Source organism: Nonomuraea rhodomycinica (genome assembly GCF_013363995.1).
Lineage (GTDB): Bacteria > Actinomycetota > Actinomycetes > Streptosporangiales > Streptosporangiaceae > Nonomuraea > Nonomuraea rhodomycinica.
Genome location: NZ_JABWGO010000001.1, coordinates 843902 through 900986, shown reverse-complemented (window position 1 = coordinate 900986; position 57085 = coordinate 843902). Strand labels below are relative to the sequence as shown.

Annotated in this window: 51 protein-coding genes (2 of these 51 cut by a window edge); 27 read left to right on the top strand and 24 right to left on the bottom strand. The window is 73.6% G+C overall.

Features of this window, described 5'->3' with window-relative positions; all coding sequences use genetic code 11:
• Positions 1-462, bottom strand: the 5' portion of a protein-coding gene (locus HT134_RS04245; RefSeq protein ID WP_175598901.1) for a pyrroline-5-carboxylate reductase family protein. It extends 345 nt beyond the left edge of the window; the window shows 462 of its 807 coding nt (coding positions 1-462); it begins with the start codon at positions 460-462; its stop codon lies beyond the left edge, outside the window.
• Positions 463-570: 108 nt separating this feature from the next.
• Here HT134_RS04245 and HT134_RS04240 point away from each other — a divergent pair, with 108 nt between their 5' ends.
• On the top strand, positions 571-831 hold the full coding sequence (locus tag HT134_RS04240; protein WP_217707168.1) for a helix-turn-helix domain-containing protein: 261 nt from the start codon (positions 571-573) through the stop codon (positions 829-831).
• 72 nt (positions 832-903) lie between these two features.
• On the opposite strand, the gene HT134_RS04235 is transcribed toward HT134_RS04240, so the two are convergent.
• Together HT134_RS04235 and HT134_RS04230 are read right to left on the bottom strand one after the other, a co-directional pair.
• Positions 904-1299, bottom strand: coding sequence for a hypothetical protein (locus HT134_RS04235; RefSeq protein WP_175598900.1), 396 nt, complete (start codon positions 1297-1299; stop codon positions 904-906).
• A 74-nt stretch (positions 1300-1373) separates the two neighbouring features.
• Positions 1374-2366 (bottom strand): DMT family transporter, encoded by a 993-nt coding sequence (locus HT134_RS04230; RefSeq protein WP_175598899.1) that lies wholly within the window; start codon positions 2364-2366, stop codon positions 1374-1376.
• A gap of 121 nt (positions 2367-2487) precedes the next feature.
• Between HT134_RS04230 and HT134_RS04225 the strand changes: the two genes are divergently transcribed.
• Both HT134_RS04225 and HT134_RS04220 read left to right on the top strand, forming a co-directional pair.
• Complete coding sequence (locus tag HT134_RS04225; protein WP_175598898.1) at positions 2488-2970, top strand: Lrp/AsnC family transcriptional regulator; 483 nt, start codon at positions 2488-2490, stop codon at positions 2968-2970.
• Between the two features lie 44 nt (positions 2971-3014).
• Positions 3015-3230: a protein kinase family protein gene (locus HT134_RS04220; RefSeq protein WP_175598897.1), complete on the top strand. Its 216-nt coding sequence runs from the start codon at positions 3015-3017 to the stop codon at positions 3228-3230.
• Positions 3231-3439: 209 nt separating this feature from the next.
• Here HT134_RS04220 and HT134_RS04215 read toward each other — a convergent pair whose 3' ends face one another.
• The gene (locus tag HT134_RS04215; RefSeq protein WP_312887961.1) at positions 3440-4312 is read right to left on the bottom strand and encodes a zinc-binding dehydrogenase; all 873 of its coding nucleotides are present in this window, start codon (positions 4310-4312) and stop codon (positions 3440-3442) included.
• A gap of 1283 nt (positions 4313-5595) precedes the next feature.
• On the opposite strand from HT134_RS04215, the gene HT134_RS04210 reads away from it, so the two are divergent.
• The 3 genes from HT134_RS04210 to HT134_RS04200 all read left to right on the top strand — a co-directional run bounded on the left by HT134_RS04210 (position 5596) and on the right by HT134_RS04200 (position 9807).
• Positions 5596-7011: a helix-turn-helix domain-containing protein gene (locus HT134_RS04210; RefSeq protein WP_175598895.1), complete on the top strand. Its 1416-nt coding sequence runs from the start codon at positions 5596-5598 to the stop codon at positions 7009-7011.
• A gap of 15 nt (positions 7012-7026) precedes the next feature.
• Positions 7027-7503, top strand: a complete 477-nt coding sequence (locus HT134_RS04205; RefSeq protein WP_175598894.1) for a hypothetical protein — start codon at positions 7027-7029, stop codon at positions 7501-7503.
• A 357-nt stretch (positions 7504-7860) separates the two neighbouring features.
• Positions 7861-9807, top strand: a complete 1947-nt coding sequence (locus HT134_RS04200) for a S8 family peptidase (protein WP_175598893.1) — start codon at positions 7861-7863, stop codon at positions 9805-9807.
• A 106-nt stretch (positions 9808-9913) separates the two neighbouring features.
• Here HT134_RS04200 and HT134_RS04195 read toward each other — a convergent pair whose 3' ends face one another.
• The 4 genes from HT134_RS04195 to HT134_RS04180 all read right to left on the bottom strand — a co-directional run bounded on the left by HT134_RS04195 (position 9914) and on the right by HT134_RS04180 (position 14737).
• Positions 9914-10681 (bottom strand): sulfite exporter TauE/SafE family protein, encoded by a 768-nt coding sequence (locus tag HT134_RS04195; protein ID WP_175598892.1) that lies wholly within the window; start codon positions 10679-10681, stop codon positions 9914-9916.
• Between the two features lie 180 nt (positions 10682-10861).
• Positions 10862-11134 (bottom strand): hypothetical protein, encoded by a 273-nt coding sequence (locus HT134_RS04190; protein ID WP_175598891.1) that lies wholly within the window; start codon positions 11132-11134, stop codon positions 10862-10864.
• Positions 11135-11596: 462 nt separating this feature from the next.
• Entirely contained in the window at positions 11597-12994 is a 1398-nt protein-coding gene (locus HT134_RS04185; RefSeq protein WP_175598890.1) for an MFS transporter, read from the bottom strand.
• Positions 12995-13111: 117 nt separating this feature from the next.
• Complete coding sequence (locus tag HT134_RS04180; protein ID WP_175598889.1) at positions 13112-14737, bottom strand: ABC-F family ATP-binding cassette domain-containing protein; 1626 nt, start codon at positions 14735-14737, stop codon at positions 13112-13114.
• A gap of 280 nt (positions 14738-15017) precedes the next feature.
• Here HT134_RS04180 and HT134_RS04175 point away from each other — a divergent pair, with 280 nt between their 5' ends.
• A complete protein-coding gene (locus HT134_RS04175; RefSeq protein WP_175598888.1) occupies positions 15018-15875 on the top strand; it encodes an NAD(+)/NADH kinase in 858 nt (285 codons plus the stop codon).
• Here the strand turns inward: HT134_RS04175 and HT134_RS04170 are convergent.
• Positions 15821-17077 carry a YibE/F family protein gene (locus HT134_RS04170; RefSeq protein ID WP_312887960.1) on the bottom strand — a complete coding sequence of 419 codons (1257 nt, stop codon included), beginning with the start codon at positions 17075-17077 and terminating at the stop codon, positions 15821-15823. The two genes, HT134_RS04175 and HT134_RS04170, sit on opposite strands and share 55 nt — an antisense overlap.
• 200 nt (positions 17078-17277) lie before the next feature.
• Here HT134_RS04170 and HT134_RS04165 point away from each other — a divergent pair, with 200 nt between their 5' ends.
• Together HT134_RS04165 and HT134_RS04160 are read left to right on the top strand one after the other, a co-directional pair.
• Positions 17278-17991, top strand: a complete 714-nt coding sequence (locus HT134_RS04165; protein WP_175598886.1) for a DUF72 domain-containing protein — start codon at positions 17278-17280, stop codon at positions 17989-17991.
• On the top strand, positions 17992-18966 hold the full coding sequence (locus HT134_RS04160; RefSeq protein ID WP_312887959.1) for a magnesium transporter CorA family protein: 975 nt from the start codon (positions 17992-17994) through the stop codon (positions 18964-18966). It begins immediately after the preceding gene.
• Here HT134_RS04160 and HT134_RS04155 read toward each other — a convergent pair.
• The 4 genes from HT134_RS04155 to HT134_RS04140 form a co-directional block, all read right to left on the bottom strand.
• Positions 18944-19405, bottom strand: coding sequence for a DUF1850 domain-containing protein (locus HT134_RS04155; protein ID WP_175598885.1), 462 nt, complete (start codon positions 19403-19405; stop codon positions 18944-18946). The two genes, HT134_RS04160 and HT134_RS04155, sit on opposite strands and share 23 nt — an antisense overlap.
• Positions 19406-19437: 32 nt before the next feature.
• Positions 19438-20391 (bottom strand): TAXI family TRAP transporter solute-binding subunit, encoded by a 954-nt coding sequence (locus HT134_RS04150; RefSeq protein ID WP_175598884.1) that lies wholly within the window; start codon positions 20389-20391, stop codon positions 19438-19440.
• Positions 20388-22385 carry a TRAP transporter permease gene (locus tag HT134_RS04145; RefSeq protein ID WP_175598883.1) on the bottom strand — a complete coding sequence of 666 codons (1998 nt, stop codon included), beginning with the start codon at positions 22383-22385 and terminating at the stop codon, positions 20388-20390. The genes HT134_RS04150 and HT134_RS04145 overlap by 4 nt, the downstream gene beginning before the upstream one ends.
• 213 nt (positions 22386-22598) lie before the next feature.
• On the bottom strand, positions 22599-23066 hold the full coding sequence (locus tag HT134_RS04140; RefSeq protein ID WP_175598882.1) for an adenylyltransferase/cytidyltransferase family protein: 468 nt from the start codon (positions 23064-23066) through the stop codon (positions 22599-22601).
• A gap of 158 nt (positions 23067-23224) precedes the next feature.
• Between HT134_RS04140 and HT134_RS04135 the strand changes: the two genes are divergently transcribed.
• Complete coding sequence (locus HT134_RS04135) at positions 23225-23692, top strand: ATP-binding protein (protein WP_312887958.1); 468 nt, start codon at positions 23225-23227, stop codon at positions 23690-23692.
• A 30-nt stretch (positions 23693-23722) separates the two neighbouring features.
• Here HT134_RS04135 and HT134_RS04130 read toward each other — a convergent pair whose 3' ends face one another.
• Positions 23723-24694, bottom strand: a complete 972-nt coding sequence (locus tag HT134_RS04130) for a helix-turn-helix transcriptional regulator (protein ID WP_175598881.1) — start codon at positions 24692-24694, stop codon at positions 23723-23725.
• A gap of 153 nt (positions 24695-24847) precedes the next feature.
• Between HT134_RS04130 and HT134_RS04125 the strand changes: the two genes are divergently transcribed.
• Positions 24848-25435: a hypothetical protein gene (locus tag HT134_RS04125; RefSeq protein ID WP_175598880.1), complete on the top strand. Its 588-nt coding sequence runs from the start codon at positions 24848-24850 to the stop codon at positions 25433-25435.
• 26 nt (positions 25436-25461) lie between these two features.
• Here HT134_RS04125 and HT134_RS04120 read toward each other — a convergent pair whose 3' ends face one another.
• Positions 25462-26316 (bottom strand): glycerophosphodiester phosphodiesterase, encoded by an 855-nt coding sequence (locus HT134_RS04120; protein WP_175598879.1) that lies wholly within the window; start codon positions 26314-26316, stop codon positions 25462-25464.
• A 271-nt stretch (positions 26317-26587) separates the two neighbouring features.
• On the opposite strand from HT134_RS04120, the gene HT134_RS47505 reads away from it, so the two are divergent.
• From HT134_RS47505 to HT134_RS04095, 5 genes are all read left to right on the top strand, one after another.
• Positions 26588-27742, top strand: coding sequence for a sensor histidine kinase (locus tag HT134_RS47505; protein ID WP_175598878.1), 1155 nt, complete (start codon positions 26588-26590; stop codon positions 27740-27742).
• Positions 27732-28631, top strand: coding sequence for a response regulator (locus HT134_RS04110; RefSeq protein ID WP_175598877.1), 900 nt, complete (start codon positions 27732-27734; stop codon positions 28629-28631). The genes HT134_RS47505 and HT134_RS04110 overlap by 11 nt, the downstream gene beginning before the upstream one ends.
• 100 nt (positions 28632-28731) lie before the next feature.
• Entirely contained in the window at positions 28732-29316 is a 585-nt protein-coding gene (locus HT134_RS04105) for a hypothetical protein (RefSeq protein WP_175598876.1), read from the top strand.
• Positions 29317-29532: 216 nt separating this feature from the next.
• Positions 29533-30276: a hypothetical protein gene (locus HT134_RS04100; RefSeq protein ID WP_175598875.1), complete on the top strand. Its 744-nt coding sequence runs from the start codon at positions 29533-29535 to the stop codon at positions 30274-30276.
• Positions 30269-30751 (top strand): GNAT family N-acetyltransferase, encoded by a 483-nt coding sequence (locus tag HT134_RS04095; protein WP_246363535.1) that lies wholly within the window; start codon positions 30269-30271, stop codon positions 30749-30751. Before HT134_RS04100 ends, HT134_RS04095 begins: the two co-directional genes overlap by 8 nt.
• 139 nt (positions 30752-30890) lie before the next feature.
• Here the strand turns inward: HT134_RS04095 and HT134_RS04090 are convergent, their stop codons facing one another.
• Complete coding sequence (locus HT134_RS04090) at positions 30891-31289, bottom strand: VOC family protein (RefSeq protein WP_175598874.1); 399 nt, start codon at positions 31287-31289, stop codon at positions 30891-30893.
• Between the two features lie 93 nt (positions 31290-31382).
• Between HT134_RS04090 and HT134_RS04085 the strand changes: the two genes are divergently transcribed.
• The gene (locus tag HT134_RS04085; RefSeq protein ID WP_175598873.1) at positions 31383-32372 is read left to right on the top strand and encodes a helix-turn-helix transcriptional regulator; all 990 of its coding nucleotides are present in this window, start codon (positions 31383-31385) and stop codon (positions 32370-32372) included.
• Between the two features lie 30 nt (positions 32373-32402).
• Here the strand turns inward: HT134_RS04085 and HT134_RS04080 are convergent, their stop codons facing one another.
• From HT134_RS04080 to HT134_RS04060, 5 genes are all read right to left on the bottom strand, one after another.
• Positions 32403-33005, bottom strand: a complete 603-nt coding sequence (locus HT134_RS04080; protein ID WP_175598872.1) for a TIGR03086 family metal-binding protein — start codon at positions 33003-33005, stop codon at positions 32403-32405.
• A 62-nt stretch (positions 33006-33067) separates the two neighbouring features.
• Positions 33068-34339, bottom strand: coding sequence for a M20/M25/M40 family metallo-hydrolase (locus HT134_RS04075; RefSeq protein WP_312887957.1), 1272 nt, complete (start codon positions 34337-34339; stop codon positions 33068-33070).
• Entirely contained in the window at positions 34336-36264 is a 1929-nt protein-coding gene (locus HT134_RS04070) for a S9 family peptidase (RefSeq protein ID WP_217707167.1), read from the bottom strand. The genes HT134_RS04075 and HT134_RS04070 overlap by 4 nt, the downstream gene beginning before the upstream one ends.
• A 4-nt stretch (positions 36265-36268) precedes the next feature.
• Positions 36269-37342 carry a C39 family peptidase gene (locus HT134_RS04065; protein WP_312887956.1) on the bottom strand — a complete coding sequence of 358 codons (1074 nt, stop codon included), beginning with the start codon at positions 37340-37342 and terminating at the stop codon, positions 36269-36271.
• Between the two features lie 91 nt (positions 37343-37433).
• A complete protein-coding gene (locus HT134_RS04060; RefSeq protein ID WP_175598870.1) occupies positions 37434-38543 on the bottom strand; it encodes a DUF5925 domain-containing protein in 1110 nt (369 codons plus the stop codon).
• 205 nt (positions 38544-38748) lie between these two features.
• On the opposite strand from HT134_RS04060, the gene HT134_RS04055 reads away from it, so the two are divergent.
• From HT134_RS04055 to HT134_RS04030, 6 genes are all read left to right on the top strand, one after another.
• Positions 38749-40611, top strand: a complete 1863-nt coding sequence (locus tag HT134_RS04055; protein ID WP_175598869.1) for a CASTOR/POLLUX-related putative ion channel — start codon at positions 38749-38751, stop codon at positions 40609-40611.
• A 158-nt stretch (positions 40612-40769) separates the two neighbouring features.
• Positions 40770-41855, top strand: coding sequence for an S-methyl-5-thioribose-1-phosphate isomerase (locus HT134_RS04050; RefSeq protein ID WP_175598868.1), 1086 nt, complete (start codon positions 40770-40772; stop codon positions 41853-41855).
• A gap of 172 nt (positions 41856-42027) precedes the next feature.
• Positions 42028-42756 carry a peptidoglycan recognition protein family protein gene (locus tag HT134_RS04045; RefSeq protein ID WP_312887955.1) on the top strand — a complete coding sequence of 243 codons (729 nt, stop codon included), beginning with the start codon at positions 42028-42030 and terminating at the stop codon, positions 42754-42756.
• A gap of 181 nt (positions 42757-42937) precedes the next feature.
• Complete coding sequence (locus HT134_RS04040) at positions 42938-44743, top strand: methylmalonyl-CoA mutase subunit beta (RefSeq protein ID WP_175598866.1); 1806 nt, start codon at positions 42938-42940, stop codon at positions 44741-44743.
• On the top strand, positions 44740-46887 hold the full coding sequence (gene scpA / locus HT134_RS04035) for a methylmalonyl-CoA mutase (RefSeq protein WP_175598865.1): 2148 nt from the start codon (positions 44740-44742) through the stop codon (positions 46885-46887). The genes HT134_RS04040 and scpA overlap by 4 nt, the downstream gene beginning before the upstream one ends.
• Positions 46888-47019: 132 nt before the next feature.
• The gene (locus HT134_RS04030; RefSeq protein ID WP_175598864.1) at positions 47020-47973 is read left to right on the top strand and encodes an SMI1/KNR4 family protein; all 954 of its coding nucleotides are present in this window, start codon (positions 47020-47022) and stop codon (positions 47971-47973) included.
• A gap of 30 nt (positions 47974-48003) precedes the next feature.
• On the opposite strand, the gene HT134_RS04025 is transcribed toward HT134_RS04030, so the two are convergent.
• Complete coding sequence (locus HT134_RS04025; RefSeq protein ID WP_175598863.1) at positions 48004-48567, bottom strand: hypothetical protein; 564 nt, start codon at positions 48565-48567, stop codon at positions 48004-48006.
• Between the two features lie 138 nt (positions 48568-48705).
• Positions 48706-51252 (bottom strand): serine/threonine-protein kinase, encoded by a 2547-nt coding sequence (locus HT134_RS46705; protein ID WP_175598862.1) that lies wholly within the window; start codon positions 51250-51252, stop codon positions 48706-48708.
• A gap of 125 nt (positions 51253-51377) precedes the next feature.
• Between HT134_RS46705 and meaB the strand changes: the two genes are divergently transcribed.
• From meaB to HT134_RS04005, 3 genes are all read left to right on the top strand, one after another.
• Positions 51378-52337 (top strand): methylmalonyl Co-A mutase-associated GTPase MeaB, encoded by a 960-nt coding sequence (meaB, locus tag HT134_RS04015; RefSeq protein ID WP_175598861.1) that lies wholly within the window; start codon positions 51378-51380, stop codon positions 52335-52337.
• A 124-nt stretch (positions 52338-52461) separates the two neighbouring features.
• Positions 52462-53079 carry a TetR/AcrR family transcriptional regulator gene (locus HT134_RS04010; protein ID WP_175598860.1) on the top strand — a complete coding sequence of 206 codons (618 nt, stop codon included), beginning with the start codon at positions 52462-52464 and terminating at the stop codon, positions 53077-53079.
• Complete coding sequence (locus HT134_RS04005) at positions 53076-54167, top strand: acyltransferase family protein (RefSeq protein WP_312887954.1); 1092 nt, start codon at positions 53076-53078, stop codon at positions 54165-54167. The genes HT134_RS04010 and HT134_RS04005 overlap by 4 nt, the downstream gene beginning before the upstream one ends.
• Before the next feature lie 37 nt (positions 54168-54204).
• On the opposite strand, the gene HT134_RS04000 is transcribed toward HT134_RS04005, so the two are convergent.
• Positions 54205-55998, bottom strand: a complete 1794-nt coding sequence (locus tag HT134_RS04000; protein WP_175598858.1) for an AMP-dependent synthetase/ligase — start codon at positions 55996-55998, stop codon at positions 54205-54207.
• A 193-nt stretch (positions 55999-56191) separates the two neighbouring features.
• Between HT134_RS04000 and HT134_RS03995 the strand changes: the two genes are divergently transcribed.
• Positions 56192-57085, top strand: partial view of a hypothetical protein gene (locus HT134_RS03995; protein WP_175598857.1) — the 5' portion only. The gene runs 111 nt beyond the window's last position; only the first 894 of its 1005 coding nucleotides appear in the window; its start codon is at positions 56192-56194; the stop codon falls past the right edge of the window.

Here is a 57085-nt window from a genome sequence, read left to right as displayed (position 1 = left end):
CGGCCGAGAGAACCCCTGCAGCAACTCCGTCAACTCGGCAACGGCGTCCGCGCTCAGGCCAGGGCCGGGCATGAGCAGCGTCGCGCCCGCACCGATCTCGTTACCGACGCTGGGAATCAGCTTGGCAACGGGACAGGGAACCGAGTCCGCCAGCCTCGGCAGGGGCAGTGCGTTGTTGATCGTGACCACGATGTGCTCCGCCGAAAGTCGAGGACGCACAACGGCGAGCACGTCAGGAAGGTCCACGTTGCGCACACACAGGACAACCAGGGTGGCCCGGTCAGCCAAGTCGGCTGGTGGCAGCACCGTGGCGGTAGGTACAGCAGCGCGTACGCGCTCGATGCTGGATGCCGATCGACCTGCGACGAACAATCGTGCCGGTTCGACTGCTCTGCTGAAGCCGGCGGCCAGAGTCAGCCCCATTCGGCCCAAGCCCACGATGCCCACGGTTCGTGTCGTCACGAGCCCCAGCGTCCCAGAATCTGGCTGCCGCCGTGGACCCGCTTGCCGCCTTGGACATCGATGCCACGATGCTTCCACGGGAATCCGGCTGACCTACTGTGCGATCTCATGAGGGCGGAGGAGTTCGGCCGGACCCACCACCTGCCCAAGGCACGACTGACCGCCGTGGTCGACGGGCTGCGCGACCGCGGCCTCGTGGACGCCGCCGGCGGGTTCACCCACGCCGGCCGGAAGATCAAGCAGCGGATCGAGGCGCTCACCAGCGAACTCGCTGCGCCGGCGTACGACGTGCTCGCTGCGGACGAGCTCGACGAGCCGGCCGCGGCGCTCGAACCGATCGCCGCCGCGGCACACGCCGTCGACCACTGAGCGGACGCATCAGGCGACGGCCGGGACCTCCAGCCCGGCCACCGAGGTGAGCAGGTCGTCATGGTGCCCGGCTCAGCCGGAAGCAGGGTCTGGGTAGCCCTCGATGCGCGCGAGCACCTGTGGGCTGAGCACGACGTCGTGCGGCAGTCGCCGGAGCGTGGCCGCGTCGACGACGACTCCCTGCCGTTGGGCGATCCGCTGGAGCAAGGCCCAATGGTCTGCTTCCATGTCTTCCTGGGAACGGCCGCCGAACGGCTCATCGGGCCCGACCACCGTGCGCGTCGTGTCTTGGACGTCTGCTACCGACGTCGCGGCCCAGCCCTGCGATGAGCCCCACCCTCTGTCATGCAGCAGCAGCACCCGGGTTCCGTCGGCGAGCTCCACCTCGTGACGCGCCGACACCGAGACGGTGTCGGCCGCCTGACCATCGACGTCGACGAACGTCACCAGACGTTTGGCAGCAGTCATACACCTCATCCTCCACGATCTCCCGCCGTCGACTGTCTCGTCGCGCGGCGCAGTCGAGGACATGCGCGCCCGGGTCAGCGGTGCCCTGCCGGTCGGCGGCGGGTCTTCGGTGCGCCGGTGCGGTTGGCGAGGACGACCCCGGCGGCGATCAACGCGGTGCCGGCCGTCACGACCACGGTCAGCGTCTCACCGAGCAGCGGCACCGCGGCGGCCGCGGTGAGCACCGGGCTGAGGCTGCCGACAGTGGTGCAGCGCGACGACCCGAGTCGCCGGACGGCGACGGCGTAGAGCAGGCCGGAGCAGACGCCGGTGCCGATCCCCTGGACGAGCGCGAAGACGAGGACGTCGTGCGGGGCGGCGTGCGCGAGGGTGCTGGGGAGCAGCCCGGTCAGGATCAGCAGGGCGACGCCCACGAAGGTGGGCGCGCACAGCAGGCCCATCGAGGCCACGGCGTCCAGGTTCGTCTCGCGCAGGCCCGCGGTGTAGAGCGCCCACAGTCCGCTCGCGAGCAGCAGCAGGCCGGCCCCGGTCAGCGTCCGCTCGTCGACGGCTGCCACCTCGGGGGCGACCAGGGCCGCCACCCCGAGGCTGATCAGTCCCAGCCCTGCGGTCTGCACGCGCTTCGGCGTCGACCCGCCGAGCGCTGCGAGCAGCGCGGCGAAGAGGGGGACCATCCCGGGCACGAGCGCTCCGACGAACGCGGCGGAGGTCAGTGAACCGCCGTAGGTCACCGCGAGGTAGAACGGGACGCCGCCACCGAGGATGATCTTGATGGCCGGGCCGGGGCGCATGGCCGCGTACTGTCTGCGCCGCTTCCACAGCGCCGGGGCGAGCAGTGCCACCGGTAGGCCGAATCGGATCAGCGCGGCGTCGGCCGGGCGCAGGGTGGAGGAGGCGAGTGCCCGGTCGCTCAACGCGAAGGCGCTCCACAGGCACACCGTGGCGACCAACGCCGCCCCGCCGAACACGTCGAGCCCGGGCTTCCGGGAACCGGCGCCGGGCCCGGCCGCACCGGTGGGGGCAGCGTCCGTCGCCGGCTCGCGGACGGTGGACAGCGGCGTCGACATGACATCTCCAGCAACTCGGTGGGTGATGCTGCAACGCTATGCCGTTGACCAGGGCAAATGATTGCTAACTATGCCTTATCCGACTACTCTCGGGGCAGAATCTGCCAATTCCGGGAGGGGAATGGACGCCATCGACCGGGCGATAATCCGTGAGCTGCAGCAGGACGGGCGGTTGACCAACCAGGATCTCGCCGACCGCGTGCGCCTGTCGCCGTCCCCCTGCCTGCGCCGGGTGCGGCGGCTGGAGGAGGCCGGGGTCATCCACGGCTACACGGCGCTGGTGGACCAGAGCTCGTTCGGCCTGCCGGTGACGGCCTTCGTCCGCATCCGCCTGGAACGGCACACCACCGAGAGCGTGGGCGTCTTCGAGGACCATGTGCGGGGGATCGACCACATCCAGGACTGCTACCTCATGGCCGGAAGCACCGACTACCTGCTGCGCATCGTGGTCGAAGACCTTCAGGCCTATGAGCGCCTGGTACGCGGGCCGCTGCATGCCATCCCCGGAATCGCCTCCATCGACACCGAGTTCGCGTTCGGCATCGTCAAGCAGTCCCGGGTCTTCCCCCAGCCCGCCGGCCACCGTCCCGGCCGCACCGGCTGATTCTGTCGACCGAGGCGGACCCTCAGCGGCTGGGCGGGTACTGGTTGGCCGGGCGGCTGGGGGCCGGCGGCCAGGGGATCGTCTATGAGGCGTACGCGGAGGACGGCAGACGGGCCGCGATCAAGGTCCTGCACGGGGACCAGGCCGCTTCGCTCGCCAGGGAGGTGGCGGCGGCGCAGCGGGTCGCGGCGTTCTGCACGGCGCCCGTCATCGAGGCCCGGCTGGACGGACCGCGGCCGTGGCGGTGGCTCAAGCCATAGCGGTATGCGACAGCGCCCCTCTCACTACACGAGCAAGAGGGGCTCTGCTGTGTGCACCTTCTTTGCGTCTGGTCAGATGCAGGACCGATTCGGCGGTGCTCCAGTCGCGTTGAGGGCGCCGCGCGTGCATGTCGGGTCCGGGAGCGGCTGGCCGTAGTCATGGCGGTAGTGGCACGGCCCCGGCCGCGGCAGGGCCTGCACGGTGTAGGTCACGTCCCCTTCACATCCAGTACCGCCTTGCCCTGCAGACGGCGGTCGGCCAGGGCCTCGGCCGCCTCGGCGATCCGATCCCACCGTCCACGCCAGGAGATCTTCGGCTTGAGCCGACCGGCGGCGACCAGGTCCAGCAGCGCCTTCAGCTGTGCGGGCCGGTCGGTCAGGCCCGACCCGTTATAGACCGAGGTGATGAACGTGGGAGCCGGGCGGCCCAGAGTGGAGCCGGGCTCGAGGACCGCCGCCTCGCCGGAGGCCCATCCGACGCTCTGCAGGCTTCCTCCCGGCGTCAGCAGACCGTACGCCGTGACCAGCTGCCGGCCGCCGACCATGTCGATGACGACGTCCACCGGCTCGCTGACGTTCTCCGGTCCGAAGACCACCTCGTCGGCGCCCAGCTCCGCCAGTCCCTTGCCGCTCTCCGCCGAGCCGACAGAGGCGATCACGTGGGCGCCGCCGATCGCGGCGAGCTGTACGGCGAAGGAGCCGACGCCGCCGGAGGCACCGGTCACCAGTACCCGCCGACCGGCGATCGGCCCTGCCTGCCACAACGCCCGCAGGGCTGTTCCGGCCGCCACCGGCAGCGTCGCCGCCTCCGCCAGGTCCACCGAATCCGGCACCACCGCCAGATCGATCGCGTTGACCGCACGTCGCTCGGCCCACCCGCCGCCGGAGGCGAACGACACGACCCGGCTGCCGACCGTTGGGCCGGTCCCGTCAGCGGCGGTCTCGACCACCACCCCGGCGGCGTCGAACCCCAGCACGGTGCCTGGCGTGGAACGTCCGGCGAAGAACAGTTCCGCGGCGTTGAGGGAGGAATGGCGCACCTCGACCACCACCTGTCCCGGGGTGGGCACCGGCTCAGGCACCTCACCCAGGCGAAGCCGTGCGGGTGCGTTCGGATCGACGACCAGTGCGCGCATGAATGCGTTCTCCACTTCTTGTGATCTTCAAGGACAGGGTTTCGGGGGCCGTCGCCTCAGGCGGAATCGCGGATGTAGATGACGCGGTCCACCAGGCGTTCCGCGTGGCCCGGTGGGGTGAAGGAGATCTCGAATGTGTGCCGGTCGTTCGACCGGATCTTGATCACGGTGCGCATGCGCCGGTCGCTATGAGCCACAGGCATGGATGAGGCCGGCTGCCAGGGCGACGAGGCCGTACCCCCAGCCGGTGTCGGTCGGTGGTGATGAAGCGCAGCAGCGCGTGTGCGCCGAGCCCGACGGTGACGATCGGCAGGGCTTCGGTGGGTTCCATTAGGCGGTATCTCCTTGTTCACCACAATTTAGGGAGATGGTGGCAGGAGGCTGGAAAGGACGGATAGTGTCCCGGTCATCAGGCGAATATGCATTTTTCACAGCCCTGCGCTGTCAGTGGGGCGCGGCGATGAGGATCACCCGCCACGGCTCGCCGTGCGGCCGCGCGTAGAACGCCTAGGGAGGCCCTCCGGTGGGTCCGTGCGATGAGCCCCGAAGTAGCGAGTCTGTGCACGTCAGAGCCCTTACCGAAGGCGGGTTCGCGGCCCCCTGGAGCACAAGCCCCTCACTCTGTCGGCGGGTAGACGGGAGACCCTTGCCCGTTTCCGCAGCCGGACGCGAGCGGAGGGCCGGGTAGGCCAACTGCTCATCCACCGACACGAACGCGTAGCACTCTGCGTCGGGATCACTGAGTTCGATGCCGACGCCGAGGCCGACCAGCGCAATGATCGCGTTGTCCTCCCGCTCGGAGAGATCTTCGTGACGAGCAGCGGCATGATCTGGACGGTCGCCGCGCCGGCCGGGGGTGCGAGCTGCGTCAGCGTCGCGGCCGGCAGCGCGAGCGTCGCCGCGACCGCGGTCGCGATCCTGGACCTGGTCATGCGCATCGTCCGGCTCCCCTCGGAGGCTCCCCGCCGCGGTCTCGCGCAGATCGTAGGAGCGGCTGATCGGCGGCGGAACGGGGGAGCGGAGCGGCGTGGGCGGGCCGCCTGGCGAGCTGCGGGCGGGCCGCCTGGCGAGCTGCGGCTCTCCGCGCGCCGGAGTGCAACTTTCACGATCGTCCGGCGGCGGCGCCCGGCGGCGCCCGGCGGCGTCCGGGGGTGCCCGGGGGCCGGGGCGACCGCCGAGCGACGTCGCGCGCGCTGTCGTGATCGGCGCGCGCGGCATAGCCTGACGGAGTGACGCATCCCCCCGAACGCCTGCCGCCCCGGTTCTGGGCGGCGCCCGCCGTCGCCGCCGCGCTCGCCGAGGGCGACGTGCCGGCGCTGCTCGACGAGATCCGCCGGGCGCGGGGGTGGACCCAGGCACAGCTCGCGGACGTGGTCGGGTACTCCCAGAGCTGGGTGTCGAAGGTGGTGCGCCGGCGGCAGCCGCTCACCGTGGACCAGGTGCGGGAGGTGTCCGTTCGGCTCGGGGTGCCGCTCCAGCTGCTCCGTTTCGGGGCGCCGGGAGGCGACGACCCCGCGGCGGTCCGGGACCCCGGCGGCCCGCCGGCGGTCCTCACCCCACCGACCGGACCCGGCCGCGCCCGGCCGGACGAGCCGCCCCCGCAGAGCCCGCCCGGCCGGGCGTGGATCCGGCCGGACGAGCCCGCCGCGCAGAGCCCCACCGGCCGGGCGCGGATCCGCCCGGACGAGTCCGCCGCGCGGGGCCCGGCGGGCAGCGCCCGGATCCGGCTGGACGAGTCGGCCGCGCAGAGCCTGACCAGCGTCACCCGAGCCCGGCGGCGCCAGGAGCCGGGCACGCCCGCGCGGGAGCTCGCCCGCGAGGCCGTGGCCCACGTCGACCTGGCCGGCCGCGTCCTCGGCCACGTCCTCGGCGACCAGGTCCCCGGCCGGGCCGACGCCCGCACCGCCGGCCACCTGCGGGCCGGGCTGAGCGAGGCGGCCGGGTTCGCCGCCTGGCTGCACGGCGACATGCAGGACCTCGGCACCGCCCGCGGCTACTACCGGCTCGCCGTCCAGAGCGCCCGGCAGGCCGGGCACCCGCTGCTGGCCGCGTACATGATCGGCAGCCGGGCCGCGTTCGAGGTCGAGGCCGACGACCCGGTGCTGGCGCTCACGCTGGTCGCCCAGGCGCGGCGCGAGCTGGGCGAGCGCCCGCCGGCCACCGCCGGCGCGTGGCTGGCCAGCATCGAGGCGCTCGGCCACGCGGCCGGGCGCGACGCCGAGGCCGCCGGCACGGCGCTGCGCCGCGCGGAGAGCGCGATCGCGGCCGGCGAGCGGTCGGGCGCGCCGCCCTGGCCGTGGGTGTTCCCCTTCGACCAGGCCAAACTGGCCGGCTACCGCGGCCAGGTGTCGGTACGGCTGGGCCGCGCCGAGGAGGCCCGCAGCGCGCTGTCGGAGTCGCTGTCGGCGGGCAGGCCGGCGGTCAAGCAGCGCGGCGTCCTGCTGACCGAGATGGCGGCGGCCCAGGCGATGGCCGGACGGCACGAGGAGGCGTTCCAGTCCGCCTCCAGCGCGCTCACCGTCGGCGTTACGTACGGCTCCGAGCGGATCATCCACCGCGCCCGGCGCTTCCGGCGCGCCTACACGGGCCCGGTGACGGCCACCGTCCGCACCTTCGACGAGAGACTGCTCGCGACGATCACGTAGGAAGAAGGCAGCGCCATGTCCCGCATCGCGTTCACCGGCCACCGCGGACTCCCGCCGCAGACGGCCGAGCTGGTCGACGGCGCGATCAGGGAAGCGCTCGCGGGGGAGGGCCCGCCGCTCGTCGGGCTGTCATGCCTGGCCGACGGGGCCGACCAGATCTTCGCCCGCGCGGTCCTGGACCTCGGCGGGTCGCTGGAGGCCGTCGTGCCCGCCGAGCACTACCGCGAGGCGCTGCCCGAGGGCGCGCACCGGGCCTACGACGAGCTGTACGGGCACGCCGCCCGGGTGCACCGGCTGCCCTTCGTGGAGTCGACCTCGGAGTCGCACCTGGCCGCCGGGCGCCGCATGCTGGACGGCGCCGACGAGCTGCTCGCGGTCTGGGACGGGCTGCCCGCGCGGGGCGTGGGCGGCACGGCCGACGTGGTCGCCGAGGCCCGCCACCGCGGGATCCCGGTCCACGTCGTCTGGCCCCGCGGCGCCCACCGCGACTGACCCCGCGTGCCCGGGGCGGGCGGTCGGGCGGGCGGTCCTTGACCCGGCACAGGGCCGGGGGAAGCCGGTCGCGGGCCGGGAGCTGGGGTCGGCGCGCGATGTGGAACGCTACATATCCCCATAACAGACCAGTTTCAGCTATAGGGCCGAAATGAGTCTCATGCGTACACTCCTGCCTCGTACGTAAAGATCACATGGGGGATTCTTCCGGCTGTCCTGTGCCGTGCGGTTGAGCGTGTTCGGGGGCTTGTTCACAGCTCACCGCCGTTCCCGGCGCAGGCGGGCCGCGCCGTCCGTTGGCGTCCCACGTCCCTCAGGCCCGTCCGGAACCGGACGGTCGACCCCCTCGGAGGAACCGTGAGACTACGGTCTCTGCTGGCCGGCGCCATGGCGCTGGCCGCGACCTCGGCCGCGCTCGTCGCGGCCCCGGCGGCCCAAGCGGCCACCGCCGCCGACCCCGACGTCAGCCCCGCGCTCGTCGCGGAGCTCGCGGACAAGCACGAGGTACGCTCGATCGTCGAGCTCAAGCCCGGCCAGAGCGTCGCGCTCGTGGCCGACAAGGCCGAGAAGGCGTCCAAGGGCATCGACGTCGTCGAGCGGGCGCCGAAGGGCTTCTTCGTCGTCGAGCTCGACGGCAAGACCCTCGACTCCCTCAAGGCCGACGCCCGCGTAGAGGCGATCTACAAGGACGAGCTGTCCGCCGCCTCCCTCGACGTCAGCACCAAGGTGATCGGCGCCGACAAGGCCCACGAGGCCGGATGGACCGGCAAGGGCGCCGAGATCGCGATCCTGGACACGGGCATCGACCGCGACCACCCGTTCTTCGCGGGACGCATCGTGGAGGAGGCGTGCTTCTCCTCCATCGACCCCGAATACGGCGCCACCTCGCTCTGCCCGAACGGCGGGCAGACGCAGACCGGCGCGGGCGCGGCGGACGCCGAGACCCCCAAGTGCATGGTGGCCGGGGCCAACCAGTGCTACCACGGCACCCACGTGGCCGGCATCGCCGCCGGCAAGAAGACCACCGGCGCCCCGTCCGACGGCGTCGCTCCCGAGGCGAAGATCATCCCGATCCAGGTCTTCAGCCGGTTCGACGACGACGACGTCTGCCTGCAGTCCGCGGGCCGCGACGCTCCCTGCTTCCTCAGCTTCACCTCCGACCAGATGCTCGCGCTCCAGCGCGTCGCCGAGCTCGCCGCCGCGCGTGACGTCGTGGCGGTCAACCTGAGCCTCGGCAGCGGCCGGTACAAGGCGCACTGCGACGCCGACGCGAACAAGGCCGCGATGAAGCAGCAGTTCGACCTGCTGCTGCAGCTCGGCGTGGCGCCCGTCGTCGCCGCCGGCAACAACGCCTACCAGGACTCCGTCTCCACCCCGGCCTGCCTGTCGAGCGCCGTCGCCGTCGGCGCCACCGACGACCAGGACGGGATCGCGACGTTCTCCAACCGCGGCGCGCTGCTCGACCTGTTCGCGCCCGGCGTGCAGATCCGTTCCTCCGTCCCGGGCAACACGTACGGCGACCTGGGCGGCACCTCGATGGCCGCTCCGCACGTGGCCGGCGCGTTCGCGGTGATGAAGCAGGCCTACCCCGGCATGAGCGCCGCCCAGATCCTCGCCAAGCTGAAGGACACCGGCAAGGCGATCACGTACGGCGCGGTCACCACCAGGCGCGTCAACCTGGCCGCGGCCACGCCGCCCAAGGGCACGCCGACGCCCACCCCGACGCCGACGCCCACGGTCACGCCGACGGCCACCCCGACCCCCACCGCCACGGTGACGGCCACCCCGCAGCCGAGCCACACGGCCCAGCCGAGCCACACGCCGTCGCCGACGCGCACCACCCCCGGCACGAGCGACCCCGGCGTCATCAGCATCGACCCCGACCCGGAGCCCGTGCCGGACACCTGCGCCCGCGGCCACGGCACCAAGCCCCTGAGCGCCAAGGGCTGGGCGAGGGAGATGCTGAAGGGCAAGGGCGGCCTCTCGGACCGGACGCTCCTGTGCTACCTGTCGATCGCCCAGAACGGCAGCACGGTCTTCCCCGAGCTGACCGACGCCGGCACGCTGTCGAAGGCGTACAAGGTGCTGGCCACGAAGAGCAGGAGCGCCTCGGCGCTGCTGGACCGCGAGCTGCTGGCCTCCTGGCTGAACTACGCGCACGGCGTGTACAACGCCTCGGCGAAGGTGCGCGGCTCGACGACGCTGAAGCAGGCGCTGACGGTCGCGGAGAGGCAGCGCGCCAAGGGCGGCGCCGCGCAGCAGAAGAAGACGGCCGTGTACCTGTACCAGAACGTCAACCGGTAGGGGCCTGACCCCTCGAAGGGCCGGCTCCGCGTCCGCGGGGCCGGCCCTTCAGCGCTTCCACGGTGATCGCCTCACAGCACGGGCCGCACCGCCGGGGCCTGGACGCTCAGCGCAGCAGCAGCTGGCCGAGGGACACGGTGCCGACCACCAGGATGAGGAGGCGGAGCACCCGCGGGCTGAGCCGGCGGCCCACCGTGGCGCCCAGCCGGCCGCCGATGGCCGAACCGGCCGCGAGGAGCCCGACGGCCGTCCAGTCGAACTCGCCGGCGACGAGGAAGAACAGGGCGGCGGCGGAGTTCACGACGGCGACCAGCACGTTCTTGACGGCGCTGAGCCGCTGCATGCTCTCCTCCAGGAGCGCCCCCATGAGCGCCATGTAGATGATGCCCTGGGCGGCGGCGAAGTAGCCGCCGTAGACGCTCGCCAGCGTCAGCCCCGCGAGCAGCAGCGGGCCGCCGTCGGGGCGCGCCGGCCGCCCGGACGTCTCCCGGCGGCGTCTCACGCGTGCGCCGATCCAGGGCTGCAGGGCGATCAGGACGAGGGCGAGCGTCACCAGCACCGGGACGATGGTCTCGAACGCCGTAGCCGGCAGCGCCAGCAGGAGCGAGGCCCCCGTGACGCCCCCGGCCAGGGAGCCCGCGCCCAGCCGGACGAGCCGGCGGCCCTGACCGCTCAGCTCCTTGCGGTAGCCGATGGCGCCGCCGACGGAGCCGGGGATCAGGCCGAGCGCGTTCGAGACCGTCGCGGTGACCGGCGGGAGCCCGACGGCGAGGAGGACGGGGAAGCTGATCAGCGTGCCGGAGCCGACGACGGTGTTGAGGCCGCCGGCGGCGACTCCCGCCGCGAAGACGGCGAGCAGGTGCGCCAGGGTCACGCCGTGCGGTCCCGCACGGCGGCGTCGGTGGCGATGGGGAGATCGGGGTGGGAGTTCATCCCCGGATCATAGGAGGACGACCCTTCGACCGAGGCCGAAGGGTCGTCGCCCTGAGCGGCGACGGGTGCCCCGCGAGCGCGTGGCCCGCGGGGCACCCACCGGTCACCGTTCTGGTGCGGGTCAGTGGCTCCACCAGCCTCCGCCGCCGCCTCCGCCGCCGCCCCAGTTGCCCTTGCACCACTGGAGCTCCCAGGCGCCGTGGTGCCAGCAGTACTTGCACTTGCGGCCGTGCCACCAGCGCCACGTGCACTTGCTGGCCGTGGACGAGGTGACGTGCTGGGACGAGGGCGTCGCGCACTTGGGGGCGGCGCTGGCGGCCGAGGTGGTGGCCGCGCCGCCCACGACGAGCGTGGAACCCGCCAGAGCGGCGGTGATGACGAGACGCTTGAGCATCAGAGATCACTCCCTGAGATGAGGATCGCCTTCCGGACATGACCGGCGATCTGGCTGAGCGTCGAATTCGGTTTTTCCCGGGATACGCCGGATGCGGCGCACTGAACTCAGGCTAAGGGGGGCGGTGGGCGCAGTCTCCCGGCAAGAGGCAAAGCCTTATTTCCGGATATATCACTGCACGTCGTGAAATATCTGATATGTGCGGATTGGCGGATCGTTCAGGGAATTCCGTGACCGGCCAAAAGGACGTCCCGGGCCCGGTAAACTCCTCCGGCCTGCGGGTTTGCGGCCGTTCCGGAGCATTCGGCGTCGTCGTCGCGGCCTTTCCCGAGCGCCTCACGTCCCCGTCCGGGGAAAAGTCCGCGAGGCCGGGGAAAGGCGAACCTCCTCCTCGGTGAGGGTACGCGAAAAGGATCCTTTCCGGCCGGTCATGGAACGTCCGGCCCGGATCGGGCGGCCGGGTCAGGTCGCGGTGCCCACCAGGTGGCTGTCGTCGTGCGGGTCGTCGAGCCGGTCCAGCCGGGCCCGCCCCCGCAGGCGCATCAGCGTCACCGCCGCCACCGCCATCAGCGCCCCCGCCCCGCACACCGCCCAGCGCGGCCCGGCCCAGTCGGCGACGACGCCCTGCAGCAGGCCGCCGACCGGCAGCGACGCCGTGTAGGTCATGATCCGGCACGCCATGACCCGTCCCCGCATCCCGTCGGCCACGATGACCTGGATCGAGGTGTTCACCGACGAGATGACCGCCAGGAACGATCCACCCACGACGATCAGCGCCGCCACCCCCCACGCGTACCCCGGCGCCGCCCCGAAGGCGATCATGGACAGCCCGTACAGCACCAGCCCCCAGCGCACCACCAGGCCGAGGCGCAGCTTGTGGTGCCAGCCCGAGACGAGCGGCGCGGCCACGACCGCGCCCAGCCCGAGCGCCGCGTTGAGCAGCCCCAGCCCGACCGGCCCGGTCGCGAAGACGCTCCCCGCGAACACCACCGTGAACTGGAAGATCGGATGGCCGAGCACCCCGACGAGCACCGAGACCACCAGCGCCATGACCAGCCCCGGCTGGCGCCGGATGTAGCGGGGCGCGGCGAGGAAGCGGCGCGTCATGCTCGCGGGCGCCGCCTGCTGGGGCCGTCCCGCGCGCGGGTGGATCGCCGCCAGGGCCGCGAGCACGAACAGGAACGACACCGCGTTCAGCAGGAACGTCCACGAGGGCCCCAGCACGGCCAGCAGCAGCCCCGCGATGGCCGGGCCGAGCGAACGGGCGGTGTTGAACTGGAGGCTGTTCAGGGTCACCGCCGAGTGCAGGTCGCGGCGCGGCACCAGGTCGCTGACGAACGACTGCCAGGTCGGCATGTTGAACCCCGCGAAGACGCCGCCGAGGCTGACCAGCACGAGCATGACCGCCGGGTCGCGCTGCCCGGAGGTCCACCCCAGCCACAGCAGCAGCGCGGAGACCGCCATGCCCGACTGGGTGACCAGCAGGATGCGCTTGCGGGACAGGCGGTCGGCCAGGGTCCCGCCCACCGGCGACAGGAACACGCTGGGCAGGAACTGCGCCAGGCTGACCAGCCCCACCCAGAAGGCGCTGCCGGTGATCTGGTACAGCACGTACGGCACGGCCAGGTTGCTCAGCCAGCTCCCGGTGCTGGACACCAGGGCGCCACCCCAGAAGATCGTGAAGTCGCGGTGGCGGAAGGCCCGCAGGGAATGCCGCAGGCCGCGCGGCGCGTCGGCCCGCCCGCCCTCGGCCGAGGGCGGGCCGTCCGGTGAGGGCGTGCCGCTGCCGGGGGCGGGTGAGGGGGGCGCGGGGGCGCTCGGCTCGGACGGCTGAGACGGGGGGAGGCGTTCCTGCTTCACGCGTGCATTCCTCCCCCGTCAGACGGGCGGGTCAGCGCCGCCACGCCGAGGATTGCGGTTTCCGCGCCCCGCGCGACGGGATGCGCACCGAGAGCGAGCACGCGGCGCCCGCCCGCGTCACTCCGCCGGAGGCGCGCCGGTCTCCAGGAGCCGGCCGCCGGACAGCTCCAGCCACCGATCCACCCCGATCTCGGCGAGGAACCGCTCGTCGTGGCTGACCACCACGAACGCCCCCTCGTACGCGGTGAGCGCGCCCTCCAGCTGTCCCACGCTGACCAGGTCGAGGTTGTTGGTGGGCTCGTCGAGCAGCAGGAGCTGCGGCGCCGGCTCGGCGAAGAGCACACAGGCCAGCGTGGCGCGCAGGAGCTCGCCGCCCGACAGCACGCCCACCGGCAGGTGCGCCCGCGCGCCGCGGAACAGGAAGCGGGCCAGCAGGTTCATCCGCTCGGCGTCCGGCATGGCGGGGGCGAACGCGGCCAGGTTCTCCGCCACGGTGCGCTCGGCGTCGAGCAGGTCGAGCCGCTGCGACAGGTAGGCGACCCGGCCGTCGGCGCGGACGGTCCTGCCGCCGTCGGGCTCCAGGTCGCCGCTGATCAGGCGCAGCAGGGTGGACTTGCCGGCGCCGTTGGGGCCGGTCAGCGCGATGCGCTCGGGCCCGCGCACCGTCAGGTCGACGCCCGGCTCGGCGAACAGGCCACGTGCCAGCAGGTGTTCGCCGAGGAAGACCGTGCGCCCGGCGGGCACGTTGGTGCCGGGCAGCTCCAGCGCGATCCGCTGGTCGTCGCGCAGCGCCCGCCCGGCCTCGTCGAGCCTGGCCTTGGCGTCGCCGACGCGGGCGGCGTGCATCTGCCCCGCCCGGCCGGCCGACTCCTGCGCGCCCCGCTTCATGTTCCCGGCGAAGATCCGCGGCAGGCCGGCCGACTTCAGGTTGCGGGCGGCGTTGCCCGCGCGCCGCTCGGCCCGCTCCCGGGCCTGCTGCATCTCGCGCTTCTCGCGCTTGAGCTCCTGCTCGGCGCTGCGCACGGTCCGTTCGACGGCCTCCTGCTCGGTGCGCACGGCCTCCTCGTACGCGCTGTAGTCGCCGCCGTAGAAGCGGACCTCGCCCCGGTGCAGTTCGGCGACGCGGTCCACCCGGTCGAGCAGCGCCCGGTCGTGGCTGACCACGAGCAGGCAGCCGTTCCAGTCGCCGAGCACGTCGTACAGGCGGCGGCGCGCGGCGAGGTCGAGGTTGTTGGTCGGCTCGTCGAGCAGCAGCACGTCGGGCCGCCTGAGGAGCTGCGCGGCCAGGCCGAGCGAGACGATCTGGCCGCCGCTCAGCGTGCGCAGGGCGCGGCCGAACGCGAGGTCGCCGAGCCCGAGCCGGTCGAGCTGGGCACGGGTGCGCTCCTCGATGTCCCAGTCGTTGCCGATCGTGGTGAAGTGCTCCTCGCGGGTGTCGCCCGACTCGATGGCGTCGAGCGCGGCGATCAGCGGCGCGATGCCGAGGACCTCGGCCACGGTCAGGTCGCCGGCCAGCGGCAGGCTCTGCGGCAGGTAGCCGAGCACGCCGCCGACGGACACGCTCCCGGCGCGGGGCCGGTACTCGCCGGCGATCAGCTTGAGCAGCGTGCTCTTGCCGGCGCCGTTGGGGGCGACCAGGCCCGTACGGCCGCCGCCCACGGTGAAGGACAGGTCGGTGAACAGGGGGGTGTCGTCCGGCCAGGAGAAGGACAGGCGGGAGCAGACGATGAACGCGTCGGACATGTGGGAGACCTCGTACGTGACCCGGGCGCGCGGCAGCCGCCCGGCAAGGGAAAAGGATCAGGGAACGACGACGGGGGCCACGTCGGCGGCGTCAACTGCGCCTGCCGGGGCCGGCCGGTCTCCGGTATCACCCGGAGATGTCGTCGTCACCTGCCATGTCTGGTCTCCTGTTGCCTGCGGGGGCCGCGGTCTCCGGCCACCCGATCACGAAAGGGTCTCCTACTTTAGCATCCCGGCCCGCGCCCCGCGGCCGGGAAACCGGCGCGGCTAGGGTGGGGCCATGGGAATGGTCGGAACGGTCGGGCTGGTGCTGCACCCGCGACGCGACTCGGAGGAGGCCATCAAGGACATCCTCCGCTGGGCCGACGGGCGCCACGTCACGGTGCTCGGCCTGCCCGAGGAGGTGGGCCGGATCGACTGCAGCGCGGTGGCCGTGGACGCCGACGCCCTCGTCGAGCGGTCCGACCTGCTCGTGAGCCTGGGCGGTGACGGCACGATGCTGCGCACCATGCGGCTCATCGCCGGGCGCCGCACGCCGGTGCTGGGCGTCAACCTGGGGCGGCTCGGCTTCCTCGCCGAGATCGACGTGCGCGACCTGCCCGCCACGCTGTCGGCCATCGACTCCCACGCCTACGCCGTCGAGCCGCGCATGGCCGTGCGGGCCAAGCTGGGGGAGGAGGAGGTCACCGCGTTCAACGACATCGCGCTGGCCCGCATCCCCGGCGAGGGCCTGGCGGCCATCAGCGTCACCCCGGCCGGCGACCCGTTCGTGCGCTACGCCGCCGACGCGGTGATCGTGGCCACCTCGACGGGTTCCACCGCCTACAGCTTCTCCGCGGGCGGGCCGATCGTCTCGCCGCGCGTCGAGGCGGTGCTGGTGGTGCCGGCGGCGGCCCACTCGGTGTTCAACCGCGCCCTGGTGCTGCCCGCCGACGAGGAGGTCACGCTGGAGGTGCTGCCGTCCAGCGGCCGGGTGGCCGTCGAGGTGGACGGCGCGGTGCACGCCCACCTGTGCCCGGGCGACCAGGTGTCGATCGTCGCGGTGCCGGGCGCGGCCAACGTGGTGCGGATGGGCAGCACGTTCTACGAGCGGGCGCGGCGCAAGCTGGGCGTCGAGGGCAGCACGGCCGCCGGCTGACCCCCGGGGTCGTCGCGGCGGGTGGCCACCAGCGCGGCCAGGGCCGTGGTGATCGGCACGGCCGAGATGAGTCCCAGCGTGCCCACGACGCTGCGGATGATCTCCTGGGCGATGACCGGCGTCGTCAGCACCTCCTCCAGTGGTTGGGCGCCCACGCTGAACAGCAGCAGCAGCGGCAGCGACGCCCCCGCGTACGCCAGGATGATCGTGTTGATGACCGAGGCGATGTGCGCGCGCCCGACCCGGCTGCCGGCCCGGTAGAGCCGCCGCCAGCCGTACGACGGGTTGGCGGCGGCCAGCTCGGTGACCGTGACCGCCTGGGTGACGGTCACGTCGTCCAGGACGCCGAGCGCGCCGATGATGACGCTGGCCAGCAGCAGCCCCTGCGTGTCGATCCTGGTGCTGAAGCCCAGCATGAACGAGCTGTCGTCGGTGACCCCGGTCAGCTCGGCGAACGTGATCGCCCCGTACGCGAGCAGGCCCGTCACCGTGAGGCTGGCCAGCGTGCCGAGGACGGCCATGGACGTGGTCAGGGTGAACCCGTGCGTCAGGAACAGCACGGTCAGCATGATCGCCGCCGCGCCCACGATGGCCACCAGCATGGGCGGCTCGCCCTCCAGGATGCCCGGGATCACGAACGCCAGCAGCAGCACGAACGTGATCGCGAGCCCGGCCAGGGCGGTGACGCCGCGCCAGCGCCCGAACGCGATCACCGCCAGCGCGAACGCCACGGCCGACAGCCACAGGGCACTCGTCCTGTCATGGTCCGAGAGCTGGTACGCGGCCTCGTCCCCGGCGGTCTCGTCCCCGGCCGTCTCCTCTTCGGCCGTCTCGCCCCCGGCCGCCTGGTCCGCGGCGGACCCGTCCCCCTCCTCCGCGCCGCCGACGCGGATGAGCACCACCGCGTCGCCCGCGGTGAAGCGCTGCGCCCCCGGCCCCCTGGGCAGGGCCAGCCGCACGTCCCGCCCCACGTCCGGCCCCTCCTCCACGCGCACGGTCGCGTGCCCGCAGGTCGCCGGGTCCGGCGCCGCCGCGCCCTCGGGCACCTCACCGCACGGCCCCGGGTGGACGGCCACGACCGTGCCGTCGAGCTGGTCGAGGCCCGCCCCGGCCGGCACCTCGGTCCGCCCGGACGGCCACAGCCACACCAGCAGGACGACCGTCGCCACCGCCAGCGGCACCAGCACGGCCAGCGTCGCCACCACCGCCCGCCGCGGGGCGCCGGCCCCCCTGCGCCGGCGCCCCTGCCCGTGCCCCGGTCCCTGTGCATGCCCGTGTCCATGCCCGTGCACGTGCCCGTGGCCGTGACCGGCGCCCATCGCACCCCTCCCCACTGTCGCGATCAGTGACAGTAACGCACCGCGGGCCGGGTACTCGCCGCCTTCGCGGGTAGGCGGACCCCATGACGACCTGGGTGGGCACCTCGGGGTGGCAGTACAAGGACTGGCGCGGCGTCCTGTACCCCGAGGGCGTGCCGCAGCGGCTCTGGCTGGAGACCTACGCCGGGACGTTCCCCACCGTCGAGAGCAACAACGCCTTCTACCGCCTGCCCTCACCCGAGTCGTTCGCTGGCTGGCGCGACCGCACCCCCGACGGGTTCGTCATGGCGGTCAAGGCGAGCAGGTACCTCACCCACATCAAGCGGCTCGCCGAACCCGAGGAGCCGGTGCAGCGGCTCATGAACGCCGCCTCCCGGCTGAAGGAGAAGCTCGGCCCGGTGCTCGTCCAGCTCCCGCCGACGTTCAGGGCCGACCCCGAACGCCTCGACCGCTGCCTGGCCGCCTTCCCCGGCGGCGTGCGCGTCGCCGTCGAGTGCCGTCACCCGTCGTGGTGGACCGACGAGGTCCGCGCCGTGCTGGAGGCGCGGGGCGCCGCCCTGTGCTGGGCCGACCGCCTCGGCCGGCCGGTGGCGCCGTTCTGGCGCACCACCTCCTGGGGGTACGTGCGGCTGCACGAGGGACGCGCCACGCCCAGGCCCTCGTACGGCGACACGTCGCTGCGCACCTGGGCGGGCCGCGTCCGGGACGCGGGCTGGCAGGACGCCTACGTCTACTTCAACAACGATCCAGGGGGCGCGGCGGTGCGCGACGCCCTCCGCTTTGGGAGACTGCTTTAGGTGCACACACGCCTGTACCGCAACGGAGTCCTCGAAAAGGAAGGCTTCCCCGTCGAGGACGTCTCCGAGTACGTCCAAGACCCGGACAACACGGTCTGGTTCGACCTGTGCCGCCCGACGCAGCGGGACCTGCGCGTGCTGGAGGAGGAGCTGAGCCTGCACGAGCTGGCCGTCGAGGACGTCGTCTCCGGCCACCAGCGCCCCAAGGTGGACCTCTACGACCGGCACCTGTTCATCACCGTCTACGGCGTCCACGTCGACGACGGGCGGCTCGCCCCGGTCGAGGTGGACCTCTTCGTCACGGCCAACGCCCTGGTCACGATCCGCGAGGACGAGCGCTTCGACATCCGCCAGGTGATGAGGCGCTGGGACGCCACCGACGAGCGGCTCGGCGTCAACGGCGTCTCGTTCCTGCTGCACGGGCTGCTCGACTACGTGGTGGACGGCCACCTCGACTACGTCGACGACGTCGACGGGCGCGTCGACGACCTGGAGGAGCAGATCTTCGACGAGGACAGGCCGGTCGACGGCCGCGCCCTCCAGCGCACGATCTACGAGCTGCGCCGCGAGATCGCCCGCTTCCGCAAGGTCGCCATGCCCATGCGCGAGGTGCTCGGCACCCTGCTGCGCCGCAACCAGGGCCTGGTCGCCGGCACCCCGATGGCCCCCTACTACGAGGACGTCTACGACCACGTCATCCGCGTCGACGAGTGGCTGGAGTCCATCCGCGACCAGCTCGCGAACCTGCGCGAGACCCGGCTGGCCCAGCAGGGCATGCGCCTCAACGAGATCATGAAGCGGCTCACCGGCTGGGCCGCCATCATCGCCGTGCCCACGCTCATCACCGGCTTCTACGGGATGAACGTCCCCTACCCGGGCTACGCGCGCGGCTGGGGGTTCTGGCTGTCGGCCGTGCTGATCGCCGGGATCTCCGTGGGGCTGTACGCCGCGTTCAAGAAGCGAGACTGGCTGTGACGGCGCGGAAGGGGGGCGGGCACGGCCCGCCCCGGTCGTCCAGGGCGGGCCGTACCGTCAGCGTGATCCGGCGGGCGCCCGAGGCCGGGTAGAGCGGCAGGCAGCGCCCGCCCGCGACGAGCGTCCTGCGTCCGATCGGGGTGGCGATGAGCGGCAGCTCGCCGTACGTCACGGGCACGGCCAGGCGCAGCAGCCGGCCGCCGTCCGGGGTGCGGGAGCGCGTCCCGTCCAGGGCGTAGTAGTCGAGGACGCCGTCGCTGGTGGAGACGACGGCCCACATGGTGAACCGGCCGCCGCGCGCCGTGAACACCTCCGCCGACGGCGCCCGGTAGACCGAATGGACGTACGCGAGGGCGAAGACCCCGGACGGCGGCAGCACGAGCCCGGCCACCGCCGGCCGCCCTGCCCCGGCGGCCGGGGCGAGCGCGAGCGTGAGCACGAGCGCCCCGGCCAGGACCGGCCGGCCGCGGGTCAGCCCTTCTCCTTGTAGTAGCGGGCCGCGCCCGGGTGGAGCTGCACCGGGGCGGTCTGCTGCCCGAGCCGGGGGTCCAGCTTGTTGGCCTCCGGGTGGACGGCCGCGAGCTGCGCCTTGCGCTCGTACAGCACGCGGGTGACGTCGTAGGCGAGCTGTTCGTTCATCGAGTCGGGCACGAGCAGCACGTTGGCCACGCCGACCGTCTTGATCGTGCCCTTCAGCTTGTAGACCGACAGGTCGACGTCGAGGCCGACGTACTCCTGGCCGTACTTGGCCCGCATGGCGGCCAGCGCGTCCGAGGTGTCGAGCATGCGCATCTCCGGGCGGCTCGTGGCGAGGTCCACGATGCCCGCCGTGGGCAGGCCGCCGACCCAGAAGAACGCGTCGATGGTGCCGTCCTTGACGGCCTGCACCGACTCGTTGATCGACAGTTGCTGCTTGCTGACGTCGGTGTCGGGGGCGAGGCCGACGGCCTCCAGCATGCGCCGGGCCACGACCTGGGTGCCGGAGTTCGGCGGCCCGAGGGAGACGCGCCTGCCCTTGAGGTCGGCCACCTTCTCCGCCTTGACGCCGGGGGCGACGACGACGTGCGCGTAGTTGTCGTAGATGCGGGCGATGGCCTTGACCGGCTGCTTCGCGGTGAACGTGCCCGTGCCGTTGACCGCGTCGGCGGCTGTGTCGGACTGGGAGAAGCCGATGTCGGCCTTGCCGGTGGCGAGCAGCTTGATGTTCTCGACCGAGGCGGAGGTGACCGAGGCCGTCGCCTGGGTGTCGGCGATGCCGGTGCTGAGCTGCTTGGCCAGGCCGCCGCCGTACACGTAGTAGACGCCGGTCGTGCCCCCGGTGGCGATCGACAGCCGGTTGCCCCGCCCGCCGCCCGCCCCGCCGCCGCAGCCGGCCGCCGCGGCGGCCAGGACGACGGAGGCGAGCACCGCGATGATCCGCTTCACGTTCGGTGTCTCCTTTGCCTGATGAGGTGGACGGCCGCCGCGACGGCCAGCACGGCGAGGCCGGCGGCGATGGGGACGGGTTCGAGGAAGAGCAGCAGCACGGCCGCGACCGCCGCGAGCAGCCGCTCGGGGATGCCGGGCAGCCCGCCGGTCGCCATGGCCAGCGCCGCGACGGCCACGGCCGAGACCGCCGCCATGAGCAGCACGGTGCCGATCGGGCCCTGCCCGAGCAGCGCCTGGCCGTTGGGGGTGAGCACGAACGCGAACGGCACGAGGAACGCGGGCAGCGTGTAACGCCAGGTCATCATCATGGTCCGGTAGGTGTTGCCGCCCGTGATGGCCGCCGCGGCGACGGCCGACAGCGCGGTCGGCGGGCTCACCTCCGACAGCACCGCGTAGTAGAACACGAACATGTACGCCTCGGCCGGCGAGACGCCCAGCTGCGTGAGCGCCGGCCGGATGATGACCGCGGCGATGATGAAGCTCGCGGTCACCGGCACGGCCAGCCCCAGCAGCATCACGGCCACGCCCGCGAGCAGGGTCGTCAGGATCAGGTTGCCCGCGGCGACGTCCACGATGATCGAGCTGAGGTTCAGGCCCAGGCCGGTCTGGGTGATGACGCCGACGATGATGCCCGCCGCCGCGCACACCGCGGTCACCGGCAGCACCTCCAGCGTGCCCTTGGCCAGCGCCTCGCCGACCCGGCGCGGCCCCATGCGGTGCGCCGGGTCGAGGAACGACAGCGCGAAGGCGATCGCGGTGGCGATGACGACGGACTGGAAGGCCGAGCGGTCCAGCGCCATCAGCACGATGATGAGGATCAGCGAGCTGAAGTGGTAGCCGAAGCGCAGCAGCAGCCGGCCCGCGCCCGGCGCGTCCACCTCGACGGCGCGCGTGCCGAAGCGGCGCGAGTCGACCTCGATGGCCAGGAAGATGCCCAGGTAGTACAGCAGCGTCGGGATCGTCGCGTAGAGCAGTACCTGCAGGTAGCTGACCTGGAGCAGCTCGGCGATGATGAACGCCGCCGCGCCCAGCGTCGGCGGCGACAGGATGGCGCCGATGCCGCCCGCCGCCAGGATGCCGCCGGCCGGCTCCCTCGGGTAGCCGGCGCGCCTGAGCACCGGCCAGGCGACGCTGCCCAGGCTGACCGTGGTCGCCACGCCGGAGCCGGACACGGTGCCGAGCAGGAACCCGGCCAGGGTGACCGTCCGGCCGGGGGCCGAGCGGGAGCGGCGGAACGCGGCGAAGCTGAGGTCGATGAAGAACCTGCTGGCGCCGGAGAAGTCGAGGACCGCGCCGTAGACGGTGAACAGGATGATGTAGCTCGCGGCCACCTGGAGGGGGACGCCGAAGAATCCCTCGGTGCCGGTGTAGAGCTGTGACACGATCTGCGAGAGGTCGAATCCGCGATGCCCGATCGGCCAGGTGATAGGCAAATACGCCCCGAAATAGGCATAAATTAAGAAAACTATGCAGATGATGGTGAGCGCCCAGCCCACCGTGCGCCGTACGGCCTCCAGGAGCAGCACGGTCAGCGCCACGCCCGCCACCAGGTCGAGCGGCGTCAGCGCCGACCCGGAGCCGCGGTCGCGGAAGGCGTCGATGTCCAGCAGCGGGTAGAGCAGCACGGCGAGGGACGCCGCGGCGAGCAGCCAGTCGGCCACTCCGGGGCGCTCGCCGCGCCCGCCGGCCTGCGCTCCCGCGGCCGCCGGGCCGGAGTCGTCCTCCTGACGCGGGCGTCCCCGCGCCCGCCGTACCGGCGACGACCAGCCCGACCGGTAGCACAGGAACACCAGCGGCAGCGCCACCGCCAGGAACGTCATCCGCTGCTCCAGCGCCTCCACCGGCCGGAACACGACGACCAGCGAGTAGACGGACAGCAGGCCGCCCACGATCCGCACGCCCAGCCAGAGGCGGCCGGTGAGCACCCGGGCGGGGCGTTCCTGCTCGTGCGCCGCCGCCAGCTCCGGCGCGCGATCGCTCAGCTCGGTCACAAGGCCCTCCCCGCAACGGCGTTGCGGGGAATGTATGTGGCCTTTACCGGCCGAGGGAAGAGTTCGTTACCCTTCCTTGACAAGAAAGATCATGGGGCTTCCGGAAAAGGGCCGCAGATAACTGCGCATTACCGTCCGAAAATGGCGATGGCGGCCGACCGGAAAAGCGTCCGCCTCGCCCGGGAAACGGGCGGCTCCCCGCGGGACGCCGGCTCAGCCCTTGCCCGCCGCGTTCACGATGCGGGTGGTCGAGCGGTCGGGGATCGCCTCCAGCTCCCAGCACTCGGCGCCCAGCAGCGCGGCGGCGGCGCGCCGGCCACCGGCGTGCGGGTCGCCCGCGGTGTGCGCGAGCGCGCCGGGCCGCATGGGGGCGAGCAGGTCGATGTAGTCCTCCGGGCCGTGCGCGTCCGGCGCGCCCGTCACGATGAACACGCCCTCCACGAACCGCAGCGCGGCCATCACCTCGGCCCGCTCGGCGGCCGGGTTGAGCGGCCGGCTCGGCCCCTTCCAGGCGCGCACCCGCGGGTCGTCCTCCACCCCCACGACCAGGGGCAGCCCTCGCGCGGCGACCGCTCCCAGGTAGCGCACGTGGCCCACGTGCAGGATGTCGAACACGCCGGTGACGACCGCCGCACCGGGTCGCGCGTACGGCTGCACCCAGACGGCCTCCAGGCTGCTCACGTGGGGACTCCTCCTCGTCGATGCGTCGATCGCAGACTACTCGGTCATGCGGAGGGGCCGTGCGGGTGACCATGGGAAAGGGCGTTCCTACCTTTTGGCGGTATCTCCCACCTCGGTGTCGTGCGTCTTATGACGTCGCCGTACTGGGGGAGGCCGCCGTGACACCGCCGCACTCGCACGACACCGACCAGGGGAGGGAGCCCCGCACCTGCGCCACCCGGGACCTGATGCTGCGCTTCCCGGGAGTCCCGTCGCAGGTGCCGAGGGCCAGGCGGCTCGTCGCGGCGGTCCTGGGCCGCGACCACCCGCTCTACGACGACTGCGCGCTGCTGACCACCGAGCTGGCCACGAACGCCATCCTGCACTCCCGCTCCGGGGCGGGCGGCTGGTTCACGGTGGCGGTGCGCGCCTCGGGGGCGGCGGTGCGGGTCTGGGTGGCGGACGCGGGCTCCGACGAGCCGCCCTGCGCCTGCCGTACGACGGGGGACCGGCGCGACCCGGACGGCGGGCACGCCACGCACGGGCGCGGACTGCCGCTGCTGGAGGCGCTCAGCCACCGCTGGGGCCTCAGCCGCGCCGGCGGGGCCACGACGGTCTGGTTCGAACTCGCCCCCGCCGCCGGATGACGCCCGGCCGTCGGGCGGATCCCCGCGCCGTCAGAGGTCGAGGCGGCACAGGCCCTCGGCCAGGGCCTTGGTGGTGAGCCGGGTGCGGCTGTCGCAGCCCAGCTTGGTGAAGATGTGCTCCAGGTGCGTGGTGACCGTGCGCACGCTGAGCACCAGCGCGGCGGCGATCTGCGGGTTGGAGTCGCCGGCCGCGACGCGGGTGAGCACGTCCACCTCGCGGCCCGTCAGCTCGTACGGCAGAGCACACGGCCGCTCGGCGACCACCGCGCCCTGGATCGTCCCCTGGAAGCCCACCCCGGCGCGCAGCAGCCGCAGCTCGTGCCAGCGGCCGTCGCGCCCGAGCCACAGCCCGTGCCGGCTCAGCTCCCTGGCGTCGATGAACGCCCGGGCCAGCGCCGCCAGCCCCGGCTCCCCGGTCAGCGCCGCCGACGCCGCGAACCCCGGCACGTCCCGGCGGGTGCCCTGCCGGTCGAAGGTCACCGCGTTGAACCCGGCCGGCAGCCCCACCGGGTCGATGACGCACCGGGTCAGGTCGGTGACGTGCGCCAGCATCGGCGCGACGGCCGTGATCAGCGGCTCGGCCAGCTCCGGGAAGGCGTCGCGCGAGGCCAGGTGCAGCAGGCCCGTGTACCGGCCCTCGGCCAGGAACAGGGGGGCCGTCAGCCCGGCCGTCCAGCCGTAGGGGGCGAGGTGGCGGCGGAAGTAACGCTCGGTGCCGGGCTCGGGCATGCTCACGGGGCAGCGGGTGGCCATCGCCCGCCGGTAGGCGTCGAGCCCGGTGTACTCCTCGGCGGCGTCACCGTCGATGCGGTGATGGCCGTCGGAGACCACGCTGTGATGCCGGCCGGTCGCGGGGTCGAACGCGACGAACTCGTAGGCGTCGAGCGGCACCACCCGGCGCAGGGCCGCCATCGCGCCGTGCGCGCCGCCCCCTCCGGCGACCTCGTAGCCGACCTCGGCGAACGCCTGCAACTGGCGGACGTTCAGGGTGATCTCGGCCACGGTTCTTTATATCCCACAAGGCCCGGCCTTTCGCTCAGCCACGCTGCCGATGCCCGCGCACCACCTGGCACAGGCGAGACGCGCGGACGCGCCCGCGACAGGCACGTGGCCGGGGCGTGGAACGGCCGCCATGATCGCGTAATGTGTGCTGCCATGATGGCCGACCAGGTGGCGCGCAGGGTGACGGACGTGCTGGCACCGCAGGTGCTGGTCATCGCCATGCCGCCGCTCGTGGGGCTGCTGGCCGAGGGCTGGGCGGGCGCCGCCTGGGGCCTGCTGGCCTCCGCGCTGTGCGGCGGCGTGCCCGCCGCGGTGATCGCGCTCGGTGTGCGGTCGGGGCGGCTGGACTCCCACCACATCGTCGACCGGGCCCGCCGCACCGGCCCGCTGCTGTCGGCGGTGGGGGCCGTGCTGGTCGCGCTCGTGCTGCTCGTGGCCCTCGGCGCGCCCACGCTGCTGGTGGCGACCGTCACGGCCATGCTCGTCGCGCTGGCCGTGACCGTGCCCGTGACGCTGCGATGGAAGATCTCCTTCCACGCCGCCGTGTCGGCGGGCACGGTGGTGGTCCTGGCGCACGTCCTGCCGCCCGTGCCGACCGTGCTCGCCGGCGGCGCCGTCGTGGCGCTGGTGTGCTGGGCCCGGGTACGGCTGGCCCACCACACGGCGGCCCAGGTGGCGGCGGGCGCCCTGGTGGGCGTCGCCAGTACCTGGGCCACGCTGGCGGCCTTCGGCGTGGGCTGACGCGCCGCCCCGCGCGCGGCCGGGCGTCAGGCGGCGCGGCGGTCCTCGCCGAGGACGTCCCGCACCACGTCCGGCCGGTTGGAGATGACGCCGTCCACGCCGTGGCCGAGCATCCGCCGCATGACGGCCGGGTCGTCCACGGTCCAGGTGAGCACCCGCATGCCGCGCGCGTGCACCCGTCGCACGTAGTCGGAGGTGATGTCCCGGTACGGCGGGTTGATCTGGTCGGCGAAGCGGGCCAGCTCGGCCAGCCGCCCGAGGGACGGCGTCCCGAGGATCCCCACCGCGACGTCCGGCATGAGCGCGTGGAAGCGGCGCATCGAGTCCCAGTCGAACGACTGCACCACGAGCCGCCCCGGCTCCAGCCACACGGGGAAGCGGCGCAGCTCGGCGGCGACGCGGGCCTCGATGCCGGGGTACAGGTGCGGGGCCTTGATCTCCAGCAGCAGCCCCATCCCGCTGCCGCTCATGGCGCTCAGCGTCTCGGCGAGCGTGGGGACCCGCTCGCCCGCGAAGTCTCCGCCGAACCAGGAGCCGGCGTCCAGCTTGCGGATCTCGGCCAGCGACAGGCCGGACACGCGCCACGGCGCCCGGCCGGGGAAGACCCGCTCGGCGTCGGTGGTGCGGGCGAGCGTGGTGTCGTGCATGAGGACGAGCCGGTGGTCGCGCGTCTCCTGGACGTCCAGCTCGTACAGGTCGGCGCCCTGCTCGGCGGCCAGCTCGAAGGCGGCGAGGGTGTTCTCGGGCGCGTACGCGGAGGCGCCCCGGTGGGCGACGGCGACTGGTGCCTCCCCACGGGAGGCAGCGGAGGCGGGCGGGGCGGTGAGAGCCGCCAGGACGATCAGCGTGGTCGCGATGACGAGGCCGGGTCGTCGGGACATGGGTCTCCTCGGGTCCGGGGGAGCGGTTCCGCCCTTGAACCTGACAATCGTGCATGACCATGGGTTGAGATTCGGGTTACTCCGGGATGTCGAGTGGGAGATGTGGCGTCGAGGTGGGCGTAGCGTGTCCGCCACGCCACTCACCAGGTCATGACATGTCAGGAAAGCGGCGGGCTCCGCGTAACCAACCCGCCGATCGCGGCGATGTCCGGAGCGAGGGCCGAGGGTGGCGGGGGCTCCAGGTCTGCGGAGGGGCGGCCGAGGAGGTGTGGTGTCGGGCCAGGTGAAACGCCACACCGAGGAGCGCATGGCCAGGATGATCGCCTACACCCGGGCCGGGACCACGCCCTTCGTCTACATCCCGCTGCTCGGCTGGAACGACCTGGCCCACCCGGTGCTGTCCGTCGCCACCGCGCTGGCGGCCACCGCCGAGGCGACGTGGTTCTTCCGCCGCGCCTGGCGCTCGGGCGACCTGCGCGACCCGGTGCTCATCTGGGGCGACGTCGTGTTCTGCGTCGTGGTCATGCTCGTCGGCACGCGCGCCGCGTTCCCGGCGGAGCGCAACGTGATCACGACGGAGTTCCTGCCGTACAGCCTGGTGGCGTCGGCGGCGATGGGGTTCGGGCTGGGGTTCGGCCGGCGGGCCGTGCCGGGGCTCGCGGCGCTGTGCCTGTCGTGGCCGGTCGCGCTCTACCCGCACTACGCCATCAAGGTGGTCTCCGACCTGCTCGGGTTCCTGCTCTGGTACGCCATCGCGGTGCTGATCGGCCGGGAGCTGCGCACGCTGGCGGACGCGGCGGAGAAGGCCCAGGACGCCACCCGGCGGGCCGAGCGCCTGCTCGCCGAGCAGGAACGCCTCACCATGATCACCCGGCACCGGGAGCGCACCCACCGGGAGATCCACGACCACCTGCTGCCCATCGTCGACCACGTGGCCGCCGGGCAGCACGTCGATCCCGGGCTGGCGCGGGCGGCGCGGCTCGGGGCCAACCGGGCGCGCCGCTTCATCATGGACCCCCGCGCCGCCGACGAGCTGCCGTTCGAGCGGCTCATGGAGGAGGTCTGCGACGCCTACCTCGCGCGGGGGCTGGCGCTGACGTCGGTGATCCTCGTGGACGGCGACCCGCCCGAGGAGGTGGGCGAGGCGGTCGCCGCGGCGGCCCGCGAGGCGCTCACGAACGTGCTCAAGCACGCGGGCGAGGAGGCGCGCGTGAACCTGTTCGTGGAGGCGGCCCCCGACCGGCTGGAGGTGGTGATCCGCGACCGGGGACGCGGGTTCGCGGCGGGGCGGGTCCGGCCGGGCGGCGGGTTCCTGCGCACGTTCGCCGCCGTCGCCCGGCACGGGGGCGTCTGCGACGTCACCTCCGAACCCGGGGCGGGCACGCGCGTCGCGATCCGCTGGCCGGAGACCGCCCATGCCGGATGAGGACCCCGGCGGCGGCCCCGGCGCGGTCCCCGGCGCGGTCCCCGGCGCGGTCCCCGGCGCGGTCCCCGGCGTGGGCTCCGGGGCGGGCTCCGCCAAGCTGATCATCGTCGACGACCATCCGTCGGTCACGGAGTCCATCACGCTGCGGCTGCTGGACGCGGGCTTCGCGGTCCTGCCCCCGGTCACGGACGTGGAGGACATCGACTGGGCGCTGGCCCCGGACGTCGCGATCTGCGACCTGCGGCTGCTGCCCGGCCTGTCGTGGGGCGGCGCGATCCGGCACCTGTCCGCGCACGGCTGCCGGGTGCTGGCCATGTCCGGGGTGGCCACGCCCGAGCAGGTGCTGGACGCGATCGAGCAGGGGGCGCGGGGGTTCGTGGAGAAGACGTCCGTGCCCGCGGAGTTCGTCTCGGCGGTCGCGGCCGTCGTCGAGGGCCACCACCACGTCTCGGCCCGCCTGGCCGGCTACGTGCTGGAGGACGTCCGCCGCCGCCCGCTGGCCGACGGCGAGCTCGGGCCGGTGGAGCTGGGCGTCGTGCGGGCCTTCGCCCAGGGCGACAGCGCCGCGGAGGCCGCGCGGCGCGCCGGGGTGCCCGAGGCCGAGCTGCACGCGCTGGTCGCCCGGGTCTTCGAGGTCGTACGACGCCGCCGCAGGGACCGCCGCTACCGGCTGACCGCGCGCGAGCGGGAGGTGGTGCGGCTGGTCGGCCATCTCGGCATGACCCGGCACGAGGCGGCCCGTGAGCTGCGCGTCGGCGAGGACCGGGTGTCGGACCTGCTGGCGGGCGTGCGCGACAAGTACGTGGCCTGCCATCCCGGCGAGAGCCGCAACCTGGCGCCGCTCAGCGCGGCCATCCGCTGGGCCAACGAGCTGGGCATGCCTCCCTAGCACAGGGCCGCCCCGGCGGCAATCCCCAGCTTTCCGGGGATACCGGACCGTTCCAACGGGCGGTACCCATGAGGTGACGACGGCTGCACCGGAGGGGAACATGGGCACTGAGCATGTGATGGGCGGGCGGCGGTTCCTGGCGGGGGCGGCGCTGCTGGCGGGCCTGGGCGCGCTGCTGGTCGCGCCGGCCCCGGCGAACGCGGCGACGGCGACGGGGACGGGGACGGGGACGGCGACGGCGTACCGGGCGCAAAGCCTCCAGGCGGCGGTCAGGGCGCGGGCGGCGGTGGTGCTGCGGGTGGGGCGGCTCCTCGCCTTCCAGCAGGTCAAGGGCGCACCCAGCGCCCGCGCGCGGGCCCGGGTGGCCAACGCCGTCTTCACCTTCTTCGACAACGGCACGTTCGCCTTCACCACCACGGACGTCCGCACCGACCTGTACCCGCTGCGCGGCCGCTACCAGATCAACGGCGACCGGGTGAGCCTGAGCGCCCACGGGTCCTCGGCCATCGGGGGCAGCAGCGCCTTCACCGAGATGGTCGCGAGCATCGACTTCTCGTCCCGGCCCGGGGTGATGACCCTGGACTGGGCGAACGGGGCGGGCTACGGAGCGGTGGTGAACGGCACGCGGTTCGGGACGGGGGCCTCCTCCAAGATCCACGCCCGCTTCACCGTGGTCCAGGGCTGACCGCGACCGGGCGGCGCGCGTGTCGGGCACGCGCCGCCCGGTGCGGGCCTCGCGGGCGCGGGCGGGCGGAGGGGACCGCCCGCGCCCCTCCCCTCGGCGGGCGTCCAGGCCGCCTTCCTCCATCCACCCGTCCCGGAGTGAGCGCCGTCCCCGGCGGCGCGCCGCATCTGCGAAGTCGCGCGTGGCGCGGCGCCGGGCGGTCTAGCATCCCGTGAGGTGAGCACGGACCCCGACTTGCGCACAGCGCTGGACCACCTCTACGCGACCTTCTCCCGGCACCCGCTCCCGGAGGACACCGTCGTCTGCGACCACTGCGTCCCCCCGGAGCTGGTCCGGGCCGCCCGGACCGGGCCGCTGCGCTCCCTCGGCGCCGAGGCCCTCGAACCGTACGCCTGGAACCACTCCGCCTGGGGCGGCGAGGCCGACTTCAAGCACTACCTCCCGCGCCTGCTGGAGCTGCTGATCACCGAGGAGATGGACGGCTGGTTCGTCGGGCCGGTCCTGGCCCGCGTGGCGGCCTCGCACTGGGCGAGCTGGCCGGACGACGAGAGGCGCGCCGTCGTGGCGGCCGTCGGCCTCTGGTGGCGCGAGACGCTGAGCGCCTACCCGCGCGAGCTCGACGCCCCGCACCTGCTGGAGATCATCGGCGGCGAGTTCCGCCTGGACCCGGCCCCGTACCTGGCGGTGTGGGAGGAGACGGCCGGCGAGGAGGCGGCGGCCCGGCACGTGGCCGCCCTCGTCCGCGACTGGCGCAGCCGGACGGCCGGCCACGACCCATGGTACGCCGCCGTGGACGCGTGGCTCGCCGGCCCCGCCCCGGCCCGCCTGCTCAGGCAGGGCCTGGCCGGCACGCGCTCGCCCCGCGCCGAGCGCGAGCTGCGCAACGCCCTGGACCTGTGGGAGGAGCAACGTCACCGGGAACTGTCGGTGGCGCCTGCCAGACTCGGCGGTCATGAGTGACGGCATGAACGGTCCCCGGGCCGTGGACGTGATCCTGCGGGACGTGGTGGACGACGACCTGGAGGTCTTCTTCGAGCAGGAGCAGGACCCGGAGGCGACCCGGCGCTCCCGGTTCCCGGCCCGTGAGCGCGACCGGTTCATGACCCACTGGCGCACCGTGGTCCTGGGCGACCCCACGGTCTTCGTGCAGGCGGTCGTCGTGGACGGCGTGCTCGCGGGCAACGTCGTCGCCTGGTGGGAAGGGGAGCGGCGCTTCCTCGGCTACTGGTTCGGCCGCGCGTTCTGGGGGCGGGGTGTCGGCACCCGGGCGCTGACGCTGTTCCTGCGCGCCGAGAAGGCCCGCCCCCTGCACGCCGACCCGTTCGGCGGCAACACCGGGTCGGTGCGGCTGCTGGAGAGGTGCGGGTTCCGGCGTGCGGGCACGGTCACGCACGGCGAGGACGAGCACATCCTGTTCGTGCTCGACGAGCGCTAGGCGGGGCGTCTCGGCACCTGCGGGATCTCCGTCAGGGGTTCGGACTGCTGGTCCAAGACGAGGATCAGGCCGCCGCCCGGGTCGTGCCCGCGTCGATCCGCGGGCACGGGCGCCCTTCGGGGGCCGGCTGTGCGTGGCGTCAGCGTGCGAACTTCTCGATGGCCGCCGGGGTGACGGGGGTGAAGAAGTTGACGAGGTTGCCGTCGGGGTCGCGGAGCAGCAGCGACCGGTTGCCCCACGGCATCGTGGTGGGCCCGGTGACGAAGTCGGTGACGAAGCCGGTCAGGTCGCGGTGAACGCGGTCCACGTCGTCGACGAGGAACTCGGTGATCACGCTGTGGTTGTCCGCCGGGCGGGCAGAGCCCGGGGCGAACAGCGGGACGGTGCGGGTGCCGGCGATCGCGAGGGTGGCGCCCGCGGTCCTGAGCTCGGCGAAGTCGTCGGTGGCCCACGTCGCCCGCGCCCCTGTGGCTCGCTCGTAGAACTCGACGAGGCGCGCGACGTCGCTGGTGATGACGCGGATCGAGACGAAGTCCATGGGAATCTCCTTGGCTGTGCTGGAGGCGTGCACGTCGCAGGCTAGGCGAAATAGTGGACAGAATCGGTCCAGTATTCGCATTAGGCTGCGAACATGCCTCGACCGACCGCCCGCGTGCTGACACTCCTGGAGCTGCTGCAGTCGGGCGGCACCCGGACGGTGGCCGAACTCGCCGACCGGCTCGGCGTCGAAGGGCGCACCGTGCGGCGCTATGTGGACCAGCTGATCGACCTGGACGTGCCCGTGGAGTCGGTGCGCGGCCGCTACGGCGGGTACCGGCTCGCCCCCGGGTACCGCCTGCCTCCGCTCATGCTCAGCGACGACGAGGCGCTGGCCGTGCTGCTCGGCCTGGTCGCCGGCCGCCGAGCGGGGTTGACGACGACGGAGCACACGGCAGGCGAGACGGCCTCGGCGAAGATCCGGCGGGTGCTGCCCAAGCACGTCGCCCGCCGGCTCGACGCCCTCCTGGAAGCTCTCGCCTTCACCGATCAGCCCGGCGCGTTCGACACCCCGGACGCTGAGGTCCTGCTCACCGTCGCCGATGCGGTGCGCCACCGCCGACCGGTCTCGATCCGCTACACCGACCGCGACGGACGGCGCAGCGAACGCACGCTGCACGTGTACGGGATCGTCGCCCATGCGGGCCGGTGGTACGTCACGGGCAAGGACGATCGGATCGGCGAGGACCGGACCTTCCGGCTCGATCGCATCGCGGACGCGCGGACCCTGCCCGGCTCGTTCGCGACGCCCGTGGGCCCCGGTCCGGCGCAGCGGGTGTTGTCGGCGTTCGCCACGGCCGCGTACCGGCATGAGGTGACCTTGCGGATCCACGGCACGGTCGAGCAGATCCGCGCCCGCCTTCCCGCCGGCGTGGCGAGCCTGGAGGAGGACGAGTCCGCGGCGGGCGAGGACCGGGCGGCCGAGCGCTGGCTGCGCGTCGAGCTGCGGGTGGAGCGGCTCGACTGGCTGCCTCCGGTGCTCGCCTCACTCGACCGGCCGTTCGTCATCGAGCGCCCCGACGAACTGCGCGACCTCGTCGTCGCGCTCGCCGATCGCCTCGCGTCCTGCGCCCGCCGAGCCTGACGGCGGGCGGGCTTCAGGACGTCGCGGGGGTCAGGTGGCCGGGGTCCAGCGGGGGTCGCGGCCCAGGTAGCGCAGGAGCGCCGCCACGTCGTCGTCGCCGTCCTCGGCCGGCAGCACCGCCGCGTACGCCCCCCAGGCGCGCAGCGGCTCGACGAACCGCCGGGCCGCCTCCAGCAGCTCCCGCGCCACCTCGCCGGTGAGCGGCGACGGCTGCCCGGTGGCGAGCGCGATGTCCCACGCGTGGACGGCGGCGTCGAGCGCGCAGGCGGCCGCGCCGAGCGACGGCTCCATCGCGTTCGGCGGCACCGGGACCGGCACCTGCTCGGCGGCGCGGTCGACGCCGGCCCAGGCCGCGGCCGAGCGGCTCAGGGCCGCCTCGGCGTACGCCTCCGGGTCGCCGGCGAGGGTGCCGGAGGGCGCGAACGGGTCCTCGGCCGGACCGGGCTCCCCGGTGAGGAACGCGGCGAAGCCGATCTGGTCGCCGGCGGCGTGCTGGAGCACCTGGGTGACGTCCCACTGCGCGCAGGGGGTGGGCAGGTGCCACGCCTGCGCGGGCACCCCGCGCACGACCTGGCGCAGCGCCTGGTGGGAGAAGTCCAGCACGTCCCAGCCGGTGTTCGCGATCTCGCTCATGTTCCGCAGCCCTTCCGTCTCGCTGATGAGTCCAGCATATCAGAACGGAATGCTTTGTTCCACTACAATGTCCCGGTGAGCAGGCGGGTCAGCACGCGGGTGCCGAACTCCAGCCCCTCCACCGGCACCCGCTCGTCCTTGCCGTGGAACATCCCGAAGTAGTCCAGGTCGGGCCGCAGCATCAGCGGCGCGAACCCGTAGCCCTCGATGCCCAGCCGGGCGAACGACTTGGCGTCCGTGCCGCCGCTCATCACGTACGGCACCGGCCGCGCCAGCGGGTCCTCGGCCACCAGCGCCCCCGCCAGCTCGTCGAAGAACGGCGACGGGAACGGCGCGGCCGGGGCGTCCTCCAGGTTCACGAACTCGCGGGTGATCTTGGGCCCGAGCAGCTCGTCGATCGTGGCCAGGAACTCCTCCTGCAGCCCCGGCAGGTAACGGCCGTCCACGTGGGCCTCGGCCGTCGAGGGCACCACGTTCACCTTGTAGCCCGCGTCCAGCATGGTGGGGTTGGCGGAGTTGCGGATCTGCCCCTTGAACAGCAGGCCCAGCGCGCCCAGCCGGGCCGCCTCCTCGTCCAGCCGGTCCAGGTCCACCGGCTGGCCGGTGATCTCCGACAGCGCCTGGATGAGCGCGGCGACCGACGGGGTGAGCCGTACCGGCCACTGATGGGACGCGACGCGGGAGAGCGCCTGGACGAGCGTGGCGACCGGGTTGTCCACGGCGGGCCGCGAGCCGTGGCCGGCCACCCCGTGCGCGGTCAGCTTCATCCAGGCCGTGCCGCGCTCGCCCACCGCCACCGGGTACACCCGGTGCTCGCCGGAGCCGACGCTGAACCCGCCGGACTCGCTGATCGCCTGGGTGACCCCGTCGAACAGCTCGCGGTGCTCGGTGACCGCGTGCCGCGAGCCGTAGTCGCCGGTCGCCTCCTCGTCGGCGAGGAAGGCGAGCACGATGTCGCGCCGCGGCCGCTCGCCGCGCGCCCGCATGCCGAGCACGGTCGCGAGCGTCATCGCGCACGAGCCCTTCATGTCCACCGCGCCCCGGCCGTGCACGCAGCCGTCGGCGATCTCGCCGGAGAACGGGTGGGTCCGCCACTCCGCCGGGTCGGCCGGCACCACGTCGAGGTGGCCGTGGATGAGCAGCGCGTCGGGCGAGTCGCCCTCCATGCGGGCCACGACGGTCGTGCGGCGCGGGGCCGACTCGAACACCTCCGGCTCCAGGCCCGCCTCCGCCAGCAGCACGGCCACGTACTCGGCGGCCGGCCGCTCGCCCGAGCCCGGGTTGGTGGTGTCGAACCTGATCAGGTCCGAGCAGATCTCGGCAACGCTCTTCACGGTCTTCCTTCCAGTTTCAGCTGCGGCACCTCGGGCGTCTCGAACCCGAAGAGCAGCCCGTAGAACGCCAGCTCGGCCTCCAGCACGGAGACGATCGTCTCCTCCCGGCGCCAGCCGTGCTGCTCGCCGGGGTAGGTGAGCAGCGCCCACCGCCTGCCGTGCCGGTCCAGCTCGGCCACGAACCGCTCGGCCTGGCCGACGTCCACGATCGCGTCCTCCAGGCCGTGCAGCATGAGGCACGGCCCCGAGGCGTGCGCGGCGCGCAGCAGCGGCGAGCGCTCGGTGTAGCGGTCGCGGGTCTCCGGCAGCGGGCCGATGAGCCCGTCGAGGTAGCGCGACTCGAAGTCGTGCGTCTCGGCCGCCCAGCTCTCGGGGTCGGTGATCGCGTAGTGCGCGACCCCGCCCGCGAACACGTCGCTGTGCACCAGCGCCGCCACCGTCGTCCAGCCGCCGGCGCTGCCGCCCCGGATCGCGATCCGCGCGGCGTCGGCCCGGCCCATCGTGACCAGGCCGCGCGCCACCTTGGCGCAGTCCTCGACGTCGACCACGCCCCACTGGTGGCGCAGCCGCTCGCGGTAGGCGCGTCCGTAGCCGGTGGAGCCGCCGTAGTTGACCTCGGCCACGCCGAGCCCCCGGCTGGTGAAGTAGGCGATCTCCAGGTCGAGCACCATCGGCCTGTTGCCGGTCGGCCCGCCGTGCACGAAGATCACGTACGGGGCGGGGCCGGCGGGCGCCCCGGCCGGCGGGTAGAGGTGCGCGTGCACGCCCTCGATCGTCACCGCCTCCGGGTCGGGCAGCAGTTCGCGGGCGGGCAGCGGCTTGGGCGCCGACACCACCTCGCGCGCGCCGCTCGCCAGATCCACGAGCGTGACCTCCCGCGGCGTGTACGGCGTGGCCGCCACGCCCACCGCCAGGCCGCCGGCCGCCGACACGGTCGGTCCCCAGTACGTCGCCTCGCCGCCCACGTCCCGCAGCTCGCCGGTTTCCGGGTCGAGCACGGACAGCGACCAGCGGTCGGCCGTGCCGCGGACCACGACCAGCCCGGCCTCCGTGACCGCGAACCACGACATGCCCGGCTTCCACGGCGCGTCGCCGAACTCCTCCTCGCGCGGCGTGAGGTTGCGCGACGGGCCGCCCTCCCGGCTCACCAGGTGGACGTTCCACCAGCCGGTCGGGTCCATGACGGCGTACAGGCTGTCCTCGTCGCGCCACTCCGCCTGCACCACCGACGCGGCGGGCCCGCCGGCCACGACCGCGTGCGGCCCGGCGACGCCGTCCGCGTCGAGCTCGGCGACGCACAGCTCGGTGCCGTCCCACGGCATGTTCGGGTGGTCCCAGCCGATCCAGGACACGTGGCCGCCGCCGGGCGACAGGCGCGGGCACATGAGGAAGTGCTGCGCGCGCACGATCACCCGCACCGGCCCGCCGGACAGCGGCACGGCCACCAGGTCGCGCTCCGTGCCGACCTCGCGCACCGCCCACACCTCGTCGCGGCCGGGCGGCAGGTAGAGGTCGGCGTAGCGGGCCGGGCCCTCCGGCGTCAGCGCCACCGGCGCCCCGCCGGTGCCCGGCGCCCCGCCCGTGCCCGGCGCCCCGCCTGTGCCCGGCGCGCCGCTCGTGCCCGATGCGCCGCCGTCCAGCCGGTACAGGCGCTGGTCCGCCCAGTTCGTGAACACCAGCCCGCCGTCCGGCAATGGCCGCCACGACCGCCCGCCGTACTCGATCACGCGGTTGCGGGCGTTCCAGCCGGCCGGGAGCGCGTCCACGCGCGACCCGTCCGGCAGGCGCCGCACCACGCACCGCCGGCCGCCCTCGTGCGGGCGGGGCTCGTCCCACCACACCTCCACCCCGGCGGGCGTGGCGACGGCCTCCACCCACAGGGGGCCGCCGTCGGTACGGGCCACGTCGATCGGTCGAATGCTCATCTGCTCACCAGTTGCCGTCGGAAGGGGGAAGGGGGTGCCCGGGCGGGTGGAGGACGTAGACGATGCCGCCGCTGCCCGAGCCCCGCAGCCACACGTTCTCGAACGCGGCCCGCGGGTAGACCCTGCGCACGTCGGCGTCGCTCGGCGCGGCCGGGTCGTTGACGACGACGTCGCCCCCGGCGGTGAAGCCGATGACGACCATGATGTGGCCCTCCGTCGAGTAGCCGGAGCCCGGCAGCTCGTGGGCCTTGAACGACTGCGAGGTGACCACGGGGATCCCGGCGCGGACGAACGCCTCCAGCTCCGCCGCCGAGCGCAGCCGCGTGACGAACCCGCTCAGCCCGTACCGGCAGGCGTAGGCGACGTTGAACGGCCAGTTGCCGGTGCCCTGGTAGCTGGTGTCGTAGGTGCCGCGGGCCGCGTGGTCCACGAGCGGCGACGGGTCGCCCTCGCCCACCCAGGCCAGGTCGCCGGCCTCGGGGCCGCGCCCCCAGTAGCCGAGCACCATCGCCACCGAGGCCGGGCCGCACCAGTTGGCGCCCCCGCCGTCCAGGTGCGGGTGGTGGCCGGCGTGCTCGTGCTGGGAGTGGCAGGGGACGTCCAGCCGCACCTCGCCCGCGCCGTCCCGGCCCGGCTCGTACGCGGGGACGATGGGGAACGGCGGCACCGCCGAGGCCATCACCCCGAGCGAGCCCACCTCCACCCCGGGCCCGCACGGCGTCACCCGCACCTGGAAGGCCGTCACCGGCCGCCGCGCCACGAACGTGTCGACCGCCACGTCGCCGTCGTCGTCACCCTGGCCGGCCACGGAGGTGCGCGGGTCGCCGTGCTCCGACCAGCGGCCCATCACGTACCACTTGGTCAGCGAGCCGGACGCCGTCCTGGCCCGCAGCTCGATCTCGACCCAGGAGCCGGGCGGGGTGCGCGCCGTCCACGACGGGACGAGCTGGGTGGCGGGGAAGCCGATCGGCACCTCCTCGCCGGTCCACGGGGCGAGCCCGTCCGGGACGCCGTCCGCGGCCGCGAAGGACACGGCGAGGCGGTGGAAGGCGACGCGGGCCGGATCGACGGTGAGCACCAGGCCGATTGTGCTCCCCGGCCTGGTCGCCCGCATCGGAAGGTTTACGTACGCGCCGGAAATGTCAGAAAAAGGCGCCTTCGAGAGGTCGTCACAGGTACAGGCCGGTGGACTCGTCCGCCGCCGGGACCGGGACCGCCCGCCCCGAGCGCGCCGCGTACAGCTCCGCCAGCGTCGCCCCCGCCGGCCCGATCCCGTCGGAGGAGCCGAGCCAGCCGATCGCCTCCTCGCGCGTCAGCGCCCCCACCTCCAGCTGCGCCAGGCAGCGGCCGGGACGGACGACGGCCGGGTGCAGGCGGGCCAGGTCCTCGTTCGTGGTGATCGCCACCAGCACGTCGCGGCCCTGGCCGAGCAGCCCGTCGGTGAGGTTGAGCAGCCGCGACAGGCCCTGCCCGGTCTGCGACTTGGCCGCCGCGCTGATCAGCTCGTCGCAGTCCTCCAGCACCAGCAGCCGCCAGCGCTGCCGCTCCTCGTCCGCGTCGTAGCCGACGGCGACCTCCATGAGGTAGCCGGGGTCGTTGAACAGCCGCTCCGGGTCGAGCACGCAGTCCACCTGGCACCACTCCCGCCACTGCCTGGCCAGCGAGCGCAGCAGCGTCGTCTTGCCGGTGCCGGGCGGGCCGTGCAGCAGGATGAGCCGGCCGTGCACCTCCGCCGGGGTGACCGCCATGAGCGTGCTCAGGGAACGGCGGACCTGCGCGGAGTAGTTGCCGCTGATCTCCTCCCACGACTGCGCCGTGATCGGCCTCTCCGAGCGGGTGCCGCCGTGCGCGCCGCGCCACCAGAAGCCCATCTCCACGTGGTCGGTCTCCGGCTCGGGCTCGACGGCGCCGTCCGTGCTCTCCTTGAGCACCGAACGGGCCAGCTCCTCCGTCACGGCGGTCACGCTCACGGTGGCGCTGCGGTTGCGGTAGCGCACGACGCGCAGGGTCCAGCCGTCACCGCAGATCAGCCGCGACTCCTGGCCGTCCTGGATCTGCGCGGTGCGTACGAGCCGGCCGCCGGCCGGGCTCAGCGTGGCCTCCGGGCGGACCCGCTCCAGGTTGGCCTGGCGCGACCAGGGCTGCACCCCGGTGGCGAACGGCGACAGCGCCAGGGCGTCGATGACGTCGATCGCGTTGTCGCTGTCGTCGATCCAGATGTTCATCGGCAGGCCGGGCGAGTCAGGGCTCGGGAACGGCACCTCCTTCATCACGGACATGAGGATAATGATCCATTTCCGGCGGTGTCCTGTCGAAGGATTTTGCGATATGGCATGGCATCGGCGCCATAGCGATCCGTCATAGGTCCGGCGCCATCCCGCTGAACAGGACATTTCGCCAGGTCATCGGTATCGCTGCGGACGGGCCGATCCACCTGTACCTTGTTGCGTCGGTCAAGTGTGCGAATGGTGGAGGTAAGACGGCGTGGCTGGGGTGAGCTTCCGTGAGCGGGCGCGCTACTGGTTCGACAACACGATGTCCAGGGGGACCGCGTCGCTCGTCGGCCTGCTGGGCGTCCTGTCGGCCGGGCTCGTCGTGGCGGTCGCGGGGCTGACGCTCTGGCTGGCGCCGCACGAGCCGGAGGGCGTGGGCGGCGCGGGCGAGGTGCTGTGGATCGCGCTCATGCACGCCCTCACCCCCGGCAAGGTCGCCGGCGACAAGGGCTCCACCGCGTACATGGCCGTCATGTTCGCCGGGTCCCTCGGCGGCCTGTTCATCGTCAGCATGCTCGTCGGCCTGCTGTCCAACGGGCTGAAGCTGAAGGTCGACCGCCTGCGCCGGGGCCGCTCCCGCATCGTGGAGAAGGGCCACACGGTCGTGCTCGGCTGGTCCGACCAGGTGTTCACGATCGTGGGGGAGCTGGTCAAGGCGCACGCCAGCCAGCCGGGCTCGGTCATCGCCGTCCTCGCCGACCGTGACAAGCTCGACATGGAGGAGGAGATCCGCGAGCACGTCGAGCTCGGGCGCACCCGCCTGGTGTGCCGCACCGGGCGGCCCACCGAGCCGCGCGACCTCACGCTCATGAACCTGCAGAGCGCCCGCTCCGTCGTCGTCCTGTCGCCCGACGGCGTGGACCCCGACGCGCACGTGATCAAGATCCTGCTCGCGCTCGCCAAGCGGGCCGGGGCGCACCCGCCGGTCGTGGCCGCCATCGCCGCCTCCGGCAACATCCCCGCCGCCCGCCTGGCCGGCGGGAGCGAGGTGCACGTCGTCGACTCCGACGACACCGCCTCCCGGCTCATCGTCCAGTCCTCCCGCCAGTCGGGCATGTCGGTCGTCTGCATGGACCTGCTCAACTTCGACGGCGGCGAGATCTACCTGCGCTCCGGCGCCGACCTGGTCGGGCGCACGTACGGCGAGGCGCTGCACGCCTACGAGACCGCCGCCGTCATCGGCCTGCGCCGGCGCTCGGGCGTCGTGCTCAACCCGCCCATGGACACCGTCGTCTCCGAGCACGACCAGGTCATCGTCATCGCCCACGACGACTCCCACATCCGGGCGGCCACCGGCGAGCCCGTCGTCGCGGAGGAGGCCGTGGTCTCGGCCCCGCCCACCGCGCTCCAGCCGGAGCGCACGCTGGTGCTCAACTGGAACGGCCGGGCCGAGCACATCGTCCGCTACCTCGACGGCTACGTCGCCCCCGGCTCGGTCCTGGAGGTCGCCGCCGACCACCCCCGGGCCGGCGAGGGCCTGACCGGACTGACCAACCTCACGGTCCACGTCAAGGAGTGCGACACCACCGACCGCTACCAGCTCGAAGCGCTCAGCCTCGGCCTCTTCCAGCACGTCATCGTGCTGTCGGACGACCGCTTCGACCCCCACCACGCCGACACCCGCACCCTCATGACGCTGCTGCAGCTGCGCGACATGCAGGCCGCCCGGGGCGAGCGCTACTCGATCGTCAGCGAGATGCACGACGAGAGCAACCGCGTGCTGGCCGAGGTCACCGAGGCCGACGACATCGTCATCAGCGACACCGTCATCGGCCTGCTCCTCGCCCAGCTCGCCGAGAACCGCCACCTGGCCGACGTCTTCAGCTACCTGTTCGACTCGCACGGCTCGGAGATCTACCCCCGGCCCGCGGACGACTACGTGAAGACGGGCACGGAGGTGACGTTCTCGACGGTCGTCGAGGCGGCGCGGCGGCGCGGGGAGACGGCGATCGGCTACCGCCACGCGGCCGAGCGCAACACGCCGCCGCACTACGGCATCGTGCTCAACCCGGCGAAGTCGCAGTCGGTCACGTTCGCCGAAGGCGACAAGGTCATCGTCCTCGCCGAACGCTGACCCGCCCGCTCCGCTCCCCACCGTCCCCTGCGCTGGGCGGAACGGAGTGCGGGGCGTCCGGGAGCCCGGCACGTCGGGTGCTGCCCGGACATGGCGGTATTCGCGCGGTATTCGCCGGAAGAGTGGTGGATCGACCGAAGTCGGTTACCGTGCGGAAGGTGAGGACCATTGACTGGGTGGACGGCGCGGTCGAGCTGATCGACCAGACGCGGCTGCCCGACGAGTGCGTCGCACTCCGGATCACCACCGTGGACGAGCTGATCGACGCGATCCGGCGGCTGGCCGTGCGCGGCGCGCCCGCGCTGGGCGTGGCCGGCGCGCTCGGCGTCGTGCTGTCCGGCGGCGATCCGGAGGCCGTCGCCCGCCTGCGGGCCGCCCGGCCCACCGCCGTGAACCTCGCCTGGGGCGTGGACCAGGCCGCCGCCTGGCTGGCGCAGGGCCGCGAGGCCGTTCTGGAGGCCGCGCTGCGCATCCGCGACGAGGACATCGCGGCCTGCCTGGCCATGGGGGAACGGGGAGCCGACCTCCTCACCTCGGGCGTGCTCACCTCTGAGGTGCTCACCTCGGGCGTGCTCACCTCTGAGGTGCTCACCCCGGGCGTGCTCACCTCCGGTGGGCCGGGCTCGGGCGGGCCCGGTCCGGGCGCGCGCTCCTCCGGTCCGCCGGTCCCGGACCGCGCGGACCGCGGGCTGCGGATCATGACGATCTGCAACACCGGCGGGCTCGCGGCCGTGGAGCGCGGCACGGCGCTCGGCGTGGCGCAGACGCTGCACGAGCGCGGCCGGCTGGCCGAGGTGCTCGCGCTGGAGACCCGGCCGCTGCTCCAGGGCGCCCGGCTCACCGCCTGGGAGCTGGGCCGCATGGGCGCGCCGCACCGCCTGGTCGCCGACGGCGCCGGCCCGTACCTGCTGGCGAGGGGCGACGTGGACGCGGTGCTCGTGGGCGCCGACCGCATCGCCGCCAACGGCGACACCGCCAACAAGATCGGCACGTACGCCCTGGCGCTGGGCGCGGCGCGGGCCGGTGTGCCGTTCGTGGTGGTGGCGCCCGAGACGACGATCGACTTCGCGACCCCCACGGGCGCCGGGATCGAGATCGAGGACCGGGGCGCCGAGGAGATCGTGACGCTGCGCGGGACGCGGCTGGCCCCGGAGGGCACCGACGCGGTCAACCCGGCCTTCGACGTGACCCCGCACGACCTGATCACCGCCATCGTCACCGACAAGCGAGTGATCCGTCCGTAAAGCGAATAATCGTCAATTCACTGATCTGTCCGGATAGGCCGCGTTACGCTCGGTTGCCGTACATTCGACCCTCCGGAGAGACGCAACGGTGGCCATCGACCTCGTGACCCGACGTGACTGGGGTGCCCGCGCACCCCGTGGAAGCTACACGCAGCTCGCCTCCACGAGGGGGGTGAAAGTTCACTACACGGGTGGTCTGGTCAATCCCGGCATCGTCGACGACCACAACGGCTGCGTGTCGCTGGTGCAGTCGATCCAGCGGGGGCACCAGGACGGCAACGGCTGGCTGGACATCGGGTACTCGTTCGTGGCGTGCCCGCACAGGAAGGTGTTCGAGGGGCGGGGCCTGCACCACCTGCCCGCCGCCAACGGCCCCGGCCTCAACTCGGGGCACTACGCCGTGCTCGGCCTCGTCGGCAACGCCGGGCTGGTGGAGCCGCCCGACGGCGTGCTGCACGCCATCCTCGACGCCGTCGAGTACGTCCGTGAGCGCGGCGACGCCGGCCTGGAGATCAAGGGGCACCGAGACGGGTACGCGACGGACTGCCCCGGCGAGCCGCTGTACGCGTGGGTGCGCGCGGGAGCGCCCCGGCCGGGCGGCGACGGCGGCGGCGATGACCCGGGCGATGACGACCCGGGCAATGGGGAGGGCGGCGGCGGGCCCGAGGCGCCGCCGTTCCCGGGCCGGCTGCTGCGCTATCCGCCGGTGACCCGCGGGGAGGACGTGCGCACCTGGCAGCGGCAGATGAAGGCGCGCGGGTGGGACCTCGACGTGGACGGCGCGTACGGCGCGCAGTCGCGCGACGTCTGCCGCCGCTTCCAGCGCCAGCAGGGGGTGGCGGACGACGGCGTCGTCGGCCCCGTCACCTGGCGCCTCGCCTGGGAGGCCCCTCTCTCCTGACTTGCCGGGCCTGACCCGCCGGGGACGGCCTCCCCGGGGCAGGGGGAAGGGGGCCGGCGGGTGGAAAGCGAGCCGGGGGGACACGCCGGGGAGCGTCCCCCGGGCCGGGCGACTCGTGGTGGTCCGGCTGGGGGACCCCTGGGGTTACCCGGTTCGCGGCGTTCCGCCTACTATCCGAATCATGGACCTGGCAGCCGGCTTCCCCGCGACCACCCGCGACGAGTGGCGGGCGCTCGCGCTCGCCGTCCTGCGCAAGGCGGGGACGGAGACCGGCGACCCGGAGGAGGCGCTGTCCAGCCCCACCTACGACGGGGTGACGCTCGCCCCGCTCTACGACGCCGACGACCTGCCCGCCGCGCCGCCCTTCGACCGGGCCGAGCACGCGGCGCGGGCCGCCGGCGGCTGGGACGTGCGGCAGCGCCACGCCGTCGCCGACCCCGAGGCCGTCCTGGCCGACCTGGAGAACGGCGTCACCTCGCTCTGGCTCGTCGTGGGCGACGGCGCGATCCCCGCGGGCGAGCTGGGCCGGGTGCTGAAGGACGTCTACCTCGACCTCGCGCCGATCACCCTGCAGGCCGGGCGCCGTACCGCCGAGGCGGCCGAGGCGCTGCTCGCCCTCGCCGCCGGGCGCGGCACCCCCGCCCGGGGCAACCTCGGCGCCGGCGCGGAGGACCGGGACACCGCCGCGCGGCTCGCCCTGCGCTGCGCCGCCGAGCATCCCGGGCTGCGGGCGATCACCGTGGACGCCACGCCGTACCACGACGCCGGGGGCGGCGACGCCGACGAGCTGGGCTGCTCGATCGCGCTGGGCGTGAGCCACCTGCGTGCCCTCACGGACGCCGGGCTGGGCGTCGAGGAGGCGTTCGGGCAGCTGGAGTTCCGCTACGCCGCGACCGACGACCAGTTCGCCACCGTCGCGAAGCTGCGGGCCGCGCGCCGGCTGTGGACGCGGGTCGCCGAGCTGTGCGGGGTCGAGACGGGCATCACGGGAGCCCCCGGCCTCCACGGTGGCGTGGGCGCCGCCGGTCCGCCCGGGGCGCAGCTCCAGCACGCGGTGACGAGCTCCGCGATGATGACCGCGCGCGACCCGTACGTGAACATGCTCCGCGTCACCGTGGCCTGCTTCGCCGCCGGGGTGGGCGGCGCCGACGCGGTGACCGTGCAGCCGTTCGACGCCTGCCTCGGACGGCCCGACGCGTTCTCCCGGCGCATCGCCCGCAACACGCAGGCGCTGCTGCTGGAGGAGGCCGGCCTTGGCCGGGTGGCCGACCCGGCCGGCGGGTCCTGGTACGTCGAGCGGCGCACGGCCGACCTGGCCGAGCGGGCCTGGGAGTGGTTCCAGGAGATCGAGGCGGCGGGCGGCATCGGCCGGGCGGCCGGCCTGGTGTCCGCGCGCGTCGCCGCGACCCGGGAGCGCCGCGCCGCCGACGTCGCGCACCGCCGCTTCCCGATCACGGGCGTGAGCGAGTACCCCGACCCCGGCGAGAGGCCGCCGCGCCGCGCCCGCGAGAGCGGCCCCTGGCTCGCCTCGGCCGCCCACGACACCGGCGGCGGGCTGCCCGTCATCCGGTACGCCCAGGAGTACGAGGAGCTGCGCGACCTGGCCGACGCCCTGCCCGAACGGCCCAAGGTGTTCCTCGCCACGATCGGCCCCGTCGCCGCCCACTCGGCCCGCGCGGCGTTCGCCGCCAACCTCTTCCACGCCGGAGGGCTGGCGACCGAGACCGCCGGACCGGGCACCGACCCCGACCAGATCGCCACCGCGTTCGCCGTCAGCGGCGCCACCGTCGCCTGCCTGTGCTCGACCGACCGCCTGTACGCCCAGCACGCCGAGGCCGTGGCCACGGCGCTCAGGAAGGCGGGCGCGCGGCTGGTCTGGCTGGCCGGCAAGGGCTCCTACGACGGCGTGGACGCCTGCCTCCACACCGGGTGCGACGCGCTCGGCGTGCTCCGCACGACCTTCGACGCCCTGGAGGTGGCCCGATGATCCCCGACTTCACCGGCGTGCCGCTGGAGGGCGAGGCCCGCCCCGACGCCTCCCCGCGGACGGCGGGGGCCGCCTGGGAGACGCCCGAGGGCATCGGCGTCAAGCCGCTCTACACGGCCGCCGACCTCGACGGCCTCGACTTCCTGCGCACCTACCCGGGCGTGGCGCCGTACCTGCGCGGCCCGTACCCGACCATGTACGTCAACCAGCCGTGGACCATCCGCCAGTACGCCGGCTTCTCCACGGCCGAGGACTCCAACGCCTTCTACCGGCGCAACCTCGCGGCCGGGCAGAAGGGCCTGTCGGTGGCCTTCGACCTGGCCACGCACCGCGGCTACGACTCCGACCACCCGCGCGTCCAGGGCGACGTGGGCATGGCCGGGGTGGCGATCGACTCGATCTACGACATGCGGCAGCTGTTCGACGGGATCCCGCTGGACCGCATGTCGGTGTCGATGACCATGAACGGGGCCGTGCTGCCCGTCCTGGCGCTCTACATCGTGGCCGCCGAGGAGCAGGGGGTGGAGCCGGAGCAGCTGGCCGGGACCATCCAGAACGACATCCTCAAGGAGTTCATGGTCCGCAACACCTACATCTACCCGCCGGCCCCCTCCATGCGGATCATCTCCGACATCTTCGCCTACACCAGCGAGAAGATGCCGAAGTTCAACTCGATCAGCATCTCCGGCTACCACATCCAGGAGGCCGGGGCCACGTGCGACCTGGAGCTGGCGTACACGCTGGCCGACGGCGTCGAGTACCTGCGGGCCGGGGTCGCGGCGGGCATGGACGTCGACCGGTTCGCGCCCCGGCTGTCGTTCTTCTGGTGCATCGGCATGAACTTCTTCATGGAGGTCGCCAAGCTGCGCGCCGCCCGGCTGCTCTGGGCGAAGCTGGTGTCCGGGTTCGGGGCGAAGAACCCCAAGTCGCTGTCGCTGCGTACGCACTGCCAGACGTCGGGCTGGTCGCTGACCGCGCAGGACGTCTTCGTCAACGTCGCCCGCACCTGCGTCGAGGCCATGGCCGCCACCCAGGGCCACACGCAGTCGCTGCACACCAACGCGCTGGACGAGGCCCTCGCGCTGCCCACCGACTTCTCCGCCCGGATCGCCCGCAACACGCAGATCCTCCTCCAGCAGGAGTCCGGCACGACCAAGGTCATCGACCCGTGGGGCGGCTCCGCGTACGTGGAGCGCCTCACCCACGACCTCGCCGCGCGCGCCTGGGCGCACATCGAGGAGGTCGAGGCCGCGGGCGGCATGGCCCGCGCCATCGAGGCGGGGCTGCCGAAGCTGCGCATCGAGGAGGCCGCGGCCCGCACGCAGGCGCGCATCGACTCGGGCCGCCAGCCGGTCATCGGCGTCAACAAGTACCGTCCCGACGCCGACGAGCCGATCGAGGTGCTCAAGGTCGACAACAGCGCCGTACGGGCCAGCCAGCTCGACAAGCTGCGCCGGCTGCGGGCCGAACGCGACCCCGACGCGGTGAACCGGGCGCTGGAGGCGCTGACCAAGGCCGCCGCGAACCCCGAGCCGGGCCTGGACCACAACCTGCTCAAGCTGGCCGTGGACGCCGCCCGCGCGAAGGCCACCGTGGGGGAGATCTCCGACGCGCTGGAGCGGGTGTTCGGCCGGCACGCCGGTCAGATCCGTACCATTTCCGGCGTGTACCGCGATGAGGCAGGCCCGGGGGCGAACATCGAGCGGGTGCGGCGGGCGTGCGCCGACTTCGAGCGCGCCGAGGGCCGCCGCCCCCGCATCCTGGTCGCCAAGATGGGGCAGGACGGCCACGACCGGGGCCAGAAGGTGATCGCCACGGCCTTCGCCGACCTGGGCTTCGACGTGGACGTCGGCCCGCTGTTCCAGACGCCGGAGGAGGTGGCCCGCCAGGCGGTGGAGGCCGACGTGCACATCGTCGGCGTGTCGTCGCTGGCGGCCGGCCACCTGACGCTGGTGCCCGCGCTCCGGCGGGCGCTGGCCGACCTGGACGCGTCCGACATCATGATCGTGGTGGGCGGGGTGATCCCGCCGGACGACTTCGCCGAGCTGCGCGCCGCCGGGGCCGCCGCGATCTTCCCGCCGGGCACGGTGATCGCCGACGCGGCCCTCGACCTGCTGCGCGACCTCCAGGAGCGGCACGCCTAGCACCCGGACCGACACGCGCCTCCCGCGCACCCGCCCATGCGGATGGAGCGCCCGGACCGGCGCGCCCCCCGCGGGTCTCCCGCCCGTTCGGATGGAGCGCGAGCGGGAGGCGAAGCGCGCTAGGGTGCGACGATGATCAAGGTTCCGGCCTTACGCGTCGCGCTCGCGTCGGTGCTCGTCGCGGCCTGTGCCTCGGGCAGCGCGGCCGTGCTCGCCGACACCCGCGTCGTGACCTGCGCCTACTCCTGGGGCGGCGGCATGGAGCTGCACTGCGGCGATCCCGAGGCGGAGGCCGCGCTGCGTGCCGGGATGCTCACCGCCGAGCAGGCGCGCGAGGCGGGCTGCCCCGGTCTGCTGGCGGCCGAGCCCGCGCCCTCGGCCGACCCCGGCCCCACCGCCTACATCGGCATGGATCCGCCGTCCGGCTCCCCCCTCCCGCCGAGGGGCACCGACCCGGCCGTGACCGCCCGCGTGAACGCCGCCTGGGACACGATCGAGCGCTGGCTGGCCGCCCACGCCTCCGCGACGCTCCGCAAGCTCTCCGCCCCGGCCTCCCCTCGCGACATCGAGGGATGGGAACGCGCCCTCGGCATGAGGATCCCCGACGCGTTGTACGTGTCGCTGATGCGGCACGACGGCGCCGACGGCAATTTCGGCGCCGGTTTCCGGCTGCCCCTCGACCTCGGCCTCGCCGGCTTGTCGAGCTACTCCAGCTTGCACGACTACAACTGCATAGACCTGATCATGGCGGGGGTGGAGGAGGACGCCGACCCGGATGACGGGTTCTGGCACGGGAGCCTGCTGCCGTTCGCGTCCTCCGGCGGGGGCGAGGAGCTGTTCATCGACCCGCGGACGGGCCGGGTGGGCCAGAAGAGCGGCGGACGCCTCCGCTACGACGGCCCGATGAGCTGGCGGTCCTACCCGGACCTGCTGGAAGGCGTCGCGGCCGCACTGGAGTCCGGCGGGCCGCTGCGCGAGTGGTATCCCACGGTCACCGCGGGTTGCGAGCTGCGCTGGGCCGACCGGCCCGCCGCGTCGCCGCCGTCCGGCTGCGCGGGCGGGCCGCGCCCTTCGCCCACCCCATGAGCCCCGCCGTGACCGTCCGGGCTCCGGTGATCAGCCGCTGTACGAGATCCAGCCGTACTCGTACTGGGTCCACCCGTTCTCGTCCCCGGTGTGCCTGCGGCCCGTCATCACCTGGTTGGTGCCGGCCATCGAGGCGTGGTTGTTCTCCCTGACCCAGCCTTCCAGCTGCCTGGGCGTGATCTGCACCGCCTTGCCCTGCCAGAACAGCGCGCCGCTGTAGTAGATGGTGTCGCCGTTCTCGTCCCCGTCGTGCCGGATGCCGGTGATGGCCTCGTTCGCCGGAGTGTGGTAGTCGTGGTTGTTCTCATCCGTCGTGGTGCCCCAGATGTCCAACCTGAGCACCGTGACCTGGACACCGTCGATGTAGATGCGGCCGCAGGAGAACGTGGTGTCGCCGTTCTCGTCGCCGCGGTGCCCGCGGCCGATCAGCACTTCGTTCGTCGGGCACATGAACTTGCTGTTCGACTGTTTCAGGGTCGAGACCTGCCCGGGACGGATCTCGATCGTGGCGGCCGAGGCCGGGCCGGCGGGAACCAGGGTGAGGGCGGCGACGGCCGCCGCCGCCAGCGCGGCCGGCAGAGTGTTCTTGAGCATGTCCGTGTCCTTCGACGAGAGCCTGCGGTGAACGGACTTCATGGTCGCCGTCCCGACGGCGCCCGTCGTCCGCCTGCGGGGTGAGCGCGGATCCACCTGTACGGTGATCCACGCGCGCCCGGGAGCCCCGCCGCTGCCTCAGGGCCGGCAGAACGTGATCGAGAGCGAACGCTGGCGGCTCACCGGGGTGGTGATCCTGAACGTGACGAGGTGGGTCTCGCCGTCGGCCGTCAAGGCGCGCGGGGCGTTCACGGCCAGCCGGCCGTCCTCCTCGACGACCGTGGAGCCGCGGCCGGTGATCCGGCCGTCCACCGTCCACACGTAACCGAACGGCAGCCGCTCGCCGCCGCGTTCGACCTGCGCGGTGAGCGTGACCTGGTCGCCGGCCCAGCAGGTGCCGTTCCTGGTGCCGAGGGCGCGCACGGACGAGAGCCTGAGCCGTCCCGTGACCGGCCCGGCGGTGGGGGAGGCGGTGCCGTCGGGCTCGGCGGAGCGCGTGGCGGACGGCTCCGTGGAGCCGTGGTCGGCCGGGGCGGGGGTGCGGGTCCTGGTGGGCCGCTTGCGCGACGGGGTCGGCGACGCGCTGGGGGAGGCTCCGGACGACGCGCTGACCAGGCTCTGCGACCGCGGCTGCGGGGAGGACGGGGTCAGCCACACGATGGCGCCGCCCAGGGCGACCGCGGTGAGGCCGGAGGCGACGGCGATGACCACCTTCTTGCCGCGCCGCCCGCGCGGCCTGACGGATGCGGGCTCGCCGGCGGGATCCTCGTCCCACTGCTCCACCTGGGGGTGCGCGGGCCGCGCCTCGCCGCCCGGCCACGGCTCGGCCGCCGGGGGCCGCGTCTCGTCGCGCGCCCACTGCTCGGGCCGCGCCCCTTCCTGGTGCCGCACGTCGTCGGGTCGCTCGACCGGCGGCCACACCTGCTCGCCATGCACGGAGCCCCCCGCAGCCGGGGCGAAGGCCCGCTCGTCGAACGCCTCGCGGGCGCCTGCGCCGGGGGTGAAGCCGCGCTCGTCGAACGCCTCGCGGCCGGGGGCGTCCGGGGAGAAGGCGCCCGAGTCGAAGGGCTGGCCGGCCGCCGCGCCCGGTCCGCCCGCCGTGACCGGCCCGGTCGCGCCCTGACCGAACGCCGGGGCGTCGAAGACCTGCTCCTCGTACGCCTCACGATTGCCCGCGCCCACGCTGAAAGCGCCCATCCCGAAAGCGCCCGAGTCGAACGTGTGCCCGCCGGTCGCCGCGCCCGGCACGCCATGCCCGCCCGGCCCGCCCGGCCCGCCAGGGCCGCCTGCTGCTGGTGAGCCGAGGCCGCCTGCCGCGCCCGGCCCAGTCGCGCCCCGGCCGGAGGCTCCGTCCTCGAACGCCCACTCGTCGTCCGCCTCACGGCCGCCCGCGCCCGCGCCCGCGTCTCCCGCGCCGGACGCGCCGGTTCCGAACGCGCCGGCTCCGAAGGCGCCCGTTCCGAACGCGCCCGTTCCGAACGTCCCGGGGCCGGATGACTGCGTGCCGGGCGCCCCCGGGCGGGCGGGCCCGGGGGAGGGCGGGGCGGCGGTGGGCTGGGGCGTGTCGTAGTCGTAGTCGTGGGAGTCCTCCCAGCCCCCGGCGGCGGGCGGCCAGGTGGCGCCCCGCGGTCCCGTCGCGGGCCGGACCGGGTCCGTGGACTGCGAGACCGGCGAGGCGTACGGCGTGGCGGGCGAGGAGTACGGCCCCGCCGACGGGACGTGCGGCCCGGCCGGGGCCGGAGGCGGCGCGGCAGGGAAGGCGTGCGGCGGCGTCGAGGACGGCGCGCCCGGGAATGGTGCGCCCGGGGACGCTGCGCCCGGGGATGCTGCGCCCGGGGACGGCGCGGTCGGGAACGCCGGGGAGCCCGGGGGCCCCGGGGACGACGACGGGGACGCGGGGGAGGCCGGAGACCCGAGAAGGTGGAGCAGCACCTCGTGCATGGCGGGACGCGCCGCCGGGTCCTTGGCCAGGCAGCGGGTCACCGCCGCGCGCAGCGACTGCGGCAGCTCCCCGAGGCGCGGCTCGGCGCGCAGGATGCGGTTGATCACGGCGGGCAGCGAGTCGTCGCCGAAGGGCGGCGTCCCCGTGGCCGCGAAGACGATCACCGAGCCCCACGCGAACACGTCCGCCGCCGGCCCCACCGCCTGCCCCGCGAGCTGTTCGGGCGCCATGTACGCCGGAGTGCCGACGATGTTGCTCGTGGCGGAGAGCTTGGAGTCGAGCGCGCCCGTCACGCCGAACCCGATCACGCGCGGCCCGCCCGACCCCAGCAGCACGCAGGCCGGCTTGAAGTCGCGGTGCGCGAGCCCCGCCCGGTGGATCGCCGCGAGGGCCGTGGCGGTGGCGACGGCCAGCCGCTGGAGCTCCGCGCCCGTCGGGCGTCCCGCCTGCTGCAGCGACGGCCCGTCCACGTACTCGCTCACGAGGTACGGCCGGCCGCTGACGGAGGCGTCGAGCACCTGGGCGACGTTGACCGGCTCGACCTGCCGGGCGGCGGCCATCTCCCGGGCCAGGCGGTCGCCGCCGGCCAGCCCCTCGTGCAGGACCTTGACCGCCACCGGCGCCCCGTTCGGCGCCTTGGCGAGATAGACGACGCCCTGGGAGCCGGCGCCGAGGCGGCCGGCGAGCCGGTAGGGCCCCACCGCTGCCGGGTCGCCCTCGCGCAGGGGTTCGACGTGGGGCATGAGGGGAGTGACTCCTGTGACGGCTGGGACGACTACGCTCTGCACCTTAGCGTCAAAAGTTATGACTTGGCGGGAGTTAATCTGATCAAGTGGGAAACTCCTAGCAGGCTGGGAGGGGAGGGCTCGTGCGGTCGCTGGAGGACTACGCCAAGGGCGTGCGCGACGGCTCCCGCACGTGGATCGCCCGCGCGATCACGCTGGTCGAGTCCACCCGCCCCGACCACGCCGCCCTCGCCCAGCGTCTGCTCGTGGAGCTGACCCCGCTGTCCGGCCGGGCCTGCCGCGTGGGCGTCTCGGGCGTGCCGGGTGTGGGGAAGTCCACATTCGTGGACGCCCTCGGCACCATGCTCACCGGCCGGGGCCACCGGGTGGCCGTCCTCGCCGTGGACCCGTCCTCGACCCGTACGGGCGGCAGCATCCTCGGCGACAAGACCCGCATGTCGCGCCTGACGGCCGACCCGGCCGCGTTCATCCGGCCCTCGCCCGCGTCCGGCACGCTGGGCGGCGTCGCCAAGGCCACCAGGGAGGCCATGGTCGTCGTCGAGGCGGCCGGCTACGACGTCGTGCTCGTCGAGACCGTGGGCGTGGGGCAGTCGGAGACGGCGGTCTCCGACATGGTCGACACGTTCCTGCTGCTGACGCTGGCCCGTACCGGGGACCAGCTCCAGGGCATCAAGAAGGGCGTGCTGGAGCTGGCGGACGTCATCGCGGTCAACAAGGCGGACGGCGAGCACGCGCTCGCCGCCCGCAAGGCGGCCCGCGAGCTGGCCGGGGCGCTGCGCATGCTGCGCTCGGACAGCGTGCCGCCGCCCGTGCTGACGTGCAGCGGCCTGACCGGCGACGGCCTGCCGGAGCTGTGGGACCAGGTATTGCGGCACCAGGACGGCCTCGACCTGGCCGCCAAGCGCCGCCGCCAGCAGGTCGGCTGGACGTGGACGCTGGTGCGCGACCGGCTGCTGTCGGAGCTGCGCCACGATCCCCGGGTCGCGGCCATCGCCGAGGAGGTGGAGAAGGAGGTCCTCGCGGGCACCCTCACCCCGTCGCTCGCCGCCGACCGCCTCCTGGCCGCCTTCACCCGCCCCTGAGCATTTTCCGCCCCACCTGAGCGCCCCCCTGAGCGCCCCCCTGAGCGCTGCTCCACCCTTTCCGCCCCCACCTCCGCACGCCCATGATCTCCGGCTTTCTGTCCACATGTGCTAAATTTTGGCCATGCGGTCAGAAATCAAGCCAGACGGCCAGAAGGCGCGGTCGTTCATCGAGGAGGCGAGGCGCGACCAGATCGTGCGCGCCGCCGTCGAGGTGATCGCCGAGGTGGGCTTCGCCCGGGCGTCGCTCGCCCGGATCGCCCAGCGCGCCGGCATCAGCAAGGGCGTCATCTCCTACCACTTCGCCGGCAAGGAGGAGTTGATGGAGCAGGTCGTCGACCGCGTCTACGCGCAGATCGGGGAGTTCGTCCTGGCCCGGATGGAGGGCGCCGAGTCCGCCGCCGACCTGCTCAGGACGCACGTCATGTCCGTCGCCGAGCACATGCGCGGCAACCGCGTCCAGCTCACCGCGCTCGGCGAGATCTTCAACAACCTGCGCGCGGCCGACGGCGAACCCCGCTACGGCGTGCACACGAGCGAGGGGCTCTACCAGGCCCTCGAGTCGATCTACCGCCACGGGCAGGAGCGCGGCGAGTTCCGCGCCTTCGACGTCCGCGTCATGGCCGTCACCCACCAGGCCGCCATCGACGCGATGTTCGCCTACTGGCAGGCCCACCCCGAGCACGACCTGGAGGCCCACGCCAGGCAGCTCGCCGACCTCCTCGAAAGGGCGTGCTCGTGACGACCGGACACCCTCGGACCGCCACCCGGCTCCTCGCCGTGGACAACCTGCGCGTCGTCCTCACCGCGCTCGTCGTCTTACACCACGTCGCCGTGACCTACGGCCACATCCCGATGTGGTACTACGTCGAATCCGCCCACGACGCCTCCGGCCTGGCCCTCGACATCTTCGTCGTGATGAACCAGGCGTTCTTCATGGGGTTCTTCTTCCTCATCTCCGGCTTCTTCACCCCCGCCTCCTTCGACCGCAAGGGCGGGCGGGCGTTCGTCCGCGACCGGCTGCTCCGGCTCGGCGTCCCGCTGCTCGTCTTCGTCGTGCTCCTGCGGCCGCTGGTGACGCTCCCGCAGTACCTGGCCCAGGGCCGGGGCGTGCCGTACGCGGAGTTCTACCTGCGCACCTGGGACCCGGGGCCGATGTGGTTCGCCGAGGTGCTGATCGTCTTCGCGGTGGCGTACGCGGTGTGGCGCGGCCTGCGCGACGGGCGTGCGGAGGGGGCGCCGTCCGCGCCGCCGCGGCTCCGGTCGCTCGCGCTGTTCGCCGCCGCTCTGAGCGTGGCCACGTTCGTGTGGCGGCTCGCGGTGCCGACGGGCACGTACGTCCCGGTCCTCGGGCTGCCCTCGCCCGACTACCTGCCGCAGTACGTCGCCATGTTCGCGGCCGGGGCCGTGGCGTTCCGGCGAGGCTGGTTCGAGACCCTGCCGCGGGCGACCGGCCGCGCCGGTCTGGTCACCGCCGCCGTCGCCGCGGCCACGCTGCTGCCGCTGGCGGCGACGACCGAGGGCGTGCTGTCGCAGGCCGCCACGGCGGCGTGGCAGTCGTTCTTCGCGGTCGGCGTCATCGCCGGGCTCGTGGTGATCTTCCGGGAGCGGTTCGACCGGCAGGGACCGCTCGGCGGGTTCCTGTCGGCCCACGCCTACACCGTCTACATCGTCCACCCGATCGTGCTCGTCGCCGTGGCCCTGGCCTTCCGCGGCCTGGAGGCGCCGGCGGTCGTCAAGTTCGCCGTCGTGGCCGTGCTCTCGCTGCCGCTGTGCTGGGGGCTCGCCTACCTCGTCCGGTCGCTCCCCGGCGCCCGCCGGATCCTCTAGCGGGGATCCGGTACGGGCCGCCGGGGCGCGTCCGGGCTCACGCCCCGTCGTAGAAGGCGTCGAGGACGTCGCCGTGACGCTCCTCGACGACCTTGCGCCTGATCTTCAGGCTCGGCGTCAGCTCGCCCGACTCGACGGTGAAGTCCTCGCTCAGGATGGCGAACTTCTTGACCGTCGCGTAGCTGGCCTCGCCCGCGTTGACCTGGTCGACGGCCTTGGCGACCTCCTCGCGCATCCGCGGGTGCTCCCGCAGCGCCTCGGCCTCGGCGGGCAGGCCCTCGGCCTCGGCCCAGGGCCTGACCACGTCCATGTCCAGCGTCACCAGCGCCGTGCAGTAGTTGCGCCGGTCGCCGTGGACGAACACGTGCGACACGTACGGGCAGGCCGCCTTGATCCGGCCCTCCAGGTACGTGGGCGCCACGTACTTGCCTCCGGAGGTCTTGATCAGCTCCTTCTTGCGGTCGGTGATCGCGAGCCGGCCCTCGGAGTCGATCTCGCCGATGTCGCCGGTGTGCAGCCAGCCGTCCTCCAGCGCCGCGGCCGTCTCCTCCGGCAGCCCGTGGTAGCCGCGCATGACGCCCCGGCCGCCGATGAGCACCTCGCCGTCCTCGGCGATGCGCACCCGCGTGCCCGGCAGCGGCGGGCCGACCGTGCCGAACTTCACCGTCTCCGGCCGGTTGAGGAAGCTGCCCGCCGAGGTCTCGGTCAGGCCGTACCCCTCCAGGATCGTCAGACCGGCGGCGTCGAAGAACTCGGCGATGTCGCGCGACAGCGGCGCGGACCCCGAGATGAAGAAGCGGATCCGGCCCCCGAACCGCTCGCGCAGCTTGGCGAAGACCAGCCGGTCCGCCAGCGCGTACTCGACGCGCGTGGTGAGCGGGACGGCGACGCCGCGCTGGCGCGCCCGCACCACCCGCAGGCCCGTCCGCCGCGCCCACTCGAAGATGCGCAGCTTGACCCCGCCGTCGTTGCGGACGGTGGCGGCGACCGTGTTGTGGATCTTCTCGAAGATGCGCGGCGCGGCGGCCATGAACGTCGGCTTCAGCGCGCCCAGGTTCTCGGCGATCCGGTCGAGCCGGCCGTCCACCGCCGTCGGCACGCCGATGTCGATCATCACGACCTGGAGCAGCTTGCCGAACGAGTGCGACAGCGGCAGCCACAGGAAGTGCAGGTCGTCGCCCGAGATCAGGTCCAGTTCCCGGACCGCGGCGCCGGTGTAGAGCCAGTTGTCGTGGGTCAGCTCCACGCCCTTGGGCCGGCCGGTCGTGCCCGAGGTGTAGATGAGCGTGGCCAGGTCGTCCTGGGCGATGGCGTCGACCATGGCGTCGTAGTCACCGGCGGGGCCGCCGTCACCGTCACCGTCACCGTCACCGTCGCCGCCGAGCGAGGCGAGCGGCACCACCCAGCCGTCGTCGCTGGGCGTGCCGTCGATGACGACCACGCGCGTGACGTCGGGCAGCTCCTTCTGCACCGACCGCAGCTTGGCGACCTGGTCGTCGTCCTCGGCGATGACGATCGCGCTGCCCGAGTCGGTGATGATGAACGCCGACTCGGCGGCCGTGTTGGAGGGGTAGATCGTGGTGGTGGCCGCGCCGGTGGCCAGCACGGCGAGGTCGGCGAGGATCCATTCGAGGCGGGTGGAGCTGAGGATGGCCACCCGGGTGCCCGGGCCCGCGCCGATCTCCGCCAGGCCGAGGGCCAGCCGGCGGACGCGCTCGCCCACCTCGCGCCAGGACAGTGAGGTCCAGCCGTCGTCCGAGGGCGTCCGGTACGCCTCGGCGTCAGGGGTGGCGGCGATCCGGTCGCGCAGCAGGGAGGGAATGCTCGACATGCCTGTCCTCCTGGGTGTGATGCAGCCGACTCTAGGCGGAGGGCGCGGCGGGAGTCGATATTCGTGATCGTCTCGTGTCACCCGTCGCCGGCGCGGCCGTCACCGGGCGCCCGCGAACGAGGGAAGGGCTGCGGGCGGACCCGGGACCGGGGTGAGATTGACGGTAAGGATCAAGCGGGCGATAGTGTGACAGGTGGCAGCCCCCCGGATGATCTCCTGCGTCCTCGCCCTGGCGACCCTGACGCTCGGCGCCTGTTCGGCCGCCACCGACCGGCCCTCCGGCGGGCAGCCCGTGGTCAGCGGCGTGGCGGGCGGCTCCGGCGCCGCCCCCTCCGCCGGCGCTCCGTCCGGCACCGCGGCTGCGCCCGCCGGGACCGCCGCCCCCAGCGCCTCCGCGCTGGACCCTGCCGCGTACAAGGCCGAGCTGGAGCCGCGGCGCAAGGCCATGGCCGGCGCCATCGGCTCCATGGCCGCGGCGCGCACGGTCAAGACGCTCGGCCAGCGGGCCCGCAAGGCCGCCGAGACCGTCGAGAGCGGCGCCGCCGCGCTGGCCGCGGTGACGCCGCCCGACCAGGTGCGCTCCCAGCACGACGCGTACGTGGCCGGCCTGCGCGACTTCGCCGCCGCGCTGGACGGCGCCGCGGGCAAGGTCGGCGCCCACGACCTGTGCACCTCCTCGGCCGCGCTCACCGACGTCGGCGGCGCGCTCAAGACCCTCGACCAGGCCGGCCAGGCCCTCCAGCGGGCCGGCGACTACCCGGCCGACGTGGTCACCGTGAAGGCCGGCGGCAAGAAGAACCGGCGTCTGAAGAACGGCTCGTTCATCCGCAGGAGCTCCCTCACCGGCCGCAGCTCGCTGCAGATCGACAACGGCGGCACCAGCGACGCGGTCGTCACGCTCGTCAAGGGCGGCTCCAAGGTGCTCAGCGTGTACGTGCGCAAGAAGGCCAAGTTCAAGGTCAGCGGCGTGCGGGACGGCACGTACAAGATCTACTTCACGCACGGCGTCGACTGGGACGGCAAGGCGCGCGCCTTCACCCGCCGGTGCAGCTTCGAGCGCTTCCAGAAGTCGGTGAAGTTCAAGACC

What these genes read in the sequence shown, in the direction of transcription:
- HT134_RS04240 (WP_217707168.1), top strand. Translation starts at nt 571, where the DNA reads ATGAGGGCGGAGGAGTTCGGCCGGACCCACCACCTGCCCAAGGCACGA.
- HT134_RS04235 (WP_175598900.1), bottom strand. Translation starts at nt 1,299, where the DNA reads ATGACTGCTGCCAAACGTCTGGTGACGTTCGTCGACGTCGATGGTCAG.
- HT134_RS04230 (WP_175598899.1), bottom strand. Translation starts at nt 2,366, where the DNA reads ATGTCGACGCCGCTGTCCACCGTCCGCGAGCCGGCGACGGACGCTGCC.
- HT134_RS04225 (WP_175598898.1), top strand. Translation starts at nt 2,488, where the DNA reads ATGGACGCCATCGACCGGGCGATAATCCGTGAGCTGCAGCAGGACGGG.
- HT134_RS04205 (WP_175598894.1), top strand. Translation starts at nt 7,027, where the DNA reads ATGTCCCGCATCGCGTTCACCGGCCACCGCGGACTCCCGCCGCAGACG.
- HT134_RS04190 (WP_175598891.1), bottom strand. Translation starts at nt 11,134, where the DNA reads ATGCTCAAGCGTCTCGTCATCACCGCCGCTCTGGCGGGTTCCACGCTC.
- HT134_RS04180 (WP_175598889.1), bottom strand. Translation starts at nt 14,737, where the DNA reads ATGTCCGACGCGTTCATCGTCTGCTCCCGCCTGTCCTTCTCCTGGCCG.
- HT134_RS04175 (WP_175598888.1), top strand. Translation starts at nt 15,018, where the DNA reads ATGGGAATGGTCGGAACGGTCGGGCTGGTGCTGCACCCGCGACGCGAC.
- HT134_RS04165 (WP_175598886.1), top strand. Translation starts at nt 17,278, where the DNA reads ATGACGACCTGGGTGGGCACCTCGGGGTGGCAGTACAAGGACTGGCGC.
- HT134_RS04125 (WP_175598880.1), top strand. Translation starts at nt 24,848, where the DNA reads ATGATGGCCGACCAGGTGGCGCGCAGGGTGACGGACGTGCTGGCACCG.
- HT134_RS04120 (WP_175598879.1), bottom strand. Translation starts at nt 26,316, where the DNA reads ATGTCCCGACGACCCGGCCTCGTCATCGCGACCACGCTGATCGTCCTG.
- HT134_RS04110 (WP_175598877.1), top strand. Translation starts at nt 27,732, where the DNA reads ATGCCGGATGAGGACCCCGGCGGCGGCCCCGGCGCGGTCCCCGGCGCG.
- HT134_RS04105 (WP_175598876.1), top strand. Translation starts at nt 28,732, where the DNA reads ATGGGCACTGAGCATGTGATGGGCGGGCGGCGGTTCCTGGCGGGGGCG.
- HT134_RS04095 (WP_246363535.1), top strand. Translation starts at nt 30,269, where the DNA reads ATGAGTGACGGCATGAACGGTCCCCGGGCCGTGGACGTGATCCTGCGG.
- HT134_RS04090 (WP_175598874.1), bottom strand. Translation starts at nt 31,289, where the DNA reads ATGGACTTCGTCTCGATCCGCGTCATCACCAGCGACGTCGCGCGCCTC.
- HT134_RS04085 (WP_175598873.1), top strand. Translation starts at nt 31,383, where the DNA reads ATGCCTCGACCGACCGCCCGCGTGCTGACACTCCTGGAGCTGCTGCAG.
- HT134_RS04080 (WP_175598872.1), bottom strand. Translation starts at nt 33,005, where the DNA reads ATGAGCGAGATCGCGAACACCGGCTGGGACGTGCTGGACTTCTCCCAC.
- HT134_RS04070 (WP_217707167.1), bottom strand. Translation starts at nt 36,264, where the DNA reads ATGAGCATTCGACCGATCGACGTGGCCCGTACCGACGGCGGCCCCCTG.
- HT134_RS04060 (WP_175598870.1), bottom strand. Translation starts at nt 38,543, where the DNA reads ATGTCCGTGATGAAGGAGGTGCCGTTCCCGAGCCCTGACTCGCCCGGC.
- HT134_RS04040 (WP_175598866.1), top strand. Translation starts at nt 42,938, where the DNA reads ATGGACCTGGCAGCCGGCTTCCCCGCGACCACCCGCGACGAGTGGCGG.
- scpA (WP_175598865.1), top strand. Translation starts at nt 44,740, where the DNA reads ATGATCCCCGACTTCACCGGCGTGCCGCTGGAGGGCGAGGCCCGCCCC.
- HT134_RS04030 (WP_175598864.1), top strand. Translation starts at nt 47,020, where the DNA reads ATGATCAAGGTTCCGGCCTTACGCGTCGCGCTCGCGTCGGTGCTCGTC.
- HT134_RS04025 (WP_175598863.1), bottom strand. Translation starts at nt 48,567, where the DNA reads ATGCTCAAGAACACTCTGCCGGCCGCGCTGGCGGCGGCGGCCGTCGCC.
- HT134_RS46705 (WP_175598862.1), bottom strand. Translation starts at nt 51,252, where the DNA reads ATGCCCCACGTCGAACCCCTGCGCGAGGGCGACCCGGCAGCGGTGGGG.
- HT134_RS04010 (WP_175598860.1), top strand. Translation starts at nt 52,462, where the DNA reads ATGCGGTCAGAAATCAAGCCAGACGGCCAGAAGGCGCGGTCGTTCATC.
- HT134_RS04000 (WP_175598858.1), bottom strand. Translation starts at nt 55,998, where the DNA reads ATGTCGAGCATTCCCTCCCTGCTGCGCGACCGGATCGCCGCCACCCCT.